General features: G+C 51.0%; 43 protein-coding genes, 3 tRNA genes, 5 pseudogenes and 1 CRISPR repeat array. Of the genes and pseudogenes, 22 read left to right on the top strand and 29 right to left on the bottom strand.

Translation table 11 applies throughout. The features are described 5' to 3' along the window. Nucleotides 1-59 precede the first annotated feature (59 nt). The 13 genes and pseudogenes from ACJHWT_RS17745 to ACJHWT_RS17685 form a co-directional block, all read right to left on the bottom strand. The gene (locus tag ACJHWT_RS17745) at nucleotides 60-503 is read right to left on the bottom strand and encodes a hypothetical protein (protein WP_050488182.1); all 444 of its coding nucleotides are present in this window, start codon (nucleotides 501-503) and stop codon (nucleotides 60-62) included. A 15-nt stretch (nucleotides 504-518) separates the two neighbouring features. After that, nucleotides 519-1172: an N-acetylmuramoyl-L-alanine amidase gene (locus tag ACJHWT_RS17740; protein ID WP_021525705.1), complete on the bottom strand. Its 654-nt coding sequence runs from the start codon at nucleotides 1170-1172 to the stop codon at nucleotides 519-521. A 32-nt stretch (nucleotides 1173-1204) separates the two neighbouring features. Then, nucleotides 1205-3685 (bottom strand): type VI secretion system Vgr family protein, encoded by a 2481-nt coding sequence (locus ACJHWT_RS17735; protein WP_001318015.1) that lies wholly within the window; start codon nucleotides 3683-3685, stop codon nucleotides 1205-1207. Between the two features lie 11 nt (nucleotides 3686-3696). Next, nucleotides 3697-6322 (bottom strand): annotated as a pseudogene (gene tssH / locus ACJHWT_RS17730) (type VI secretion system ATPase TssH). 191 nt (nucleotides 6323-6513) lie between these two features. Then, nucleotides 6514-7005, bottom strand: a complete 492-nt coding sequence (locus ACJHWT_RS17725; protein ID WP_000997073.1) for an Hcp family type VI secretion system effector — start codon at nucleotides 7003-7005, stop codon at nucleotides 6514-6516. A gap of 57 nt (nucleotides 7006-7062) precedes the next feature. Then, nucleotides 7063-8715, bottom strand: a complete 1653-nt coding sequence (locus ACJHWT_RS17720; protein WP_001246519.1) for an OmpA family protein — start codon at nucleotides 8713-8715, stop codon at nucleotides 7063-7065. Nucleotides 8716-8727: 12 nt separating this feature from the next. Continuing rightward, nucleotides 8728-9393 (bottom strand): type VI secretion system protein TssL, short form, encoded by a 666-nt coding sequence (gene tssL, locus ACJHWT_RS17715; RefSeq protein ID WP_410232345.1) that lies wholly within the window; start codon nucleotides 9391-9393, stop codon nucleotides 8728-8730. Then, entirely contained in the window at nucleotides 9390-10727 is a 1338-nt protein-coding gene (gene tssK, locus ACJHWT_RS17710) for a type VI secretion system baseplate subunit TssK (RefSeq protein WP_000686690.1), read from the bottom strand. Before tssK ends, tssL begins: the two co-directional genes overlap by 4 nt. 19 nt (nucleotides 10728-10746) lie before the next feature. Beyond that, a complete protein-coding gene (tssC, locus tag ACJHWT_RS17705) occupies nucleotides 10747-12285 on the bottom strand; it encodes a type VI secretion system contractile sheath large subunit (protein ID WP_001318014.1) in 1539 nt (512 codons plus the stop codon). Between the two features lie 58 nt (nucleotides 12286-12343). Further along, nucleotides 12344-12844 (bottom strand): type VI secretion system contractile sheath small subunit, encoded by a 501-nt coding sequence (tssB, locus tag ACJHWT_RS17700; protein WP_001696093.1) that lies wholly within the window; start codon nucleotides 12842-12844, stop codon nucleotides 12344-12346. A gap of 631 nt (nucleotides 12845-13475) precedes the next feature. After that, nucleotides 13476-13552: transfer RNA gene (locus ACJHWT_RS17695), tRNA-Met, on the bottom strand. Nucleotides 13553-13585: 33 nt separating this feature from the next. Continuing rightward, nucleotides 13586-13662 (bottom strand) — tRNA-Met (locus ACJHWT_RS17690). Nucleotides 13663-13695: 33 nt separating this feature from the next. Beyond that, nucleotides 13696-13772: transfer RNA gene (locus ACJHWT_RS17685), tRNA-Met, on the bottom strand. A 208-nt stretch (nucleotides 13773-13980) separates the two neighbouring features. Between ACJHWT_RS17685 and mltA the strand changes: the two genes are divergently transcribed. From mltA to tcdA, 3 genes and pseudogenes are all read left to right on the top strand, one after another. Beyond that, the gene (gene mltA, locus ACJHWT_RS17680; RefSeq protein WP_000678650.1) at nucleotides 13981-15078 is read left to right on the top strand and encodes a murein transglycosylase A; all 1098 of its coding nucleotides are present in this window, start codon (nucleotides 13981-13983) and stop codon (nucleotides 15076-15078) included. Nucleotides 15079-15198: 120 nt separating this feature from the next. Beyond that, nucleotides 15199-15429 (top strand): annotated as a pseudogene (locus ACJHWT_RS17675) (3D domain-containing protein); the annotation flags it as partial. Nucleotides 15430-15504: 75 nt separating this feature from the next. Continuing rightward, nucleotides 15505-16311, top strand: coding sequence for a tRNA cyclic N6-threonylcarbamoyladenosine(37) synthase TcdA (gene tcdA / locus ACJHWT_RS17670; protein ID WP_000117724.1), 807 nt, complete (start codon nucleotides 15505-15507; stop codon nucleotides 16309-16311). Between the two features lie 50 nt (nucleotides 16312-16361). On the opposite strand, the gene csdE is transcribed toward tcdA, so the two are convergent. Next, complete coding sequence (gene csdE / locus ACJHWT_RS17665; RefSeq protein WP_000184260.1) at nucleotides 16362-16805, bottom strand: cysteine desulfurase sulfur acceptor subunit CsdE; 444 nt, start codon at nucleotides 16803-16805, stop codon at nucleotides 16362-16364. Beyond that, on the bottom strand, nucleotides 16805-18010 hold the full coding sequence (gene csdA / locus ACJHWT_RS17660) for a cysteine desulfurase CsdA (protein WP_001318012.1): 1206 nt from the start codon (nucleotides 18008-18010) through the stop codon (nucleotides 16805-16807). Before csdA ends, csdE begins: the two co-directional genes overlap by 1 nt. A 191-nt stretch (nucleotides 18011-18201) precedes the next feature. Between csdA and ACJHWT_RS17655 the strand changes: the two genes are divergently transcribed. The 4 genes from ACJHWT_RS17655 (at nucleotide 18202) to rlmM (ending at nucleotide 21204) form a co-directional block, all read left to right on the top strand. Next, nucleotides 18202-18429, top strand: coding sequence for a YgdI/YgdR family lipoprotein (locus tag ACJHWT_RS17655; protein WP_000750398.1), 228 nt, complete (start codon nucleotides 18202-18204; stop codon nucleotides 18427-18429). 350 nt (nucleotides 18430-18779) lie between these two features. Next, on the top strand, nucleotides 18780-19697 hold the full coding sequence (gcvA, locus tag ACJHWT_RS17650) for a glycine cleavage system transcriptional regulator GcvA (RefSeq protein ID WP_000044401.1): 918 nt from the start codon (nucleotides 18780-18782) through the stop codon (nucleotides 19695-19697). 18 nt (nucleotides 19698-19715) lie between these two features. Beyond that, complete coding sequence (locus ACJHWT_RS17645) at nucleotides 19716-20111, top strand: DUF423 domain-containing protein (RefSeq protein WP_000203905.1); 396 nt, start codon at nucleotides 19716-19718, stop codon at nucleotides 20109-20111. Beyond that, a complete protein-coding gene (gene rlmM, locus ACJHWT_RS17640; RefSeq protein ID WP_065203379.1) occupies nucleotides 20104-21204 on the top strand; it encodes a 23S rRNA (cytidine(2498)-2'-O)-methyltransferase RlmM in 1101 nt (366 codons plus the stop codon). The genes ACJHWT_RS17645 and rlmM overlap by 8 nt, the downstream gene beginning before the upstream one ends. A 43-nt stretch (nucleotides 21205-21247) precedes the next feature. Here rlmM and fucR read toward each other — a convergent pair whose 3' ends face one another. The 5 genes from fucR to fucP form a co-directional block, all read right to left on the bottom strand. Beyond that, on the bottom strand, nucleotides 21248-21979 hold the full coding sequence (gene fucR / locus ACJHWT_RS17635) for an L-fucose operon activator (RefSeq protein ID WP_000642344.1): 732 nt from the start codon (nucleotides 21977-21979) through the stop codon (nucleotides 21248-21250). 57 nt (nucleotides 21980-22036) lie between these two features. Beyond that, the gene (fucU, locus tag ACJHWT_RS17630; RefSeq protein WP_000920840.1) at nucleotides 22037-22459 is read right to left on the bottom strand and encodes an L-fucose mutarotase; all 423 of its coding nucleotides are present in this window, start codon (nucleotides 22457-22459) and stop codon (nucleotides 22037-22039) included. Between the two features lies 1 nt (nucleotide 22460). Continuing rightward, on the bottom strand, nucleotides 22461-23879 hold the full coding sequence (gene fucK, locus ACJHWT_RS17625) for an L-fuculokinase (protein ID WP_000808354.1): 1419 nt from the start codon (nucleotides 23877-23879) through the stop codon (nucleotides 22461-22463). A gap of 108 nt (nucleotides 23880-23987) precedes the next feature. Next, a complete protein-coding gene (gene fucI, locus ACJHWT_RS17620; protein WP_000724159.1) occupies nucleotides 23988-25763 on the bottom strand; it encodes an L-fucose isomerase in 1776 nt (591 codons plus the stop codon). Between the two features lie 32 nt (nucleotides 25764-25795). Next, entirely contained in the window at nucleotides 25796-27112 is a 1317-nt protein-coding gene (fucP, locus tag ACJHWT_RS17615; protein ID WP_000528587.1) for an L-fucose:H+ symporter permease, read from the bottom strand. Nucleotides 27113-27658: 546 nt separating this feature from the next. On the opposite strand from fucP, the gene fucA reads away from it, so the two are divergent. Together fucA and fucO are read left to right on the top strand one after the other, a co-directional pair. Beyond that, the gene (gene fucA, locus ACJHWT_RS17610; RefSeq protein WP_000440775.1) at nucleotides 27659-28306 is read left to right on the top strand and encodes an L-fuculose-phosphate aldolase; all 648 of its coding nucleotides are present in this window, start codon (nucleotides 27659-27661) and stop codon (nucleotides 28304-28306) included. Between the two features lie 27 nt (nucleotides 28307-28333). After that, complete coding sequence (gene fucO, locus ACJHWT_RS17605) at nucleotides 28334-29482, top strand: lactaldehyde reductase (protein ID WP_000013592.1); 1149 nt, start codon at nucleotides 28334-28336, stop codon at nucleotides 29480-29482. Nucleotides 29483-29536: 54 nt separating this feature from the next. Here the strand turns inward: fucO and xni are convergent, their stop codons facing one another. The 5 genes from xni to queF all read right to left on the bottom strand — a co-directional run bounded on the left by xni (nucleotide 29537) and on the right by queF (nucleotide 35997). After that, a complete protein-coding gene (gene xni / locus ACJHWT_RS17600) occupies nucleotides 29537-30292 on the bottom strand; it encodes a flap endonuclease Xni (RefSeq protein WP_001318010.1) in 756 nt (251 codons plus the stop codon). 110 nt (nucleotides 30293-30402) lie between these two features. Beyond that, nucleotides 30403-31770, bottom strand: coding sequence for an L-serine ammonia-lyase II (sdaB, locus tag ACJHWT_RS17595; protein ID WP_000626404.1), 1368 nt, complete (start codon nucleotides 31768-31770; stop codon nucleotides 30403-30405). A 57-nt stretch (nucleotides 31771-31827) separates the two neighbouring features. After that, the gene (sdaC, locus tag ACJHWT_RS17590) at nucleotides 31828-33117 is read right to left on the bottom strand and encodes an HAAAP family serine/threonine permease SdaC (protein WP_000450473.1); all 1290 of its coding nucleotides are present in this window, start codon (nucleotides 33115-33117) and stop codon (nucleotides 31828-31830) included. 555 nt (nucleotides 33118-33672) lie between these two features. Further along, complete coding sequence (gene ppnN, locus ACJHWT_RS17585; protein WP_000627995.1) at nucleotides 33673-35037, bottom strand: nucleotide 5'-monophosphate nucleosidase PpnN; 1365 nt, start codon at nucleotides 35035-35037, stop codon at nucleotides 33673-33675. A 111-nt stretch (nucleotides 35038-35148) separates the two neighbouring features. Continuing rightward, entirely contained in the window at nucleotides 35149-35997 is an 849-nt protein-coding gene (queF, locus tag ACJHWT_RS17580; protein ID WP_000100411.1) for an NADPH-dependent 7-cyano-7-deazaguanine reductase QueF, read from the bottom strand. A 67-nt stretch (nucleotides 35998-36064) separates the two neighbouring features. Between queF and syd the strand changes: the two genes are divergently transcribed. The 7 genes from syd to gudD all read left to right on the top strand — a co-directional run bounded on the left by syd (nucleotide 36065) and on the right by gudD (nucleotide 43300). Next, nucleotides 36065-36610 carry a SecY-interacting protein gene (gene syd, locus ACJHWT_RS17575; protein ID WP_000342431.1) on the top strand — a complete coding sequence of 182 codons (546 nt, stop codon included), beginning with the start codon at nucleotides 36065-36067 and terminating at the stop codon, nucleotides 36608-36610. A 621-nt stretch (nucleotides 36611-37231) separates the two neighbouring features. After that, a complete protein-coding gene (locus ACJHWT_RS17570; protein WP_000206999.1) occupies nucleotides 37232-37561 on the top strand; it encodes a YqcC family protein in 330 nt (109 codons plus the stop codon). Further along, a complete protein-coding gene (gene truC, locus ACJHWT_RS17565) occupies nucleotides 37561-38343 on the top strand; it encodes a tRNA pseudouridine(65) synthase TruC (RefSeq protein ID WP_000889984.1) in 783 nt (260 codons plus the stop codon). The genes ACJHWT_RS17570 and truC overlap by 1 nt, the downstream gene beginning before the upstream one ends. 17 nt (nucleotides 38344-38360) lie before the next feature. Next, nucleotides 38361-38810 (top strand): flavodoxin, encoded by a 450-nt coding sequence (locus tag ACJHWT_RS17560; RefSeq protein WP_000807756.1) that lies wholly within the window; start codon nucleotides 38361-38363, stop codon nucleotides 38808-38810. A 434-nt stretch (nucleotides 38811-39244) separates the two neighbouring features. Beyond that, nucleotides 39245-40597 (top strand): galactarate/glucarate/glycerate transporter GudP, encoded by a 1353-nt coding sequence (gudP, locus tag ACJHWT_RS17555; RefSeq protein WP_000097082.1) that lies wholly within the window; start codon nucleotides 39245-39247, stop codon nucleotides 40595-40597. Nucleotide 40598: 1 nt separating this feature from the next. Further along, nucleotides 40599-41939, top strand: coding sequence for an enolase C-terminal domain-like protein (locus tag ACJHWT_RS17550; RefSeq protein ID WP_000211791.1), 1341 nt, complete (start codon nucleotides 40599-40601; stop codon nucleotides 41937-41939). 20 nt (nucleotides 41940-41959) lie between these two features. Continuing rightward, nucleotides 41960-43300 (top strand): glucarate dehydratase, encoded by a 1341-nt coding sequence (gudD, locus tag ACJHWT_RS17545; RefSeq protein ID WP_000098244.1) that lies wholly within the window; start codon nucleotides 41960-41962, stop codon nucleotides 43298-43300. 230 nt (nucleotides 43301-43530) lie between these two features. On the opposite strand, the gene barA is transcribed toward gudD, so the two are convergent. Further along, on the bottom strand, nucleotides 43531-46287 hold the full coding sequence (gene barA / locus ACJHWT_RS17540) for a two-component sensor histidine kinase BarA (RefSeq protein WP_000186450.1): 2757 nt from the start codon (nucleotides 46285-46287) through the stop codon (nucleotides 43531-43533). 56 nt (nucleotides 46288-46343) lie between these two features. On the opposite strand from barA, the gene rlmD reads away from it, so the two are divergent. The 5 genes from rlmD to eno all read left to right on the top strand — a co-directional run bounded on the left by rlmD (nucleotide 46344) and on the right by eno (nucleotide 54064). Further along, on the top strand, nucleotides 46344-47645 hold the full coding sequence (rlmD, locus tag ACJHWT_RS17535) for a 23S rRNA (uracil(1939)-C(5))-methyltransferase RlmD (RefSeq protein WP_410232344.1): 1302 nt from the start codon (nucleotides 46344-46346) through the stop codon (nucleotides 47643-47645). A gap of 47 nt (nucleotides 47646-47692) precedes the next feature. Further along, nucleotides 47693-49927: a GTP diphosphokinase gene (relA, locus tag ACJHWT_RS17530; RefSeq protein WP_000226815.1), complete on the top strand. Its 2235-nt coding sequence runs from the start codon at nucleotides 47693-47695 to the stop codon at nucleotides 49925-49927. A 95-nt stretch (nucleotides 49928-50022) separates the two neighbouring features. Then, the gene (gene mazG / locus ACJHWT_RS17525) at nucleotides 50023-50814 is read left to right on the top strand and encodes a nucleoside triphosphate pyrophosphohydrolase (RefSeq protein WP_001071634.1); all 792 of its coding nucleotides are present in this window, start codon (nucleotides 50023-50025) and stop codon (nucleotides 50812-50814) included. 227 nt (nucleotides 50815-51041) lie between these two features. Beyond that, complete coding sequence (gene pyrG, locus ACJHWT_RS17520) at nucleotides 51042-52679, top strand: glutamine hydrolyzing CTP synthase (RefSeq protein ID WP_000210878.1); 1638 nt, start codon at nucleotides 51042-51044, stop codon at nucleotides 52677-52679. 86 nt (nucleotides 52680-52765) lie between these two features. Next, entirely contained in the window at nucleotides 52766-54064 is a 1299-nt protein-coding gene (gene eno, locus ACJHWT_RS17515) for a phosphopyruvate hydratase (RefSeq protein ID WP_000036723.1), read from the top strand. Nucleotides 54065-54123: 59 nt separating this feature from the next. On the opposite strand, the pseudogene ACJHWT_RS17510 reads toward eno, so the two are convergent. Both ACJHWT_RS17510 and ACJHWT_RS17505 read right to left on the bottom strand, forming a co-directional pair. After that, nucleotides 54124-54997, bottom strand: a pseudogene (locus ACJHWT_RS17510) (TPM domain-containing protein). Nucleotides 54998-55010: 13 nt separating this feature from the next. Further along, nucleotides 55011-55153, bottom strand: a pseudogene (locus ACJHWT_RS17505) (hypothetical protein). A gap of 138 nt (nucleotides 55154-55291) precedes the next feature. Between ACJHWT_RS17505 and queE the strand changes: the two are divergent. After that, the gene (gene queE, locus ACJHWT_RS17500; protein WP_001199973.1) at nucleotides 55292-55963 is read left to right on the top strand and encodes a 7-carboxy-7-deazaguanine synthase QueE; all 672 of its coding nucleotides are present in this window, start codon (nucleotides 55292-55294) and stop codon (nucleotides 55961-55963) included. Between the two features lie 339 nt (nucleotides 55964-56302). Continuing rightward, nucleotides 56303-56758: direct repeats of the CRISPR family, unit length 29 nt; unit sequence GAGTTCCCCACGTCAGCGGGGATAAACCG. A gap of 637 nt (nucleotides 56759-57395) precedes the next feature. Here the strand turns inward: queE and ACJHWT_RS17495 are convergent. After that, nucleotides 57396-57560: pseudogene (locus ACJHWT_RS17495) on the bottom strand (sugar kinase); the annotation flags it as partial. Between the last annotated feature and the right edge of the window lie 111 nt (nucleotides 57561-57671).

Below are 57671 nucleotides of genomic sequence, written 5' to 3'. Positions count from 1 at the left end.
TGCTTGAACTATCTGATTAATTCACTTGTCCATAATGTTTTTGCTTTATTAACTGTGATTTACCTCATCCCATCATATGGTAATAAAAAGAAATTATCGCATGCTTTTTTATTGCATCCCCAGTAAATCTCTTTATCATTGCTCATCCACATTGCTGTTGCAGCAGCATTGATAACAAAACTCCATTCTATTCCGTCATACATTAGTCTCCCTCTAATTTCACAAGGTAACCAATAATACATTCTGTTTATTTCGCCATAATCATCATGCTTTATACTTAGATTGAATATGTCTATAATATCTCTAGAATTAAGCACCCAATGATTACACGCAGTAATAAGCACCTTATCTGATTGATTGGTACCTATATATATTGGTTTATTAATGTTTATTATCTCTATTTTTTCTTCGGAGTAACTATTTGAACAAAAAAAGAAATTAATTAACACTATAGAGATCAGCGCCTTCACCTTCTGTTTTATAACTAATTTTATCATGTTCATAAACATCCCTATCTTCTAACTCATAAATATTTTTATTATATCTACAAGTTTCTCAATTGATTTTTTTTGAGAGTCTGTAGCAGACTCCCATTTTTTATTTTTTTTATCATATAATGCAATAACCTCAATGCCAACACTGTCCATATTATATGGATATCTATAAGGATATTGTTTAATTTTTTCATGATCATGTATCTTCTTAGCATTCCATCCGAATGCCTCTATTTTCTTTTTTTCTTCAGACGACCATGTTTTTTCCTCCTTACATCGAGACTTTATCTTCCCCACATGGCTGGTATATACAAATAGGCTTGCAGCCTGGTATATATTACCATCTTTTTCAACAATAAAATGAGCTCCAATGCCTTTAGAAAAACTAGCAAGTGTACCATTTATTGTTGAAGAATCTGTTCTATGCAATATTATTGCATTAATTTTAGGCATGCGACCTTCTTCAAGTTCAGGGACTGTGTGTTTTATAATTCCAGCATTTCTTATATACCCCTCATGATCAATAAATACAACTGATACAGTACATTTTTCGTCTTCTTTTTTCTCTTCACTAAGTAATGTCTTTGTACGAAAAATACAGTGCTTTTTATGCTTGTCATAGATCAGCGGAGAAGGATTTTCTCTTTCCCCATTACTTAATATTACATTTTTGCTCATTTTTTTCTCTTTAATAATTAAGGGTGGTATTTTTAAACACCAAGTAAAATCTCAATTTCAATTTCTTCTTCTTTATCACTAAAAAATGTTTCGGTGCATCCCTCATCATCAGTGACACCTTCCTTTTTTGTTCCATCAATAAAATTGGCTATATACTTAACATTACGATATGGGATATTTTCGTCATCAAAAAATTTAAAACAGCGAGAATAGTCTCCACCCTCAATCACCGGAAACGCCATCAGCTCCGGCGTCAGCTTCGCCTTCGGCTTACGCCCATAATATCCCGCCTTAACGTTATATTCTCCCGGCGTTCCCGCTTCTATCCCACAGGCATCCAGCCGGATGTAGCTGCCACCGCCGTTAAGGGTGATCTTTTTCTTCGCCGTGATTTTAATTTCATCTTCGGTACTGGTAATGATGATTTCCTTCTTCGCCAACAGTTCCATCAAGTCGTTCTGCGCCTGCACCGAGATTGCGCCCTTATTGGCAAACAGCTTGATGCCCGCTTTACGCACAAACACGCTCAGCGCCTGTCCCACGCCGATAAACATATTTTTCACCACGCCGACATCGGCGTTGTTGCCTGCGTTGGCTATCACATTCTTTGCCGCCGCCAGTTGCAGGTGCTCGCCGCTGGCGATCGCCACGCCCTTGGGTGCGCTTAGCAGGATCGCAGCCTGGTTCAGATCTTTTACGCTCTGTTGCAACAACGCAATCTGCGATGACAGATCTGCCGGATCGGCATTCGCCGTCTGCGCATCAGTGGACAGAGACTTCATCTGTGACTGTGCGCCATTCAGTATCGCCATTGCAGGAGCCATTTCGCGCACCTGCCCCTGCGCATTATCCTGCGCATCGGCGCTGATAAAGATGCCTTTCTTTGCCCGCACCACGCCCCACATATCGGTACGCAGTTCAAAGCCTTCGCCGCGTTGCTGTTTCCCGGCATCCACCAGATGACCGAGGTTTAGCTGGCTCTTGCCGCCGTACTCGGTACTGACCTTGATATGTTCTTTGCCGCGCTCATCGTCGAGGCGGATTTTGTTGTTCGCCGGGGTTCTGAGGACGTTACGCTTATAGTTCTGAATGGTCACATGGTCAGTGTGTGCCGAGTCGTGTTTTACGCCTGCAATATAAGGTCGGTCCGGGTTGCCTTCCTCAAAGGCGATACTGACTTCCGTTCCCGCCAGCAGCGGCAGGTGCAGGCCGTAGGTGTCTCCCGCATACGGGCGCGACTGGCGTACCCACAGGCTTTCATAACCCGGTTTCCACGTATCGCGGTCAAAGTCGAGGTTGACCCGGTAGCGCCCGTCCTTGTCGATATGGGCATAAATATCGTTCTTCACCGTGCTGGTGACCCGCGCCGGGAGCGTGCCGCCCATTACGGGGCGGGGGATAAGCGCCGGGCGGTAGCCGTAGCGTTCTGAGTACGGGATGGCGGTAAACGTCAGTTCATAGCTGCGGTCACGCGCCGCGCTGGCCGTCACGCCGGTAATCAGCACGCCCTTGCGAAACACCGCTGGCGCATCGTCGCCCTGAACCCTGATTTCCAGCCCCGGCATCAGCAGTGAACTGGTGCTCTGGCCTTTGAGAATGGCCTGTTCATTCAGGTAGCGTTCGTGGCGGATACGGGCATAAAACGCGCCGCTTTCCGCTGCCTCTTTATCGCCTTTTTGCAGGAAGTTGTCGGCGTAGTGATAGGCTTCGCCGTAGGTGGTGTTATCGCCCCCGGTGGCGTCATGCTGCTCTGTCATCATCTCCGCTGTGGCGGTGCGGTAGTTGTAGTCCCGCGTGGTGACGCTTTTTTCCACCACGCTGTACGCGGTGTTCAGCCCCCATACGGCTTCCGTTTCACCATCAAACAGCCCTGAAGGATGGCGAAGCGGCAGCGTCAGCCCGCGCTCATAGCCGCTCTGGTCGTCATAAAACTCGACAACCTCAATTTTCAGCCGGGCGTCGGTGGCGAAGCGGAACCAGATGCCCACTTCCGACAGCAGGCGTGAAATAAACGTCAGGTCGTCCTCGCCATACTGCATCACCTGTTCGCGGGCCGGGTATTCGCTTTTGAGGTTAAACACGAAGTCCTGACCGCGCATCTGGTGCCGCTCGCGCAGGATTTTTTCGACGATTTGCGGCACCGTCAGATTCTGGTAGATGGCATTCTGGCGGCTGCGGGCCAGCAGCGCCATACGCGGCTCCAGCCGTACTTCGTAACGGGCTTCGTCCTGTGACGATGAGAGATGTTTAAAGCCGGTAATGACGCCGTGCAGGGTGCGCAGGGCAGTCTGTACCGGCATTCCCTGTACCGGCGGTGCCGTCAGGCTGAATGCGCCATCCTGCATCAGCACCGACTCCGGCGCGATGGCTTTATCGCTGCTGGTAAACTGAATGTCGTAGCGGAACGGGGTACTCAGTTGCTCGCGGCCTTCAAAGGTCAGCACATCCACCGGACTTTGCAGGCCGCGAATTTTGAGCTTGTGGTGTGCGTGGTCGAAGAACTGTACGTTCATAAGAGCCTCCATTATTTCTCATCAAATTCCAGCACAATGCCGTCTTCCTTATCCCAGCCAAGCCGCAGTCGGGCAGGCTTATGATGCACGGCCTGCTGCGCCAGCAACTGCTGGCTTAATACCGGCAGGATTTGCTGGTTCAGCAGGCTGTCGATATTACGCGCCCCAGTGTCCGGCAGCAGGCAGGCGGCGGTCAGGGCGTCGTACAGGCTGTCGTTGATTTCCGTTTCCAGCCCATAGTGCTGACGAAGACGACGAACCACCTGCGCCAGTTTCATTTCCACAATGGCGCGCATCGCTTCCTGTCCCAGCGGGCGGTAAATCACCGTCTGAAAACGCGCCATCAGTGCAGGCTGAAAATGGTCTCGCAGAAGGGGATACAGCAGTTCATGCAGGTCTGCGTCCGTGGCGTCCGGTTTTTCCTCCAGCAGTTGCATGATGTGGTCGCTGCCCAGATTAGCCGTCATCAGAATCACGGTGTTGCGGAAGTCAATTTCCCGGCCTTCGCCGTCGCGCATAAAGCCCCGGTCAAATACCTGATAGAACAGGTTCATTACGTCGCGGTGCGCCTTTTCCACTTCGTCGAGCAACACCACGCTGTACGGGCGTTTGCGAACGGCTTTGGTAAGTACGCCGCCCTGACCGTAGCCAACGTAGCCCGGAGGAGACCCCTTAAGCTGGGAGACGGTATGCGGCTCCTGATATTCGGAGAGGTTGATGGTGATAAGAGATTTTTCACCGCCAAACAGGGTGTCGGCCAGTGTGAGCGCAGTTTCGGTTTTACCGGTGCCGCTGGGGCCGGTCAGCAGGAATACCCCCTGTGGGCCGTTCTCCGGCGTGAGGCCGGTTTTAGCCGCCCGCAACCGCTGTGCGATGGCGCAGAGCGCCGGGCGTTGCCCGACAACGCGGTTTTCAAGGCTCTGTTCCATACTGAGCAGGTAGCTCTGCTCGTCCTTGAGCAGGGAAGAGAGCGGGATGCCAGTCCAGTCCGCCACCACCGTGGCGACGGCGCGGGCGTCCACATCCAGCGCCAGCAGCGGTGCAAAGCCCTGATGCGTCCGCAGTTGCTGTTGCAGTTCAGAGCTGTCTGTTCCTTCCTGACGCAACGTCATAATCTGCTGCACCAGTGCCTTTTCCTGCTGATACTGCGCTTCCAGATGCCCGGCTTCTGCCTGCAGCTCATCACGCAAATCGGTCAGTTCTGCCAGCCGCTCCGGGCTGGTTTCGGGATAAAACACGAATCGCCTCCCGCTCGATATCTAGCGCCGCCAGTCGCGCATGAAGCTGCGTCAGCGGCTCCGGCAGGGTGTCGAGGCTCATGCGGACTCTTGCTCCGGCGGTATCCAGCAAATCAACCGCCTTGTCCGGCAGCTGGCGTCCGGTCAGATAGCGGCGCGACAGGCGCACGGCGGTCTGAATGGCGCTGTCCAGCATATGCACGCCGTGGTGCTGTGCATAACGGGCCTTCAGTCCCCGCAGCATCAGACAGGCGGTGTCATCATCCGGCTCGTCAACCTTAACCATCTGGAAGCGGCGCTCCAGCGCGGCGTCGCGCTCAAAATACTGTTTGTATTCGCTCCACGTGGTCGCCGCGATGGTGCGCAGTTCGCCCCTTGCCAGTGCCGGTTTCAGCAGGTTCGCCGCATCCGCGCCGCCAGCCTGGTTACCCGCGCCGATAATGGTATGGGCTTCATCAATAAACAGCAGTACCGGCTCCGGCGATTTCTGTGCTGCATCAATCACGTTTTTCAGTCGCTGCTCAAATTCACCTTTAACACCCGCGCCAGCCTGTAACAGACCGAGGTCCAGCGTGCGGATATGCACCGTTTTCAGGCTGTCGGGCACGTTGCCTTCGGCGATACGCAGCGCCAGCCCTTCCACCAGTGCGGTTTTGCCCACCCCCGGTTCTCCCACCAGAATCGGGTTGTTTTTGCGGCGACGGGAGAGGATATCGACCATCTGGCGAATTTCGGTGTCGCGCCCGAATACTGGGTCGATTCGCCCGCTACGGGCTTTTTCCGTCACGTCTTCGGTAAAGCGGTTAAGCACCGCCAGCAGGGCGTCATCCTGTTTCCCCGTCAGCGTTTTTGCCGGTACGTCCGTCGTTGCCGACTCTGGTTGCGCGGATGTCAGCGGTTCGGTGACCTGTGGCTGACGTGCCGGACATTCATCCGACTGCGCATCCAGCAGGGGATGCAGCCGCTCAAGCTGCACGCGGCTCAGACTCAGCAATACCCACAGGTCATTACAGGCGGGCAGCATCGGTTTTTCTGTCAGCGCCATCAGCAGGTGCTGGCTGCGGATTTGTGGATCGTCACCTTCCAGTGACGCTATCAGCCACGCCTGTCTGATAAGCGCTGCCAGCGGTTCAGAAAGTTGAGGACGTTCGCGGACCGAGCGGGGTAAGGTGTCCAGATGCGCCAGCAGAGACTGCCAGAGCGTGTCGATATCCCATTCATAGCGACGGGCAATCACCGTGATATCGCCTTCTCCCTGCTCCAGCAGTTTCAGCAGCCAGTGTTCAATGGTTATCTCCGCATGGGCGCGGGTCTGACACAGTGAGGCGGCAGCGTCCAACGCCCGTGCACAGTATGGGTTAAGGCGACGCAGCAGCGCGGCGGGGTGATTTCCTGTCATAGAAGGGTTTCCTTATCGTGTTCTGTATTCCTGCGATCCGCGTTCAGGCACGCTACCGCCCATAGCCGTTACCTCACACAGGCCCATCAGGTTTCACCAGATTGTGGGTATGCTTTGCTCAGTACCGGTGCCTGCGGCACTGGACAAAGCACACAACAAAAAGGCAGACAGTTTCCTGTCTGCCGCAGTTATCAGGCGGAAGGACGCTCATTCCACGAGTCGGAATGAATGATGTTGCCGTCTTTGTAAGTCCAGGTGATTTTCTCGTAGCGGAACTCAATACGTTCCAGGTGGTTATGCTTCTCTCTGGAAGGATCCTTGATGTCGTGCATCAGCGGAGCGACTCTGACCAGCTTGACGTTATCCAGCGTGGTGTTGAAGTACTCCACTTCCTGACCGGCATCGTTGATGCGGTAGAATTTAAACTCCGCCGTTTTCAGGGTCTGGCCGGTGGTCACGGCCTTGTAGAGATACGGGCTGGACGCATCGATTTCTTTGGTAAACGTAAAGGGCTTGTGAGTACGGGTACCGGTCAGTTTGCCGGTGTTGTTGTCGGTCGGGATGTACACATCGTGATCCAGCGCCACCACTTCGATGCTGCCTTCGCGCCCCTGAACGTCCACGGAACCTTTGATATCCGCGCCGCCGTCATCTTTCAGCCAGAGATAAGCAGGAATAGCCATGAGAATTACTCTCCTTGTTAGTGTGATTGAAGCACCGCCTTCTTCCGGCGGTATGTTTTATTTCACGTCCTGACAGGCGTCAGAACGCGGAACAAGACTGATTTCGACGCGCCGGTTGACTGCCCGGCCCTGTGGCGTATCGTTGGTCGCCGCAGGCTGGCTCTCGCCCAGTCCCTGTACGGCAAAACAGGTGGCCGGGATGTCGCTGGTCTGCAGCATCCAGTTGCGCACCGCTTCGGCGCGTCGCAGCGATAACTGCTGATTGCTTTTTTCATCGCCGGTGGCGTCGGTATATCCGGCCACGAGGATAAGCCAGCCCGGTTTTGCCCGGATATTCACCAGTGCGTCCACCAGCACTTTTGTCGAGCCGTCTTTCAGGCGGGCCTGTCCGACGTCAAACAGCGACATACTGTCAAGACGCACGGTCTGCGCCTGAAGCGAAGCCGTCACTTCCATTTTTTGCTCAGGCGGACGCCAGTCGCGAATGGTGCGTAATACCGGCTGGCGGATGCGTTCGCCGGGGTATAACCCCAGACCGAGGCGCAGTGGTTCTCCTTCCCGGTAATACCCATCGAGCATGGTCGCATCGTCTTTCAGCACCGACAGGTGACGGGCTTTGGTGATAAATTCCTCCACCGGGACGGCATAAAACCGGTGCAGATCGTCACCGACCTGCCGTAATAACTGGCGATTTGCCGTGGCTGACAGGCACAGCGCGGCGATACCCGCCACGGTGGTGACGCCCAGCATGGTCACGCAGGCCCGTCGCAGCGGGGTAAAGCCCGACTGACGCGGCAACCGCCGTAACAGGGCATCCGGGAATGGCAGCGCATCGTCTGTGCCGGTGTCCGCGATATCCGGCGTCAGGCCGGTTCTGGCGGTGATCCACAACTGCCATAGGTTGTTATCCACCGCAGGCAACGAGGGGACCAGCCCCACGGCCATCGCCAGTGGTGGACATTTCGCCTCCGGGCCGTTCAGTTCCGCCAGCACATTCAGATCCAGCCATTGCATCAGGCTTTCGGCTTTCAGCAGATAAGAGAGTCGCTGACTGCGTTCCTGTGCGCCGGATTGTGCAATCCACTGCGCGGGCATGGTGGTCTCTGCGGATGTTGCTACCTGAACTTCGCCGCCGGTACAGATAAACCACGGTGAATTCGCTCTCTCCGGCAACGGCGAGCCGGACAGCCCGCTCCAGAGAAGCCAGGGTACGTTTACGCCCGCCCGGCGACGCACTATCGCCATACTGTGAGCGAACCGTCGCAGCCGTCCGGCCAGAACCGCCACATCCCGGTGTATGCTGGGCATGATGGTATACGCCACGGCAAGCTGCGATGCCCACGCCGGGCGAAGGGTCAGCAATCGCTCCACCTGCGCCACAAGCTGTTCTTCATCAGGAACATGCAGATACAGCCCTTCTGAAACCTGGCGGACCGGGCTGTCAGTGAACAGGTGCGCCGACATATCACCACAGACCAGCACTACCGGCTGTCGGTAGGTTTCCGGCGGCAGCGATGACAACCCGGCATCGCCGGTCATCTCCGTCCACGCCTGCCTGCGCCGGTAAATCAACAACGCAGCAACCGCCAGAACGATAGCCGCCGCACCGGCCCATCTCAGCACGCCAGACGGACTGATAAACACCGACCACAGCACCAGCAGTAACACCATTCCCCACAGCACGATGGCCTGTTTCAGCGTGTTCCTCACTCACGACTCCCTTTAACGCAGGCTTTGCGGCAGCAGTTCATCCACCAGTACATTCAGCCAGTGGTGTAGCCCCCACCAGACGCCCGCCAGTAGCAGCGCCAGTGTTACCAGCCAGAAAAACGGCGAATGCAGCAAAGGGTGCTGACGGGTGGATAACGGCACGTTCAGTACCGCCGTTTCCGGCAGCACACCAAATGGCGCGACCTGCCCGTTGAGCGTCGAAATAAGCTGGTCGCGCTCCGGGGCTGCCGGATCCTGATAACGCCCGCGAAATCCCAGCAGCAGGACACGGTGAAAGCAGGTCAGCACGGCCTGCGCGGGGGCGGGCTCCTGTAGCACCTGCTTCATCCGCTCGTACAGCAGCTCACCGGCCTGCAGGGTGTTGAAGAAATGCGACTGGAGTGGGTTTTTCATCCAGATGGCCTGATCGTCGTCCATGCCACTACGGCTGAGCACTGTTTCGTCCAGCAGGGCGCACTGCGCGTAAGTTATGTGCTCCACGTTCTCCCGACTGAATCCGGCATCTTTCAGACGTTCGCGGACCAGTTCCACCTGCCGCTGACAGTGGCGATACAGCTCGATACCGTGACGCACGGTGGTTCCCTGACGCAGTTCCACCACCGTCAGAAACGTGTCGCGCAGCAGCGCATCGATATTGATATCCATATCTTTTTTCATGTGCGCAGCACCGCAAACAGTTCAGGTTTCAGGTCGCCCATGGTTCCCGGCGCATAAATCATGCAGCTCCCGGACTCCAGCATCGATTTAGCCGCGTCACTGTGCATATCCAGCGCAAAATACTGGTTCTCCAGCCGCAGCGGCAGCGCCGCCGGAACCGAGGTAAGCGGCACCAGTGGAACACCGTTCAGCGCCACGTTGATAAGCAGCGTGACGTCATCGGGCGCACCGATTTTGCAGACCAGCGGTAGCTGATGCAGTACCTGATGCGCAGGCAGTGAGGAACGAACGGACAGATAAAAATCGGCCTCTTCCCGCAGGCGCGGATCGTGCAGGTCGGCTTTCCAGCGGTTGCCCGGCAGGGACGCCAGATCCAGCGCGATCACCCGTGACGGCAGGCTGGCTTCCAGCAGCTCGCTGAGCAGGGAGAACAGGGGCGGAAAGACGGTGGACGGCGATTCGTGGACATAGGGCGGAACGGCGCTGACGTTATGCTCAAGGGAAAACGTCAGCAGCGCACCGGCAAGCCTCGCCAGCTCCCGCCAGACCAGTTCGGGGTGGACAGCCGGGTAGCGCAGGAAATCGCTCAGCACCGGCTCGGCGGAATTCAGCGCGTTAAGCAGCCAGAACAGGGAGACATCGGCGACGGCAAAGTCCGCCATACGCTGGTTGCTTTCCCGGCGCATCGCCATCAGACGCTGGCACTTCGCCCGTAGCTGCAACAGCAATGTGTCCAGACGCTGTACCAGCCCGTCATGGGCGTTAAACGCCAGTAACGGCGGAATATAGCTCTCATCCTGTGTCCAGTTGCCCTGAACATCCCGCACCAGACGCGCCAGTGGGCAGGTGATGTAATCCTGATTGTTATCATGAGCAAAGCGCAGGGACAGTGCATGGCGCTCAACGGCCATATCTTCACTGTCACTGCCGTAGATATCCTGCACCTTTTGCCATTCCTGACGATAGCGCAGCGGCCTTTCAGCCTGCTCGCCCTGACCGAGATTACCGCCGTTACCATGCGCAAGCGGCAGCGCCAGCAAAACAATCGCGCTGCCGCCCTCCAGCGTGCGCAGGTCACAGGCAGGCGGCAGAATATCCGCCACGTCTGAATCGATCAGCGTGCCATCAGCAAAACGCAGGCGTACTGCCTGCGTTTTCAGCTTTCCGGGCGTCAGGGCATCCCGGTCAAAGAGCACGTTTGCGATCCCCCACGGATGGCGAATACAAAGCTGCGCAATGCTGTCATTGCTGAACGCTTCCCAGCGGGCCTGCTGCTGAAACTGCTGAGAAGACAGGAATGTCCCCTCAGCCCACAGTGGTCGACAAATTTTCATACATCACACCACCGCCCGATCAGGCTTTTGCTTTTGGCATCTGGGAAACCAGAGAAAGGTTGATATCCATCCCTTCAATCTGGAAATGCGGCACGGCAAAGAGTCTGACGCGGAAGAAGCCCGGATTGTCCTCTATGTCCTCGACGATAACTTTCCCGTCGCGCAGTGGATGCGAAGCCTGAAGTTCATCGCCTGGATCGGTCATTTCCGTCACCAGCGTGCGGATCCAGGTGTTAAGCTCCAGTTCCAGCACGCGGCGGTCTTTGGTAGTGCCGATATTCTCGCGCTGAATAATTTTCAGGTAGTGAGCAATGCGGGACAGCAGGAAGATATAGGGCAAACGGGCATTGATACGGCTGTTGGCGGTGGCGTCAGCGGTATCGTACAACGCCGGTTTCTGGGCGGAGTTTGCCGAGAAAAAGCAGGCGTAATCGCGGTTTTTGTAATAAGAGAGTGGAATAAAGCCAAGGTTGGCGAACTCAAACTCGCGGGTTTCCGGGATCATCACTTCGGACGGAATTTTGACCTGATTGCCGGTGCCAAGATCGTAAAGATGGATGGGCAGATCGGCCACTGCGCCGCCCGCCTGTGGGCCACGGATCTGCACGCACCAGCCATTATTCACAAAGCTCTTCACCATATTGGCGGCAAAGGCGAACGAGGCGTTTGTCCACAGGTATTTTTCGTGATCCGGGCCTTTGACTTCTTCCACATAGTTAAAGCTGCGTACCGGCACCGTGTCCGGCCCATAGGGCAGACGGCCCAGCACGCGCGGCATCACTAATCCCACATAGCGGCTGTCATCCGTATCGCGGAACGACTTCCATTTAATATATTCTGCGCGGTCAAAGTAGTTGCCGATATCTTTAATCGCGGCGACTTCTTCCATCGAATTTTTAAGGAAGAATTTCGGTCCGACAGAACCGATAAAAGGCATATGGGAAGCGGCAGACACTCTGGAAATATTACGCAGCAGGGCAATATCCTGCGGGCTGTTATCAAATTCATAGCTGGATATTAATGAGGCTACAGGTTCGCCACCCGGCGTATCGTACTCCTGAATGTATGTATGACGATATAAACCACTTTGAATGATTTCCGGAGAATCATCAAAGTCCTGCCGCAGATGTTCTTTACTGATATCCAGCAGTTCAATTTTGACATTTTTGCGAAAATCAGTGCGCTGTACGACGAACCATGTGCCGCGCCACAGCGACTCGACTTTCTGGAATTCAGGGTGGTGCATGACCGCATCAAGCTGTTTACTGATTTTCTGATCCAGATCGTCGATATGAAAATCCAGCAGGCTCTTGTCGAGCTTGACCACGTCCTCGTCTGATTTCGCCAGACAGGAAAGCAGAACGTGAATCGCTGCTGTCACGCGCTCATCGGGTGAGGCATCAGCCAGCGTTTCGCTGTTTTGCCATAAATCGATTTCCTGAATGGAAGAGACCGGGGTTAAATTAATTTTATCGAACAGGGACTGATAAACGCCGCCGGACTCAGTGGTGGTGAGTGTTGCAGTTTCAGAGGTGGCATGTTCTTGTTGTACAGACATCAGCATTTCCTTTTCAGTGATCCTTTCTTCTCCGGTTTAACCTGAATACGCGTTCGGGTTAAACGTTCTCCTGCGGCGCAATTTTCGCCAGTTCATCACGCAGTTCTGAACTGAGCGTCGGGTCTTTCAGGATATTTTCCAGTTCACGGCGAAACGTTGCGTTATCCAGCAGATTGGATTTCAGGTCACGTAGTAAATTGCGCATAGCGAGTAATACACGAAGTTGCGGAATATTTTTTGCTACCTGTTCGGGTTCAAAATCCTTCAGGCTTTTAAATTCAAGCGCGATATTTTGTTCATTACCGTTTCCGTTTAGCGTATCTTCTACTGTTAAATTAACCGCAGGCGAAAACTCAGCCATGACGCTGTTGAAGTTGTTTTTATTGATATCAACCTTGCCCCGTTCGGACAGCGGACGTTGCTCTTTTCCGTTACTGTAATCGCCTACGGCAAGAAGCTTGAGGGGGAGTTCAACTTTCTTTTTTGCATTGCCTGTATGCAGATCAAGCTTGATATTTACACGAGCGGCGGGAACTTCATTCTGGAAACTGTCGGCCATATCCTTTTCCTCATCATCCACTTTTTCTGATGGTTATTGACATAATTATATTCAGGGGATTATCGGATGATTTAAATAAAAAGCAATGATGAGGAAAATATACAAATAAATAATGTATTTTTCAGGGGAATAGATACAGTTGTATCATTTTAGATATTGCTTGGCCTCTTGATTATTTTTCGGAAGAGGGCGGCATTATCTGGTGAGAGAATTTGGCATGAAACTTAAAATAATAACAGGATAAGCTTCACAAATTTGCACTTTTAAGAAATTGGGTAGTATGAGAGTCTATTAAGATATTCATTAAACTTATTGTCCGGGCTTTCACAAAAAATTATTAATTTTTCTACTAATTAAAAAGTTGTGTGCTTTTTGTACAATGATTATATAAGCGTAGCACCCTGTTGTGATATTGAAATGTTAACATAACCAAAATAAATTGATTTATAGAATATATAAAATTCATTAATGGGGTATATGTTTAATATATAAATAAGATGGATGGCTTTGATGGAGGGATATTAACGGTTTACTCATTGTCTCAGGCTTCACTGAAACGGGTAAGGAAGCGTAAAAACGAAAAAACCGCAAGCCAATAGTAGCTTTGCGGTTTGTCAGCATTCTAATAAATTGGTTGCGGGGGCCGGATTTGAACCGACGACCTTCGGGTTATGAGCCCGACGAGCTACCAGGCTGCTCCACCCCGCGTCACCGTACTGCTTTACTTCATCAAATTTTGATTGGTTGCGGGGGCCGGATTTGAACCGACGACCTTCGGGTTATGAGCCCGACGAGCTACCAGGCTGCTCCACCCCGCGTCACCGTACTGCTTTACTTCATCAAATTTTAATTGGTTGCGGGGGCCGGATTTGAACCGACGACCTTCGGGTTATGAGCCCGACGAGCTACCAGGCTGCTCCACCCCGCGTCCGTGGATGCGCACTATACTCTGCTCGCGTTTTCATGCAACCTTTTTTTTACCCCGATCACGGATTTGGCATGATTTTGAACAAAAACAAATCACTAAAGCCTATTTTTTGTGCAAAATTTGCGTCAGGGAGAGGCTGCTCATTTCATTAAACGCGGTGGTTTGTTATCTTCGTTGCGCCTTATTTTTTAACCTGAAGAAGAGAACAATGAAAGGACGTTGGGTAAAGTACCTTCTTATGGGCACGGTTGTGGCAATGCTTGCCGCCTGCTCTTCCAAACCAACCGATCGCGGACAGCAATATAAAGACGGGAAATTTACCCAGCCTTTCTCTCTGGTGAACCAGCCAGATGCCGTTGGCGCGCCGATTAATGCCGGTGATTTTGCCGAGCAAATTAACCATATCCGTAATTCGTCACCGCGTCTGTATGGCAACCAGAGTAATGTTTATAACGCGGTGCAAGAGTGGCTGCGCGCAGGCGGTGATACCCGCAATATGCGCCAGTTCGGCATTGATGCCTGGCAGATGGAAGGTGTCGACAACTATGGTAACGTGCAGTTTACAGGCTATTACACGCCGGTAATTCAGGCGCGCCATACCCGTCAGGGCGAGTTCCAGTATCCGATTTATCGTATGCCGCCAAAACGTGGTCGTCTGCCGTCTCGTGCGGAGATCTACGCAGGAGCGCTGAGTGATAAATATATTCTCGCTTACAGTAACTCCCTGATGGATAACTTCATTATGGATGTGCAGGGTAGCGGGTATATCGACTTTGGTGATGGCAGTCCGCTTAACTTTTTCAGCTATGCAGGGAAAAACGGTCATGCCTATCGCAGCATTGGTAAGGTGTTGATCGACCGTGGCGAAGTGAAAAAAGAAGATATGTCGATGCAGGCGATTCGTCACTGGGGCGAAACACACAGTGAAGCGGAGGTTCGCGAGCTGCTGGAACAGAACCCGTCTTTCGTCTTCTTTAAACCGCAATCTTTTGCACCGGTGAAAGGGGCAAGTGCGGTGCCGCTGGTTGGCCGTGCTTCTGTTGCCTCCGATCGTTCAATTATTCCGCCAGGTACTACCTTACTGGCAGAAGTGCCGCTGCTGGATAATAACGGCAAATTTAACGGTCAGTATGAACTGCGTCTGATGGTGGCGCTGGATGTCGGTGGCGCAATCAAAGGCCAACACTTCGATATCTATCAAGGGATCGGGCCGGAAGCCGGGCACCGCGCAGGTTGGTACAACCACTATGGACGTGTCTGGGTGCTGAAAACGGCTCCGGGCGCAGGTAACGTCTTTAGCGGCTGATGTGATATTCTGTATACCGTTTTGACGGATACGACAGGGTGAGGGGTAACCTCACATCCTGATTATTGACTAAGTGCGCGTTGTTCATGCCGGATGCGGCGTGAACGCCTTATCCGGCCTACAAATCTGGCAGAAGTGCCGCTGCTGGATAATAACGGCAAATTTAACGGTCAGTACGAATTGCGTCTGATGGTGGCGCTGGATGTCAGTGGCGCAATCAAAGGCCAACACTTCGATATCTATCAAGGGATCGGGCCGGAAGCCGGACACCGCGCAGGTTGGTACAACCACTATGGACGTGTCTGGGTGCTGAAAACGGCTCCGGGCGCAGGTAACGTCTTTAGCGGCTGATGTGATATTCTGTATGCCGTTTTTACGGATACGACAGGGTGAGGGATAACCTCGCCCTTTTTATTCTGAGGTGCTATGTCTGTGGTAATTAGTGATGCATGGCGTCAGCGTTTTGGTGGCACAGCGCGTCTGTATGGTGAAAAAGCGTTGCAACTGTTTGCTGACGCGCATATTTGTGTGGTTGGTATCGGTGGTGTCGGTTCCTGGGCGGCGGAAGCGCTGGCGCGCACGGGGATTGGCGCAATCACGCTTATCGATATGGATGATGTGTGCGTCACCAATACCAATCGGCAAATTCATGCCCTGCGCGATAACGTTGGGCTGGCAAAAGCGGAAGTCATGGCGGAACGTATTCGCCAGATTAACCCGGAGTGCCGTGTAACGGTGGTGGATGATTTCGTGACGCCGGATAACGTAGCGCAATATATGAGTGCCGGTTATTCGTACGTGATTGATGCCATTGATAGTGTACGGCCCAAAGCGGCGCTGATTGCTTATTGTCGGCGCAATAAAATCCCGCTGGTCACGACCGGTGGCGCGGGTGGGCAGATTGACCCGACGCAGATTCAGGTTACCGATCTGGCGAAAACGATTCAGGACCCGCTGGCGGCGAAGTTGCGCGAGCGCCTGAAAAGCGATTTTGGCGTAGTGAAAAACAGTAAAGGTAAGCTCGGCGTGGATTGCGTGTTTTCTACTGAAGCGCTGGTGTACCCGCAGTCAGACGGTACGGTGTGTGCGATGAAAGCCACGGCAGAAGGGCCGAAGCGGATGGATTGTGCATCTGGATTTGGCGCGGCAACGATGGTGACCGCCACCTTTGGGTTTGTTGCGGTTTCTCATGCGCTGAAGAAGATGATGGCGAAAGCGGCGCGTCAGGGGTAAACAATCAGGTCGGATGCGACGCGAACGTCTTATCCGACCTGGTTCTGTGCTTAAACCTGCTTCGCCGCAGCGATAATCGCCTCGCTTAACGCATTCAACCCCTGGCTGCGTGAGGCGCTAAGCTGCGCACGTAATCCCAGCTCATCAAACAATGCCAGTGGTGACTGTGCCTGCAACTCGGCGGCGGTTTTCCCCTCAACGGCAGTCAACAGCACCGCCAGCAGGCCGCGCACTATACGTCCTTCGCTGTCGCCAAAGAAGTGCATTTTACCGTTTTCAGCCACGGTATATCCCAGCCAGACGCGGTTTTCGCATCCGGCAATCTCTTTAGCCTGCGCTTTTAACTCGTCTGGCAAAGCCGGAAGCTGTTTCCCCAGCATGATCAACTGGCGATATTTATCTTCCCATTGCGTCAACGGTGCGAAGGTATTGCGTAACGTTTCTGCGGTTACGGTTGTGCCGAACGGATGTCCAGCGAATTGCGGGTTCGTCATTAATCCACCAATAATTCCAGCGCGCGGTCAACGGCATTCACCAGCGCATCCACATCACTCTTTGTATTATATGGCGCAAAAGAGGCGCGCAGTGTGCCGGTTACGCCTAATTCTGCCAGTAGCGGCTGAGCGCAATGTTGCCCGGCCCGCAAGGCAATACCGTACTCCGCCAGCAGCGTCACCATATCGCTGTGATGAACGCCAGCAAAATCAAAGGCCAGCAGGCTGGAATCCTGGCAGCGAAATGAGCGGAAGCCAGGACGTTTTGCCAGCGCATCTTCCGCCAGCGTTGCTAAGCTACGGCTCCAGCTTTCGGCCTGGTTGATATCGTAATCTGCCAGCCATTCCAGCGCCGCGCTTAATCCTATGACACCAGCGACATTTGGCGTTCCAGCTTCCAGTTTCCACGGCGCAGATTGAGTCGTGAAGCCGTCAAAACTCACTTCGTGAACCATTTTGCCGCCGCCCAGCCAGGGCGACATCGCTTCCAGCAGTTCTGATTTGCCATACAGCACGCCGATACCTGTCGGGCCATACAGTTTGTGACCTGAAAAAGCATAGAAATCAATATCCAGTTGCTGAACATCCGCGGGGAAATGCACCGCCCCCTGAGCACCATCAACCATTACCACCATCCCGGCTGAATGAGCAAAGGTAATCGCTCGCGCCAGATCCGGGCAACCGCCAGTGACGTTCGACATTTGTCCCAGAGCAAGAATTCGACTACGAGGTGTGATCAGTTCTGGCAACAAATCGACATCCGGCAGTCGCTGCGCATTAAGCGGCAATTTCACCACTTTGGCTCCAGTTTGTTGGGCGACCATCAGCCAGGGGACGAGGTTGGCGTGGTGTTCTGCCACGCTGACAATAATCTCATCGCCCGGTTGCAGATGCGGACGCGCATAGCATTGCGCCACCATGTTGATGGATTCAGTGGTGCCGCGCGTCCAGACGATAGTTTTGTCATCTGGTGCATTCAGTAATTGCGCCACTTTCTCCCGTGCAGCTTCATAACGCGCGGTCAGGCGTTGGGCTTCGGCAAACTGGCTGCGATGGACGTTTCCGGCGCTCAGGCTATAAAACTGTCGGGTGGCTTCAACCACGGCTTCAGGTTTAAGCGTGGTCGCGGCGCTGTCGAGATAGACGCCCGCATCCTGTAGCGCGGGAAACTGGGCGCGAAACTGCGCGGGATTAAAAACGTTCATGGTACTCCTCGGCTTGATGCACCGATCGTGACGCAAAATTCACTTTGATACAAGGAGAGTGCTAACCATCAGAATTATCTGGATATCCTGGCGAAGCCGCGTCAGTAACATATGCTGAATAGTGTTAGGCGTTAATTTTAGCCTGTTAATCAATACTATTAAGATTTATTAATCGCTTTAAGGAGAAGATGATGAAAAAGACTGCCGCAATTATTTCTGCCTGTATGCTGACTTTTGCCCTGAGCGCCTGTTCCGGTTCGAACTATGTGATGCACACCAATGACGGACGTACCATCGTCTCTGACGGCAAACCACAGACTGATAACGATACCGGTATGATTTCGTATAAAGACGCTAATGGCAACAAACAGCAGATCAACCGTACTGACGTGAAAGAGATGGTCGAACTGGATCAGTAATTCGCGATCGCAAGGTAAAAAAAAGCACCGCAATTAGGCGGTGCTACATTAATCACTATGGACAGACAGGGTAAATGTACAGGAAGTGAAAAAAGGTAGCTTTGCTACCATGGTCTGAATCGCAGACCAATTGCAAACACAACAACACAACATCACAACCGTAAGCCAAAAGTTCACCAGAACACGCATTCCGATAAAACTTTTCGTTCCGGCTCAGGAAGTGCCGCCACTATAGGTATTTGCTGGTAGAAGCTCAACGGACAATTTATAATGGCTCAGATTAAAAAAACTAATAGGTTACACAGTGTGATCTAATTGTTAAATTCATTTAACATCAAAGTTTAAAAGCCATGTCTAAACGATTACCACCGCTAAATGCCTTACGAGTTTTTGATGCCGCAGCACGCCATTTAAGTTTCACTCGCGCAGCAGAAGAGCTTTTTGTGACCCAGGCCGCAGTAAGTCATCAAATCAAGTCTCTTGAGGATTTTCTGGGGCTAAAACTGTTCCGCCGCCGTAATCGTTCACTCCTGCTGACCGAGGAAGGTCAAAGCTATTTCCTCGATATCAAAGAGATATTTTCGCAATTAACCGAAGCGACGCGTAAACTCCAGGCCCGTAGCGCTAAGGGGGCGTTGACGGTCAGTTTACTCCCCAGTTTCGCCATTCATTGGTTGGTTCCGCGACTTTCCAGCTTTAATTCAGCTTATCCGGGAATTGACGTTCGAATCCAGGCGGTTGATCGTCAGGAAGATAAGCTGGCGGATGATGTTGATGTGGCGATATTTTATGGTCGGGGCAACTGGCCGGGGCTACGGGTGGAAAAACTGTACGCTGAATATTTATTGCCGGTGTGCTCGCCGCTACTGCTGACTGGCGAAAAACCCTTGAAGACCCCGGAAGATCTGGCTAAACATACGTTATTACATGATGCGTCACGCCGTGACTGGCAGACATATACCCGACAGTTGGGGTTAAATCATATCAACGTTCAGCAAGGGCCAATTTTTAGCCATAGCGCCATGGTGCTGCAAGCGGCTATCCACGGGCAGGGAGTGGCGCTGGCAAATAACGTGATGGCGCAATCTGAAATCGAGGCCGGACGTCTTGTTTGCCCGTTTAATGATGTTCTGGTCAGTAAAAACGCTTTTTATCTGGTTTGTCATGACAGCCAGGCAGAACTGGGTAAAATAGCCGCCTTTCGCCAATGGATCCTGGCGAAAGCCGCTGCTGAACAAGAAAAATTCCGCTTTCGTTATGAACAATAATTTACGTAGGGTACGACCATGACCAGCCGTTTTATGCTGATTTTCGCCGCCATTAGCGGCTTCATTTTTGTAGCTCTGGGCGCTTTTGGCGCGCATGTGTTAAGTAAAACCATGGGGGCCGTTGAGATGGGCTGGATCCAGACCGGCCTCGAATACCAGGCGTTTCATACGCTGGCGATCTTAGGTCTGGCGGTGGCAATGCAGCGTCGCATCAGTATCTGGTTTTACTGGAGTAGCGTTTTCCTCGCGTTAGGCACGGTGCTGTTCAGCGGCAGCCTTTATTGCCTGGCGCTGTCCCATCTGCGTTTGTGGGCGTTTGTCACACCGGTTGGCGGCGTGAGCTTCCTTGCGGGCTGGGCGTTAATGTTAGTTGGTGCTATCCGTTTAAAGCGCAAGGGCGTAAGTCATGAATAAGGTTGTATTGCTGTGCCGTCCGGGCTTTGAAAAAGAGTGCGCCGCAGAAATTACCGATAAAGCCGGCCAGCGGGAAATTTTCGGTTTTGCCCGCGTGAAAGAGAATGCGGGTTATGTCATTTATGAATGTTATCAACCTGATGATGGCGATAAGTTAATCCGTGAGCTGCCGTTCAGTTCATTAATTTTTGCCCGCCAGTGGTTTGTGGTGGGGGAACTCTTGCAGCATTTGCCGCCAGAAGATCGTATTACCCCCATTGTCGGCATGTTGCAGGGCGTAGTAGAGAAGGGCGGTGAACTGCGTGTTGACGTTGCCGATACCAACGAAAGCAAAGAGTTGCTGAAATTCTGCCGTAAATTCACTGTTCCGCTACGCGCTGCCTTGCGCGATGCTGGGGTGCTGGCGAACTATGAAACGCCGAAGCGTCCGGTTGTGCATGTATTCTTTATTGCACCAGGCTGCTGCTATACCGGTTACTCATACAGCAACAATAATTCGCCGTTCTATATGGGCATTCCGCGCCTGAAATTTCCGGCAGATGCGCCGAGTCGTTCCACGCTCAAACTGGAAGAGGCATTTCATGTGTTTATTCCTGCGGATGAGTGGGATGAACGCCTGGCGAACGGGATGTGGGCGGTGGATTTGGGCGCTTGCCCAGGCGGCTGGACCTACCAACTGGTGAAGCGCAACATGTGGGTTTATTCCGTCGACAACGGCCCGATGGCGCAAAGTCTGATGGATACCGGACAGGTGACGTGGCTGCGGGAAGACGGTTTCAAATTCCGTCCGACGCGCAGCAATATCTCCTGGATGGTATGCGATATGGTTGAAAAACCGGCGAAAGTTGCGGCATTGATGGCGCAGTGGCTGGTTAATGGCTGGTGTCGTGAAACCATTTTCAACCTCAAACTGCCGATGAAAAAACGCTACGAAGAAGTGTCACACAATCTGGCGTATATTCAGGCACAGCTTGATGAACATGGCATAAATGCTCAGATTCAGGCGCGGCAGTTGTATCACGATCGCGAAGAAGTGACGGTGCACGTCCGCCGCATCTGGGCTGCGGTGGGTGGTCGTCGCGACGAGCGATAACAGGCAAGGCCGGGGCGTCGCCTCCGGCCTGCTACCCTTTCCGTCAGGCTGTTACCAAAGAAGTTGCAACCTGGCGCTCATCAGAAATAATGTGCGTTACCTCATCCAGATGCCCGATGCGGGCTTCCCCTGAACGATTAAATTTACTTTTATCAATCAATAACAACGATTGCGCGGCACGTTTTAATAGCATCGATTTGTAATCAGCGTTGATGGCATTGGAGTCCCACAGTGCGCCGCTGCTATCGATCCCTTCACAAGAAAAAATAAACAGATCGATTTCCAGCGATTTAAGTTGGGAAATCAGCGAGGGATTGACGTAACAGCCATATTTGCGCTCAAGTGTGCCGCCGGAACTGATCAGTTGAATGCGTTCGCGTTTACCGAGTTCATGGCAAATCGGATGGCTATTGGTGAAGACCTGAATGTTGATGTCAGGCAACTGGCGTGCCAGATACCAGCAGGTTGAACTGGCGTCTAAGGCTATCACCATCCCTTCTTCAATCCACGCGAGCGCCTCGCGCGCGATATCTGCTTTATGCGCATAATGGCTTTTCAGCCGGATGTGAAAGGGATCGCCACTGTCTTGATTTTGACGGTGGATATATTTAGCGCGTCCATGATTGCGCAGAATTTTACCCTGCGTCTGTAATTCATTGAGATCGCGACGAATGGTTTCTTTACTGACCTTTAGCTGTTCAGAGAGAGCTTCCGTGGTCAGGCTGGTATGGTTCAGCAGCAGGTCGACTATCGCTTGCTGGCGTGCCGCTTTCATATTTTTCACCCCATCATTCGATAACCGCCCGCGTCATGCGGGCGTACCGGTATGAGATTACGGTGTTACCCCTTTTTTTAAAAGAATATTCCCGTACTTCGCTCGTTCGCCTGTGATAACGATCGCAAAGGCTTTTTGCGCCCGTTCATAAAACGCAAAACGATTGATGCGGATGATGTCAGGACACGGGGCTTGTAGTGAAAGCGCATTACGGTAACGTCGTTCTACTTCAGGATCGAGAGTGTCACCTTCTACCGCCGCCATCATCACCAGCGGTGGTGCATAACTGTCCAGCTCAAATAACGGGATAATCGCCTGGAGCAAGTCGCTCACCAACAGGCCATCAGCGCGGATCACCTGCGGTCCCATCGAATGGGCGGGAAAGTGAGCATCGGAAAAAATAATTTCATCTCCATGCCCCATCTCTGCCAGCACTTTCAATAGTTCGGGAGAAATTAACGGCGAAATTGTTTTCAGCATTTCACACTTCCTCTATAAATTCAGGTTCAGTTTGCGGGTAGAAATAACGGTACTGATAATGAATCTGTGCACGGGCTTCTTCCGGGCTGTTAAATTCCCCTACGCCATACCAACCAAACAGCGCAGCTCCTGCGACGGTCGTTTCGGCATCGTCGAGAACTTTTACCGGAATATCAAGCATATTGGCTTTAATCTGATTCCACAATGTGTTGCGACTTCCTCCGCCGACTAACAATAATTCAGAGGCTTTAAAGTGCCCGATTTTTTCCAGCATCTGTAGATTGCGCTGTAATTGCGTGGTTAACCCTTCCAGCGCCGCGCGATAGAAATGCCCCCGCGTGGTATTAAGCGTTACGCCTTGCCAGCCAGCGTTCTGGCACGACAATAAATCACACTGCATTTTCACTCCATCTGCGCCAGGCGCGATCAGGCGAGCTTCTTCAATCAATATTTGCCAGGGAGTTTCAGCCGTCCAGAACAGTTTTCTCACCCATTCCAGCACGCCGGATGCCAGCCATTGCATACCTGGGTTATACAACCCTGCCTGGCTATCCAGTTCGCAGGTAGAACCGGCGTACTGACTTAACAGCGAAGTATCAACCTGGGCGCTGCGGACCATTAAAATTTCCCATGTACCGGAAGAGAGCACGGGTTCATTTTGTTCGGCACCAGCGCCAAAAAGGGCGAACTGGGTATCGTGACCTGCGGAAATCACCGGTATGCCAACGGGTAAGCCGAGCATTGCTGCGGCGCTGTTCTGTAGCGTACCAATCTGTTCACCCGCTTCCACCAGACGAGGGAAGAGTCGGCGTGGAATACCGGTGGCTTGTAAAATTTGCGGACTGAAATCGCGTTGCTGGATATCCAGCATCTGGCTGGTTCCGGCCATCGTAATATCAGTAGTGAATTCGCCGGTTAAACGGTGGTTAATCAGTGACGAAATAAAGAGCCAGGCGTGCGCGCGTTCCAGCAGTTGTGGATGATTTTCTTTCAACCACACCAACTTATATAACGTATTGAAACTAAAGGCTCCGACTCCAGAAATAGCCTGCAACTGCTGTGCGGAGATCAACCGTTCAATATTGTCCATTACCGCGGCTGTTCGCGGACATTTCCAGCTAATGATCGGATAGAGCAGATTGCCTTGCTTATCTACCAGAGCGCCATCCACACCAAAGGTGGTGACGGCGATACCGCGGATATGGCAATCAGTCAGTTCACTATTGATTTGCCGACAGCAATCAGCAAAGCGTTGCAAAATGGCGTCTAAAGACCACTGGTGCCAGGTGTTGTTTTCCATCGCGATATCGCTGGCATTAGGCGTTGAGGCGCGGGCAACAATTTTTCCCTGCCGATTAACCGCGATGGCCCTGACATTGGTCGCGCCACAGTCGAGTACCAGGATAACTTCTTGTTTCATAATCGCTCCTGCAATATAGCCGGATAACATTGCTTATCCGGCTAACCACTCTTGCTTGTTCAGGCCCGGTAGCCGGAGCGACCGGGCATCACATCAGGGAGTCATGTATTAACGCTTGTACAACGGGCCGTAGTTCTGGCAAGCGCGGTAATCCTGGCCTTCAATATCCATGCCGTGCGCGGCCCAGGCAGAAGGACGATACACTTTGGTCTCTTCAACGTTGTGCATACATACCGGGATACGCAGCATGGAGGCAAGAGTGATAAAGTCTGCGCCAACGTGGCCGATGGTCAGAACTCCGTGGTTAGCGCCCCAGTTCGCCATTACCGAGTACACATCCGTAAACGGCCCTTTACCGGTGAGGCGCGGTGCAAACCAGGTGGTTGGCCAGGTTGAGTTGGTGCGTTTGTTGAGGATGTCATGCACATCCTTCGGCAATTCCACGCTCCAGCCTTCCGCGATTTGCAGTACCGGTCCCAGGCCTTTGATGATGTTGACACGAGTCATGGTGAACGGGACGCCGCCTTCGGTAAGGAAGCGGGAAGAGTAACCGCCGCCACGGAAGTATTCGTGGATCGCCGGGCACCATTCGGTAGCGGCGAGGCAAGCGTCAGCCTCTTGCTGAGAGATTTCCCAGTGCGGCTTCATCGTCGGTTTACCTTCGCTGTCGCGTTGTTTACAGGAGCCGTCCAGCGCAGCAGAACCGGAGTTGATCAAATGGATGATGCCGTGTTCTGCCAGCCCGTCCAGTTTATGCCCCGTTACACGCTCAATTGCTTCTGGTGACCAGTAGGTACGGACATCGGCAAATATCTGAGCGGTGCCGGTGAGCTGGTGGCCCATTAACATTGCCACGCCGTTAAGACTGTCGTTTTCGGTCGCCACGACAAACGGTTTGCGCACGCCATTCCAGTCAAATGAACTGTTGAGGATCGCTTCAGCGGTATCGCCATTGGGATATTGATCGGTCCAGTGACGTTGCCCCTGGAAGCCTGCAGCGATGGCGTTGTAGCCAAGTGATTCTTCCACGCGGCCAATATCGGCCAGTTTGCTGTTGCCTTGCATCATGTCGCGGATACACATCGCCATCAGTAAACTTTCGCGCAGAACTGCGCGGCTTTGCTCGGCATTGCGTTGATACTGTTTGTTATTTTCATCTTCGCCATAGCGGAAGTTTTTATCAGCCCAGGCCAGCGCCATTTCCAGTTCGGCTTCGTCGTAAATCTTCTGATCGATACGGCGACGCAGTTCGGTCATATCCACCGCCTGGACTTTCATTCCCAGCCAGGATTCAAAGAAGTTGTGATCAACGATGGAACCGGCGATACCCATCGAAACGCCGCCCAGCGACAGATAGCTTTTACCTTTCATGCTGGCGACGGCCAAACCGGCGCGGGCAAAGCGCAGCAGTTTTTCTTCAACATCGGCAGGAATCGATGTGTCATCGGCATCCTGAACGTCATGACCGTAAATGGAGAATGCCGGGATGCCTTTCTGGCTGTGAGCTGCCAGAGCCGCTGCCAGGTAAACAGCGCCGGGACGTTCAGTGCCGTTAAAGCCCCAAATGGCTTTCGGGCGGGTTGGATCCATATCGATGGTTTCACTGCCATAGCACCAGCAAGGGGTTACCGTAATGGTGAGGCCTACATTCTGACTGCTGAATTTTTCTTCGCAAGCAGCGGCTTCAGCCATACCCGCGATACAGGTATCGGAAATGACACACTCGACGGCAGCTCCACAGGCATGGCGCAGTTTCTCGGTCAGCAGTGCAGCCGTGGCTTTCGCCATATTCATTGTTTGTTCTTCAAGCGACTCACGAACACCCATGCGACGACCGTCAATAACCGGGCGGATACCAATTTTCGGTAAGCTGATTTTTTTCATTACAGATTCCTCACTTTATTCGGAAAATATGTTCAGTTAGTTGCTGTTTGAGAACGGAAACGGGCAAAGATAAAGATGACCGCGAAGCAGAGTGCGGGGATCAGTTCAGCAGTGGGGATGTTGCCCGCCGCGTCACTGACAAAACCCATGACCGGAGTGACAATACCGCCGCCAATGATGGTCATAACGATGAAGGACGAACCGTATTTGGTGTCCTGGCCGAGATTCTTAATGCCCAGCGAGAAGATTGTTGGGTACTGAATCGACATAAAGGCGCTGCATAAAGTCAGGGCTATTAAGCCCACATGACCGCCAGCGAAGGCTGAGATCAGGCACAGTGCCATAGCGATTAATGCGTAGGCGGCCAGGACTTTGTGTGGTGCGAAGCGACTGATGAGCCAGGTACCGGTGAAACGACCAATAAAGAAGCACACCATGGTTCCGGTTAAATAGTTAGCGGCAAAGCCTGCTGTCATACCTGGAATTTCTTCTACAGCGTAGCGAATCAAATAGCTCCAGCAGGCTGTTTGTGCGCCGACATAGCAGAATTGCGCTAATACTGCCCAGCGCCAGTGGCGAATACGCGCCAGGCGAGAAAGCGATGCGGAGAACGATCCTTGTTTGGCGTCACTGTGATTATCACTCTGCAATGCCGGGAATTTCGTCAGCATGATCAGCAGGGCGACCAGTAACACGATAGCCACGATGATCATATAAGGTGTCTGTACCGATAATACCAGGCTGTGTTTATACGCACTCAATTGCTCTGGAGACATTTTATCGAGAACGTCTTGCGATTGATGTGGCACGTTAGACAAAATAAGACTTTGCCCAAAGACAACCGCGATAATTGCGCCAAATGAGTTAAATGTTTGCGCAAGATTTAAGCGGAAGTGACCACTGCTTTCCGGCCCTAATACCGTAACAAAAGGGTTGGCGGCAGTTTCCAGACAACCTAATCCGGCTGCAATAATAAATAGGCCAACTAAAAACAAGGTGTAGTTCATTATTTCTGCGGCGGGCCAGAATAATGCAGCGCCGAAGGCATATAAAAACAATCCGGTAATAATCCCTGCTTTATAACTGAGTTTTTTCATCAATATCCCAGCAGGGATTGGGATAATGAAATAACCAAAGTAAAAGGCCGATTGGATCAGGCCAGCCTGGAAATTTGTCAGCGTAAAAGCCTGCTGGAATTGAGGTAATAAAATGTCGTTAAGGTTATTGGCTACCGCCCAAAGAAAAAACAGTGAGCACAGCAGCGCGAATGGAATAATGTAACTTCTGCTTTGCCCTGCATCTTTATCTACCGCACGGTAACTCTGCGTTTGTATTGATGTGTTTCCCATAGCATCCTCTTAGGTTCAGAAGCTTAAGCACGTAATCGGTTATGTTTTCAAAAGTGCAAAACCAGCGAGTTCGGGCTTCATATCAGTGAATATTTGCCTGTCAGAAATGAACTCATGGATTCATTTTCAAATAAAAAACGCTCTGTAATATGACGGCGGTCACACTTATTAGTTGGGAGGTGACTTTATGTGACTACCATCACTTTAATAATCGAAATTTCATGCCCGTTTCAGAAAATAAATCATAAAAAACACAAACCCGATGACCGTATTAATTGTTTGTGCCGAAAACGGGCATTTCTGGCGAGGGGGAATGGAAAAATGACCGTTTTGATAAATATTTTTAAGAGCGGTCATTTTTAATAGGGTTATAAAAAGAGAACTTGCAGTTATTTACTGTGATTAGTTGAACCAGGTCACAAAATATAAGCTTGTGAATTTCTTTCTGGTTAATCAGGAAGAAGATGGTGGGTAATTAAACGGCTAATTCAATAGTGTGAAAGGAACAACATTATTGCCCTGTTTTGAATCAGAGAGAGGTAGCTAATGGAACGAAATAAACTTGCTCGTCAGATTATTGACACTTGCCTGGAAATGACCCGCCTGGGACTGAACCAGGGGACAGCGGGTAACGTCAGTGTACGTTATCAGGATGGGATGCTGATTACGCCTACAGGCATTCCATATGAAAAACTGACGGAGTCGCATATTGTCTTTATTGATGGCAACGGCAAACATGAGGAAGGAAAGCTCCCCTCAAGCGAGTGGCGTTTCCATATGGCGGCCTATCAAAGCAGACCGGATGCCAACGCGGTTGTTCACAATCATGCCGTTCATTGTACGGCAGTTTCCATTCTTAACCGACCGATCCCCGCGATTCACTACATGATTGCGGCGGCTGGCGGTAATTCTATTCCTTGCGCGCCTTATGCGACCTTTGGAACACGCGAACTTTCTGAACATGTTGCGCTGGCTCTCAAAAATCGTAAGGCAACTTTGTTACAACATCATGGGCTTATCGCTTGTGAGGTGAATCTGGAGAAAGCGTTATGGCTGGCGCATGAAGTTGAAGTGCTGGCGCAACTTTACCTGACGACCCTGGCGATTACGGACCCAGTGCCAGTGCTGAGCGATGAAGAGATTGCCGTAGTGCTGGAGAAATTCAAAACCTACGGGTTACGGATTGAAGAGTAATTTCGTAAAGCAACAAGGAGAAGGATGATGGCTAACAGAATGATTCTGAACGAAACGGCATGGTTTGGTCGGGGGGCTGTTGGAGCTTTAACCGATGAGGTGAAACGCCGTGGTTATCAGAAGGCGCTGATCGTCACCGATAAAACGCTGGTGCAATGCGGCGTGGTGGCAAAAGTGACCGATAAGATGGATGCTGCAGGGCTGGCATGGGCGATTTACGACGGCGTAGTGCCGAACCCAACAATTACTGTCGTCAAAGAAGGGCTCGGTGTATTCCAGAATAGCGGCGCGGATTACCTGATCGCTATTGGTGGCGGTTCTCCACAGGATACTTGTAAAGCGATTGGCATTATCAGCAACAACCCGGAGTTTGCCGATGTGCGTAGCCTGGAAGGGCTTTCCCCGACCAATAAACCCAGTGTACCGATTCTGGCAATCCCCACCACAGCAGGTACTGCGGCAGAAGTGACCATTAACTACGTGATCACTGACGAAGAAAAACGGCGCAAGTTTGTTTGCGTTGATCCGCATGATATCCCGCAGGTGGCGTTTATTGACGCTGACATGATGGATGGTATGCCTCCAGCGCTGAAAGCCGCGACGGGTGTCGATGCGCTCACTCATGCTATTGAGGGGTATATTACCCGTGGCGCGTGGGCGCTAACCGATGCGCTGCACATTAAAGCGATTGAAATCATTGCTGGGGCGCTGCGAGGATCGGTTGCTGGTGATAAGGATGCCGGAGAAGAAATGGCGCTCGGGCAGTATGTTGCGGGTATGGGATTCTCGAATGTTGGGTTAGGGTTGGTGCATGGTATGGCGCATCCACTGGGCGCGTTTTACAACACGCCACACGGTGTTGCGAACGCCATCCTGTTACCGCATGTTATGCGTTATAACGCTGACTTTACCGGTGAGAAGTACCGCGATATCGCACGCGTTATGGGCGTGAAAGTGGAAGGTATGAGCCTGGAAGAGGCGCGTAATGCCGCTGTTGAAGCGGTGTTTGCTCTCAACCGTGATGTCGGTATTCCGCCACATTTACGTGATGTTGGTGTACGTAAGGAAGATATTCCGACACTGGCGCAGGCGGCACTGGATGATGTTTGTACCGGTGGCAACCCGCGTGAAGCAACGCTTGAGGATATTGTAGAGCTTTACCATACCGCCTGGTAAATGCGCTGATGTGATAATGCCGGATGCGACGTTTGCGCCGTATCCGGCACGCCGTTACCGTACCAACCGCAATTGCTGTAAATTGCCGTCGATATGCAAATCGGTTTGTAAGCGGGCAATATCGCGGCACAGAAACGCCATCTCTTTATGGGTTTCTAATTTTTTGCGCCACTTTTCGGCAACCGCATTCAGATTCTCATATATCCCTTCCAGACTCTTAAACTCGACCAGCAGCTGCGTGGCGCTTTTTGGTCCGATCCCCACAACACCCGGTACCTTTGAACTGCTGATCCCCGCAAGTCCCCAGTAATCGGGCAACTGCTGCGGTTGAACGCCAAATTCTTTATCGATAAATGGCGCATCCAGCCAACGTTTCTGGAAGTAATCACGAATACGTAATGTCGGTGAAAGTAACTGACAGTAGCCTTTATCTGTCGAAACAATCGTTGCCTGATGCCCGGCCTGTGTCACTTTGACCGCCAGCGTGGCGGCTAAGTCATCGGCTTCGTTGCCGCTGGCGGACCAGCACGGGACGCCGCGTTGCTCAAAGGCGGCGCGTAATGCAGGCATCTCGTCGTGCAACTCTTCCGGCATTGGCGGTCGACCCGCTTTGTAATCTGGTAAACGCTGATGACGCCAGCCGCTACTGCGGTTTTCATCATCAAAAACGGCGACCGCGTGGGTTGGCTGGCTGTGCATAATGAGCTGATCGAGCGCGTGCTGGCAGGTTTCGACACAGGGCGAACCCTGAACGGCATGAATGCGACGAATAAGATTCAGTGCATCGACAATAAGCAAATGAACAGCCACGATAACCCCCTTAAAGATCAGGCGATAAGGGTAACATTCGATGCCGGAACAGGCTATGGCTGGTTGAGAAAACGGGAAGAGGCCTCGCAAAACGAGGCCTCCGGGAGAGATTAATCGCAGGCAACGATCTTCATTGCCAGGCCACCGCGAGAGGTTTCGCGGTACTTGGCGTTCATATCTTTACCTGTTTCGTACATGGTCTCGATAACTTTATCGAGGCAGACGCGCGGCTCGCTGGTACGGCGCAGCGCCATACGCGCGGCGTTCACCGCTTTTACTGCCGCAATGGCGTTACGCTCGATGCACGGTACCTGCACCTGTCCAGCAACCGGGTCACACGTCAGACCGAGGTTATGCTCCATGGCGATTTCCGCCGCGATGCACACCTGCGCCGGGCTTGCGCCTAACAGTTCTGCCAGACCAGCTGCCGCCATAGAGCACGCCACGCCAACTTCACCCTGGCAACCCACTTCGGCACCAGAAATCGACGCGTTCATCTTATAAAGAGAACCAATGGCGCTGGCTACCAGCAGATAACGAGCCAGTGAGTTAGCGTTCACTTCGCGGATAAACTTATCGTAGTACGCCAGCACAGCCGGGATAATCCCGCACGCACCGTTAGTCGGCGCAGTCACCACGCGACCGCCAGCAGCATTCTCTTCGTTCACTGCCAGTGCAAACATGTTGATCCAGTCAACAACCGCCATCGGGTCAGTGGTGGTTTTATCCTGGCTGACCAGCATCCGGCGTAGTGCCGCAGCACGGCGTGGAACGCGCAGTTTGCCAGGTAACACGCCTTCGGTAGAAATACCACGCTCAATACCGCCACGCATGACTTCCCAGACGTTCGCCAGGTGCTGTTCCAGCTCTTCTTTGCTGTGCAGCGCCAGCTCGTTTTTCATCATCAGGCCAGAGAGTGACAGCCCGGTTTCCTGACAATGTTTTTGCAGATCGGCTGCTGAACTGTACGGATAAGGAACTTCAACCGGTGCGCTATCCTGCTGGCCAAAATGTTCTTCATCAACGATAAAGCCACCGCCGATAGAGTAGTAAGTCTGGCTGTAAACGACTTTATCGCCCGCCAGTGCGGTAATGCGCATACCGTTTTCATGCAGAGAAAGGTTGTCGGCATGGAAGTTCATGCACTGATCAACCGGGAACTCCACTTCATGCTGACCGTTTGCCAGCATCAGGCGACCATGAGTATTCACATCCTGAATAAAACCAGGGATGGAATCGATATCCACGGTATCCGGCAGGTTACCCGCCAGGCCCATAATAATGGCGATATCAGTGTGGTGGCCTTTACCGGTCAGAGAGAGCGAGCCGTACACGTCAACCACCACGCGGGTCACGTCTTTAAGCAGGTTACGGGCAATCAGATCGTCGGTAAATTGTTTACCCGCTTTCATTGGTCCAACGGTATGAGAACTGGAAGGGCCAATGCCGATTTTGAAAATATCGAATACGCTAATCATAGGAAATACATCGCGTTAAAACGGAGGAAGCGCCGCCCGAAAGCGGCGCGAAAGGACTTAGCTGAACAGAGAGTAGAAGATTGCGGAGATTGCAATCAGACCCATCACGACAACGAATACGTTGCTGATGTGACCGCTGTACTTACGCATTGCCGGTACTTTCTGAATTGCGTACATCGGCATCAGGAACAGGATCATCGCGATGATTGGGCCGCCCAGGGTTTCAATCATACCCAGGATGCTCGGGTTCAGGGTGGCAACAATCCAGGTCGTTACCAGCATGAACAGCGCAGTGATACGGTTCAGCTTGTTGATTTCGATAGACTTACCTTTACCACGCAGAGATTTAATCACCATACCGTTGAAGCCTTCACGTGCGCCCAGGTAGTGGCCGAGGAAGGATTTGGTGATAGCGATAATCGCGATAATCGGAGCCATCCACGCGATGATCGGCGCGTTAAAGTGGTTAGCCAGGTAAGACAGAATCGAGATGTTCTGCTCTTTAGCCGCAGCCAGGTCTGCTGGAGTCAGGCTCAGTACACAGCTGAAGACGAAGAACATTACGGTCAGCACCATCATGATGTGTGCGAATGCCAGGATCTTCGAGCATTTCTGTTCTGCCATATCGCCGTACTCTTCACGCTTCGCAACGGCGAAAGAAGAGATGATCGGAGAGTGGTTGAACGAGAACACCATTACCGGAATTGCCAGCCACAGGGTCATCCAAAGACCGTTTCCGGTTGCAGATGCAGTGTCCAGAGACAGCGTTTCCAGTGCTGCGCCGTTCCACTGCGGGATCAGGTACAGAGCCAGCAGCATCAGTACGCCAACAAACGGGAATACCAGAATACTCATCGCTTTAACGATCATCTGCTCACCGAAGCGAACGATGGTCATCATACCCACGATCAGGATCAGCGACAGAATCGCACGCGGCGGTGGTGTCATACCCAGCTGGTGAGACATGAAGCTTTCAACTGTATTGGTGATTGCCACGCTATAAACCAGCAGAATCGGGTAGATAGCGAAGAAGTAGAGCAGGGTAATCAGTTTACCTGCGCCAATACCAAAGTGTTCTTCTACAACCTCGGTGATGTCTTCGCCCGGGTTTTTACCAGACAGTACGAAGCGAGTCAGACCGCGGTGAGCAAAAAATGTCATCGGGAACGCAAGGATAGCCATGATGATCAGCGGGATCATACCGCCAACACCGGCGTTGATTGGCAGGAACAGCACGCCCGCGCCGATTGCCGTGCCGTAAAGGCCCAGCATCCACATGGTGTCTGTCTTGCGCCAGGCACTACGAGAGTCTTTCGACGCAATCGTGCTGGTTTGAGTCGTTTCCATCTATTTCTCCTGGAGGAATGCAAATAATTCAGCTTTTAGCCAGTTCAGCCCGGGAAGGTGCCTGACCGTAAAAATGAAATCTGTCTATAGGCGATGGCTTAATCATTTACCGCCGTAATAATTTGAGGGCGGAAAGATACACACAAGTTATGTATCTATCAGTGATCTTGATCCCAAATACAATAATCTACTTGGAAGATAGATTATCCCAACGCTTTACTCTGTAAATCAAAAGTAAAAGAGAATTTAAGGGCAATATTTGCCCATTAAACGACATCTGACTTCTTCCGGGGCGCGCAATATATGTAGGTTGAACTGAAAAAATCAATACTTTTAGTTAATCATGGCGATAATTTCTTTTTCATAGCGATAAAATGTGGTTTATGAAAATAGGGAAACGTTTGCGTTACAACATAAATTGTATGACATATTAACTGTAATGAAATTTATCGCATGAGGGTGGTAAGAAACATTCATATAACAAATGAAATAAATTGATGGGTATGTGACCAAAAACGAGAAAACCCGGCAACAAACGTCACCGGGGGAGGGAGATTACGTGCAGATTTCGTAGCAAGGGATGTAGGCTGAGCCTGGCAACTTCATACGATGCTGGGCAACAAAACCCTGTAGCAGGTCATCCATACGACGCATAATCTCTTTATCGCCGTTGATTTTATAAGGACCAAACTCTTCAATGGCGCGAATACCGACTTCTTTTACGTTACCCGCCACAATACCGGAGAACGCACGGCGCAGGTCGGCAGCCAGCACTTCAACGGGTTGATCCGGGTAAAGCTTCAGATTAGCCATATTCTCGTGAGACGGCTCAAACGGCATTTGCAAATCTGGCGCAATGCGCATTGACCAGTTAAAGCTGTAGGCATCGCCTGTGTCGCGGCGATTTTCTTTCACCAGCGGCATCGATTTTTTCATCTGACGAGCGACTTCAGCGGCGTCATCAATGATGATGCGGTAATGGCGGCGCGCGTTTTCACCCAATGTATGCACGACAAACTCGTCCAGTACGCGGAAGTAGTCGGCGCTCTCTTTCGGGCCGGTGAGGATCAATGGTAAAACCTGATCTTTGTTGGCCGGGTTCATTAAAATTCCCAGCAAATACAGCAACTCTTCTGCCGTACCCACACCGCCAGGGAAGATAATGATACCGTGAGCGATACGGACAAACGCTTCCAGACGTTTTTCGATATCCGGCATGATGATCAATTCGTTGACCAGCGGGTTAGGCGGTTCAGCGGCGATAATCGACGGCTCTGTCATACCAATAAAACGACTGTCTTTGTAACGCTGCTGTGCGTGTCCGACCGCAGCGCCTTTCATCGGCGCTTCCATCGCTCCCGGACCACAGCCGGTGCAGATATTCAGCTCACGCAGGCCCAGCTGATTCCCGACGCGACGGGCATACAAATACTCGTTTTCGTTAATTGAGTGCCCGCCCCAGCAGACCACCATATTTGGCGCTTCACCGACATGCAGTGCGCGAGCGTTACGCAAGATGGAAAAGACCAGGTTAGTGATGTGGACGGAGTTGTCGAGATTCAGGTTGGGAAAACGAACGGTGTTATGGATTTGCCCGTAAACGAAGAGAATGTCACGCAGAACCGCGAACAAGTTGGCCTGCAAAGCGCGAATAATTCGCCCATCGACAAAAGCCTCTTCCGGGGGATTTATCAGTTCCAGCTTTACGCCGCGTTCACGGCGCAGGACGTTAATATCGAAATTTTCAAAACGAGACAGCAATTCTTTGCTGTTATCGGTCAAACTACCGGAGTTCAGTACGGCAAGTGAACAGTTGCGAAACAGTTGATAGAGGTCGCTGCTGGCGGTGCGTTTAAGCATATCCACTTCCAGCTGCGACAACATATCCATGGAGCCAAGCGGGCTAATATGTGTAATCAAGAAAAACTCCTTATGGGACGAATATCGTCATTCCCTTTGATTACAATAGCCCTGCCTGATGACCTTTCACAACCTTCTGCGTGAATCCAGCACGCAAAATTGAGAAAAAATTTATTGCCGAACCAGTCTTGTGGTCGATGGGACAAAATCGCTATTACTGCGCCACGGGTTAATGTCCAGACCGCCACGACGGGTATAACGTGCGTAAACGCTCAATTTCTCTGGCTGGCAGAAGCGTAACAGGTCATTAAAGATGCGTTCCACGCACTGTTCGTGGAACTCGTTGTGATGACGGAAAGAAACCAGGTAACGCAGCAGTTTTTCTCTGTCAATTTGGCGTCCACGATACTGAATTTGGATCGATCCCCAATCTGGTTGATGGGTGATCAGGCAATTTGATTTCAGCAGGTGGCTGACGAGCGTCTCTTCTACTACTTTTTCGCCACTGGTGGCATTCTCCAGATAGTCAGTAGTGAATTCATAGTTATCGATAGTGATATCCTGGTCATCAATGCAAGTGCCATTGAAATGACCTATCGGTTGGCCTTCCAGTTCATCAAGACGATATAACGCCACGCTAACCTTACCCTGAGCGCAAGTGCTTAAGTCGCGCTCCAGCGTCTGGCGCACCTCATCCCAGTTATTAAAACGCGTCTGGTTAAAACTGTTGAGATAGAGCTTAAAACTCTTCGACTCAATCAGATTTGCGCTGGTGTAATCAAGTTCAACATGACCGACAGCGACCTGCGGCAAACCTTTCGCATTCAGCCAGGAAAGTTCATACAGCGTCCAGATATCCGTACCGTGAAAAGGCAGGTTATCCGCTTTCAGACCCAGCGGGTCGCGATTCAGGCTGCGTGGAACGCCTTGCAGTAGGCTGGCGTCATAGGTATCCCGGTAATCGGTTGATTTTCCAAGAGTCAGGCCCGCAAGTGCCTGATGGTTTGCATAAGAAGACATGTTTCACCGTCATAAACCAGATAAACTAAACGACAAGTGTATCTGGTTTAAGTGAAGAGAGAAATTAGTGGACGATTTGACCGCACAAGCCCTGAAAGATTTTACTGCACGCTACTGCGATGCGTGGCATGAAGAGCATAAAAGCTGGCCGTTAAGTGAGGAACTGTACGGCGTTCCTTCACCGTGCATTATTTCAACTACCGAAGATGCCGTATACTGGCAACCCCAGCCGTTTACCGGGGAACAAAATGTAAACGCGGTTGAACGCGCTTTTGATATTGTGATACAACCCACGATTCATACCTTTTATACGACTCAGTTTGCCGGGGATATGCACGCGCAGTTTGGCGATATCAAACTGACATTGCTGCAAACCTGGAGTGAAGACGATTTCCGTCGGGTGCAGGAAAATCTGATTGGTCATCTGGTGACTCAGAAAAGGCTAAAACTGCCGCCCACGCTATTTATCGCGACGCTGGAAGAAGAGTTAGAGGTCATCTCGGTGTGTAATCTCTCCGGTGAAGTGTGCAAAGAGACGCTAGGAACACGTAAACGGACGCATTTAGCCTCAAATCTTGCGGAATTCCTTAATCAACTTAAGCCTCTTCTGTAATCCAAATACCCCATCTGGTTGTGAGAGATCTCTTACAGACTCTGTAGGAGATCGCCAGGAAATAAGCGAATACTTAAAAAGATAAGAATCGTTATTCTCATTTAAAAACAACATGTTGCTTGTTAATTCTTAACTTTCATATGAAATTTTCCTTAAGGCATTGTCTGTAAGTGCCTTGTAAGACTTCGCGAAAAAGACGATTCTATCTTCGTCGACAGGGAGTCAGACAACGAAGTGAACATCAGGATGATGACACTTCTGAAGGACACACCAGGATGGTGTTTCAGGGAAAGGCTTCTGGATGAAGCGAAGAGGATGACGCAGGACGCGTTAAAGGACACCTCCAGGATGGAGAATGAGAACCGGTCAGGATGATTCGGTGGGTCAGGAAGGCCAGGAACACTTCAGGATGAAGTATCACATCGGGGTGGTGTGAGCAGGAAGCAATAGTTCAGGATGAACGATTGGCCGCAAGGCCAGAGGAAAAGTTGTCAAGGATGAGCAGGGAGCAACAAAAGTAGCCGGAATGCTGCGAAACGAACCGGGAGCACTGTGAATACAGTGCTCCCTTTTTTTATTCCTGCTATCCTTCGCGGCAGTTTTTCTTATTGAGGTTGCTTTATGACCACTCATGACCGCGTTCGTCTCCAGTTGCAGGCGCTTGAAGCGTTACTGCGTGAACATCAGCACTGGCGAAACGATAAACCCCAGCCGCATCAATTTAACAGTACCCAACCGTTCTTTATGGACACCATGGAACCACTGGAGTGGTTGCAGTGGGTGCTGATCCCGCGAATGCACGATTTGTTAGATAACAACCAGCCGTTACCGGGAGCTTTTGCCGTTGCACCCTATTATGAAATGGCGCTGGCGACTGATCATCCGCAACGCGCGCTTATTCTGGCTGAGCTGGAAAAACTGGATGCTCTTTTTGCGGATGATGCGAGCTAATGCTGGAAATACTCTATCAGGATGAATGGCTGGTTGCGGTAAATAAACCCTCCGGCTGGCTGGTTCACCGCAGCTGGCTGGATCGCGACGAGAAAGTAGTGGTCATGCAAACCGTGCGTGACCTGATAGGCCAGCATGTGTTTACTGCTCATCGTCTGGACCGACCCACTTCTGGTGTGTTGTTGATGGGATTATCCAGCGAGGCCGGACGGCTGCTGGCACAACAGTTTGAACAGCACCAAATCCAGAAACGTTACCATGCGATTGTGCGCGGCTGGTTGATGGAAGAAGCGGTGCTGGATTATCCACTGGTGGAAGAACTGGACAAAATCGCTGATAAATTTGCCCGCGAAGATAAAGGCCCGCAGCCAGCAGTGACGCATTATCGCGGTCTGGCGACCGTAGAAATGCCGGTAGCGACCGGACGTTACCCGACCACGCGCTACGGCCTGGTGGAACTGGAGCCGAAAACCGGACGTAAGCACCAGCTCCGTCGCCATCTTGCCCATTTGCGCCACCCGATTATTGGCGACAGCAAACATGGTGATTTACGCCAGAATCGCAGCGGTGCTGAACATTTTGGCCTTCAGCGGTTAATGCTGCATGCCAGTCAGTTGTCATTGACGCATCCTTTTACTGGCGAGCCACTGACTATTCACGCGGGCCTGGACGACACCTGGATGCAGGCGTTATCACAATTTGGCTGGCGGGGTCTGCTTCCTGAAAATGAAAGGGTTGAGTTCAGTGCGCCATCGGGTCAGGATGGAGAGATAAGTTCCTAATCCAGGGAGAAAACGGTATGGCGGAAATTGGTATTTTTGTCGGCACTATGTACGGAAATTCGCTGTTAGTGGCGGAAGAAGCGGAAGCAATTCTGACCGCGCAGGGCCACAAAGCAACGGTATTTGAAGATCCTGAATTAAGCGACTGGCTGCCCTATCAGGATAAGTATGTTCTGGTGGTTACGTCCACGACCGGGCAGGGCGACCTTCCTGATAGCATTGTGCCGCTCTTTCAGGGAATTAAAGATACCCTGGGCTTCCAGCCGAATCTGCGTTATGGCGTGATTGCGCTCGGCGACAGTAGTTATGTGAATTTCTGCAATGGTGGCAAACAGTTCGATGCCTTGTTGCAGGAACAGAGCGCTCAGCGGGTGGGAGAAATGCTGTTGATTGACGCCAGTGAGAACCCGGAACCGGAAACGGAATCAAATCCGTGGGTCGAACATTGGGGCACGCTGTTGTCCTGATACGTTCAGCGAGCGGTAAATGCCGTTTTAGCAGTGCTGAATCGAATCTTTTCAGGCAAATGCCAGTAAAAACTGCTTCATAGTGCGGATTTTTACTGGCGTTTGCCTGGAGTCAAGCGATCCATTTCATACTCTTCTTTATTTCTTCGTTTTAACCCTTCCTTTCTTGTTCTTGTTTTCATTTCCGTGAAGTGGATTCCACCGTCCAGGGCTAATGCCAAAATCGGGCCTCATTGAACGCATTAATGTTGTGTTGTTGCACGGTGAGCCGCTATGGCGCGCTTTTTATACTGCTATTGCCAGATATAAACACGCGCCGCATTCGGCGAACGACCTATAAAAACGGCAAAAAACACCCTACGTCACCTCTGATTTCCTGGCGATGTCGCAGTCCAGAGTGAGCGTGGCTAACGCGAATTTTCAGGAGTGCAACAATGAGTTCTTTAAGTCAGGCTGCGAGCAGTGTGGAAAAACGCACGAATGCTCGTTACTGGATAGTGGTGATGTTGTTTATCGTCACATCCTTCAACTACGGCGACCGCGCTACGCTCTCTATCGCCGGTTCGGAAATGGCCAAAGATATCGGCCTTGATCCTGTGGGAATGGGCTATGTGTTCTCTGCTTTCTCATGGGCTTATGTTATCGGGCAGATCCCTGGTGGTTGGTTGCTGGATCGTTTTGGTTCAAAACGCGTCTACTTCTGGTCGATCTTTATCTGGTCGATGTTTACCTTGCTGCAAGGCTTCGTCGATATCTTTAGTGGATTCGGCATTATCGTTGCCCTGTTTACGCTGCGCTTCCTGGTCGGGCTTGCTGAAGCGCCATCTTTCCCTGGCAACAGCCGCATTGTTGCGGCCTGGTTTCCGGCGCAGGAAAGGGGAACGGCGGTGTCGATTTTTAACTCCGCCCAATACTTCGCAACGGTTATCTTCGCGCCGATTATGGGCTGGTTGACTCATGAAGTGGGCTGGTCACACGTCTTCTTCTTTATGGGCGGTCTGGGCATTGTCATCAGCTTTATCTGGTTGAAAGTCATCCATGAGCCAAATCAACATCCGGGCGTAAATCAGAAAGAGCTGGAGTACATCGCCGCGGGTGGCGCGCTGATCAATATGGATCAGCAAAACACCAAAGTTAAAGTGCCGTTCAGCGTGAAGTGGGGGCAGATCAAACAGCTGCTCGGGTCACGGATGATGATCGGCGTTTATATCGGTCAGTACTGTATCAACGCCCTGACTTACTTTTTCATTACCTGGTTCCCGGTTTATCTGGTGCAGGCGCGCGGGATGTCGATTCTGAAAGCGGGCTTTGTGGCTTCCGTTCCGGCGGTTTGCGGTTTTATCGGCGGTGTGCTGGGTGGGATTATTTCCGACTGGCTGATGCGTCGCACGGGTTCACTGAACATTGCGCGTAAAACACCGATCGTGATGGGCATGTTGTTGTCGATGGTGATGGTGTTCTGCAACTACGTCAACGTTGAGTGGATGATCATCGGCTTTATGGCGCTGGCCTTCTTCGGTAAGGGGATCGGTGCGCTGGGTTGGGCTGTAATGGCTGATACTGCGCCAAAAGAGATCAGCGGTCTTTCCGGTGGCCTGTTTAACATGTTTGGTAACATTTCTGGCATCGTCACGCCAATCGCAATTGGTTATATCGTTGGCACGACTGGCTCCTTTAATGGGGCGCTGATTTATGTTGGTGTTCATGCCTTAATCGCGGTACTCAGCTACCTGGTGCTGGTGGGCGATATCAAGCGTATTGAGCTGAAACCTGTCGCGGGGCAATAAGATGACGACACAATCCAGTCCTGTTATTACTGATATGAAAGTCATTCCGGTCGCCGGACATGACAGCATGTTGCTTAATATTGGTGGTGCACATAACGCATATTTCACCCGCAATATTGTGGTACTCACCGATAATGCCGGGCATACCGGCATTGGTGAAGCGCCGGGCGGAGAGGTGATTTATCAAACACTGGTCAAGGCTATTCCGATGGTGCTGGGCCAGGAAGTTGCGCGCCTGAATAAAGTGGTTCAGCAGGTGCATAAAGGTAATCAGGCAGCCGATTTTGATACCTTCGGCAAAGGTGCCTGGACTTTTGAATTGCGCGTTAATGCCGTGGCGGCGCTGGAAGCCGCCTTGCTTGACCTGTTAGGTCAGGCGCTGAATGTTCCGGTCTGCGAACTGTTAGGGCCAGGCAAGCAACGTGATGCTATTACCGTTCTCGGTTATCTGTTTTATATCGGTGATCGGACCAAAACCGATCTTCCTTATCTGGAAAATACGTCGGGCAACCATGAGTGGTATCAGTTGCGGCATCAGAAAGCGATGAACAGCGAAGCCGTTGTGCGTCTGGCGGAAGCCTCACAGGATCGCTATGGCTTTAAAGATTTCAAACTTAAGGGTGGCGTGTTACCTGGCGAGCAAGAAATCGACACTGTTCGTGCATTGAAGAAACGCTTCCCTGATGCGCGGATTACCGTTGATCCCAATGGTGCCTGGCTGCTTGATGAAGCCATTTCTCTGTGCAAAGGGCTGAATGATGTCCTTACCTATGCGGAAGACCCGTGCGGCGCTGAGCAGGGTTTCTCCGGTCGTGAAGTGATGGCGGAGTTTCGACGGGCGACCGGCTTGCCCGTCGCGACCAACATGATCGCCACCAACTGGCGCGAAATGGGTCATGCGGTGATGCTCAATGCGGTAGATATTCCACTTGCCGATCCGCACTTCTGGACGCTTTCCGGTGCAGTCCGCGTGGCGCAACTTTGCGACGACTGGGGGCTGACCTGGGGCTGCCATTCTAATAACCACTTTGATATCTCTCTGGCGATGTTTACCCATGTGGGCGCGGCGGCACCGGGTAATCCTACCGCTATCGATACCCACTGGATTTGGCAGGAGGGCGATTGTCGCCTGACCAAAAATCCGCTGGAGATTAAAAACGGAAAAATTGCCGTTCCTGATGCGCCCGGTCTGGGCGTGGAACTGGACTGGGAGCAGGTACAAAAGGCGCATGAGGCCTATAAACGTCTGCCTGGCGGTGCGCGTAACGACGCGGGCCCGATGCAGTACCTGATCCCCGGCTGGACCTTTGACCGTAAACGTCCCGTTTTCGGCCGTCATTGATTTTGAAAAAGGACATAAATATGAGTTCTCAATTTACGACGCCTGTTGTTACTGAAATGCAGGTCATCCCGGTGGCGGGCCATGACAGTATGCTGATGAATCTGAGTGGTGCACACGCACCGTTCTTCACGCGTAATATTGTGATTATCAAAGATAATTCTGGTCACACTGGGGTAGGGGAAATTCCCGGCGGCGAGAAAATCCGTAAAACGCTGGAAGATGCGATTCCGCTGGTGGTGGGTAAAACGCTGGGTGAATACAAAAACGTTCTGACGCTGGTGCGTAATACATTTGCCGATCGTGATGCCGGCGGGCGCGGTTTGCAGACATTTGATTTGCGGACCACTATTCATGTAGTTACCGGGATAGAAGCGGCAATGCTGGATCTGCTGGGGCAGCATCTGGGGGTTAACGTGGCATCGCTGCTGGGCGATGGTCAACAGCGTAGCGAAGTCGAAATGCTCGGTTATCTGTTCTTCGTCGGTAATCGCAAAGCCACACCGCTGCCGTATCAAAGCCAGCCGGATGATAAATGTGACTGGTATCGCCTGCGTCACGAAGAAGCGATGACGCCGGATGCGGTGGTGCGCCTGGCGGAAGCGGCATATGAAAAATATGGCTTCAACGATTTCAAACTGAAGGGTGGTGTACTGGCCGGGGAAGAAGAAGCAGAATCTATTGTGGCACTGGCGCAACGCTTCCCACAGGCGCGTATTACCCTCGATCCTAACGGTGCCTGGTCGCTGAACGAAGCGATTAAAATTGGTAAATACCTGAAAGGTTCGCTGGCTTATGCAGAAGATCCGTGTGGTGCGGAGCAAGGTTTCTCCGGGCGTGAAGTGATGGCAGAGTTCCGTCGCGCGACTGGCCTGCCGACCGCAACCAATATGATCGCCACCGACTGGCGGCAGATGGGCCATACGCTCTCGTTACAATCCGTTGATATCCCGCTGGCGGATCCGCATTTCTGGACGATGCAAGGTTCGGTACGTGTGGCGCAAATGTGCCATGAATTTGGCCTGACCTGGGGTTCACACTCTAACAACCACTTCGATATTTCCCTGGCGATGTTTACCCATGTAGCCGCTGCTGCACCGGGTAAAATTACTGCTATTGATACGCACTGGATCTGGCAGGAAGGCAATCAGCGTCTGACCAAAGAACCGTTAGAGATCAAAGGCGGTCTGGTTCAGGTGCCAGAAAAACCGGGGCTGGGTGTAGAAATCGATATGGATCAAGTGATGAAAGCGCACGAGCTGTATCAGAAACACGGGCTTGGCGCGCGTGATGATGCGATGGGAATGCAGTACCTGATCCCCGGCTGGACGTTCGATAACAAGCGTCCGTGCATGGTGCGTTAAGACAGAAAACCAAAACCGGCTCTATCTGGAGCCGGTTTGAGACTGATGCCAAACGCAAAATTGCCTGTTGCGCTACGTATCAGGGCTACATCATTTTTTAATTCATTGAATTTAATTGGTTTTGCAGGCCGGATAAGGCGTTAACGCCGCATCCGGCATAAACACAGGCACTTGTCACCAATCTGAAACCAGCGTCATAAAAATCCGGTTGCTACTCGACAAGACGTCCATTACCCGAGAATTTTGCTGGCTTCGCGCGCTACATTATCCATCTCGTCCAACAGTTCCAGCAGTTCCGGCTCCAAATCTTCTTCTTTAGTACCGCTACGTAACTGTTGTTCGATCAGTTGGCAGAGATTCTTCATACGCGGCACACCGCTATAGCCGCAACTGCCATGCAGTTTATGAATCAAATCAACCAGGCCTTCCGGGTTTTCTCCAACCAGCTGTTCCTCAACTTTGTTGCGAACTTCAGGCAGGAAATCGAGTAACATTTGCAGCATATCGCGCGCTAAATCGGTTTTTCCTGCTGCCTGGCGTAGTGCCAGTTGCCAGTCGAGGGTCGCATTCGGGTTCACCACAATTTCGTTGACTTCGGGCGTCACGACGCGAGAGGAAATACCGCTGCCAGGCTTGTAGCGCAACAACAAATTATGCAATCGCTCTTCTTCAATCGGTTTCGCCAGATAATCGCTCATCCCTGCGCCAAGCAGCTTCTCTTTTTGCCCGGCCATTGCATGCGCCGTTACCGCGATAACCGGCGTTTGTTGCTGATGGGGGAGCTGGTGGATGAGTTCGCAGGCCCGAATGCCGTCCATGTCCGGCATTTGAATATCCATTAAGATCAAATCGAACGGCATCTGTTTCGCCCGTTCAACCGCCTGATGCCCGCTATCGCAAAGTTCCACATGTTGCACCATATCTTCCAGCAATGCGCCGATAAGTTTCAGGTTAGCGGGGTTGTCATCAACCGCCATGACTGTCATTGCCAGCTTACTTTCATCGGTTACAGGCAAAAGCGTGTTTTGTTTGTGATGACAAAATTCCGTCAGGGCAGGCAACAGGCGCGTAGGTGTTAATGGTTTCAGCAGACACGCGCCGATACCATCTTGCTTGAGTTTTTCAGCATTGACTTGTGCATGGCAAGGAAGTGCCAGCATCAGGAAATCGGTCATCGATACCGCTTTCGCTAATCGCTCATGTTGCATTGTTAGCGGCTCGCGGAAGGTCACCGCGATGCCTAACAACATCATGTCGTAATGCGCGGGAGGCAGCGCGGAGAACGTTGGGCTATAAACCACCTCCAGCGGCGTTTCACTTAAAATATCCAGCGTGCATTGCGCTGCTGCGGAGTTTGGTTCGACATAGGCCAGGCGCTTGCCGGCGAGGCACTGGGTGGATGGCCCTTCAATAATAATGTTCGGATTCAGATCGAGATTAATGTGGAACCAGAAAGTTGAACCGCGATTCGGCTGGCTATGAAACGAAATATCGCCGCCCATTTCATTAACCAGTTTTTGTGTAATCACCAGCCCCAGCCCGGTGCCACCATGACGGCGGGAAATACTGGCATCAGCCTGTCGGAAGGCCTGGAATAAGCGCGATTGATCGCGTTCAGGAATACCAATGCCGGTATCCCGAATCTGCACTTCAATCTGCACTTTGGTATTACTCAGCGCACGTTTTTCTACCAGAATATCAATGTTGCCATTCTCGGTGAATTTAATTGCATTCCCCACCAGGTTAGTGATGATTTGCTGTAATCGTAGTGGGTCGCCGATAACGTTATCAGGCACGTCGCTTTTAATATTGAGCGTCAGTTCCAGTCCTTTATCGTGAGAAGAATGTGCCAGCAGGGTAACGACTTCATCCAGCGTGCTGCGTAGTGGGAATGGAATACTTTCCAGAATCAGCTTACCTGCTTCCAGTTTCGAGAAGTCGAGAACATCATTAATAATTGCCAGCAAATTATTTGCCGAACGTTCAATCGTATTCAGGTGATCGCGCTGCGTTGGTGTTAATTCTGTTTTCAGCGTCAGGCGGGTAAAGCCAATAACACCATTCAGTGGTGTACGCAGCTCGTGTGACATATTTGCCAGAAACTCGGATTTAATACGCGCCGCTTCCTGGGCGCGCTTTTTCGCCAGATCCAACTCAACGTTCTGAATTTCCATCTGCTCCAGCGTTTCACGCAGATCGGACGTCGCCTGGTCGATATTGTGCTGCATCTCTTCGTGATAAGCAGCCAGCGACATTGCCATCGAGTTGATACCGTTTTTCAGCATATCCAGCTCGCCGAGCATAAATCCTTCCACCCGGCTGTCGAGTTGCCCGCGACGGATGCGGTCGACAGTATTCACCATGTTGCGAATCGGACCGGTTACATCGCGCATTAAGCGCCAGCCAAAAATAAGCGCAATACCGATACAAAACAGCATCATCACGCTGGAAATAAAGATCTCTTTATATTGCTGCAAGCGAACCGATTTAAGATCCAGCTCCAGCGCAATATATCCCAGCATATTTTGACTATTTTTGGCATCGCTACTGGGCGATTCGTCGGGGGAGTAACTTTCAGAAATAATCGGCGTGCGGAGGATCATTATATCGCCGTCACGAGTGACAGTGAGCTGGCGAGGAAACGGCACGTTGCTGCCGAGCTGCATTGATGAGGGATCAAGATGAAAATTGGAGGTGACAAAGAGTCGGTTATTTTCATCATAAACCGAAATCGCGCGAACAATATCGGAATGGCGACGATGCAGTACGCTTATTAACTGACCGATAGATTCGCGATTTTGCAGGCTCATGCCATATTCAGTAGAAACTGCAAGCGGCTCAATAATGCTGGCTCCGGCATCTTCCAGTTGACGCTGCAAGTCGTTATAGCGATGCACAACGAAAAAGATACTCAGCAATAAACCAATAAGGACGGTCGGTGCCAGGATCAGAATCATCATGCGTGCGCGCAGGCTGTAGTTGGTCATGGAGTTCCGTTATGGGACAATTAAGGTCACACTGTTAAATTGAGAAAGTCTCGCCAATGGCGCAATTCTACTCTGCAAAACGACGCACGACGACGCGTCAGATCATAACTGTTTCAGTCAACGACCTCGACTCTTTTGGTCAGGGCGTGGCACGACATAACGGCAAAGCGTTATTTATTCCTGGATTATTGCCACAGGAAAACGCGGAAGTTACTGTTACTGAAGATAAAAAACAATACGCCCGCGCTAAAGTCGTGCGCCGGTTAAGCGATAGCCCGGAACGCGAAACGCCACGCTGTCCTCATTTTGGCGTATGCGGCGGCTGTCAGCAACAACACGCCAGCGTGGATTTACAGCAGCGAAGCAAAAGTGCGGCACTCGCCCGACTAATGAAACACGAAGTCTCTGAAGTGATCGCCGATGTTCCCTGGGGCTATCGCCGTCGCGCGCGTTTAAGTCTGAACTACTTACCGAAAACACAGCAACTTCAGATGGGGTTTCGCAAAGCGGGCTCCAGTGACATTGTCGACGTGAAACAATGCCCCATTTTAGTGCCCCAACTTGAAGCATTGCTGCCCAAAGTCAGGGCATGCCTGGGCAGCTTACAAGCTATACGCCATCTTGGTCATGTTGAACTGGTACAGGCAACCAGCGGCACGCTGATGATTTTGCGCCATACCGCACCGCTAAGTTCGGCTGATCGCGAAAAACTGGAACGCTTTTCGCATTCTGAAGGCCTGGATCTGTATCTCGCCCCCGATAGTGAGATACTCGAAACCGTCTCTGGTGAGATGCCCTGGTATGACTCAAACGGGTTGCGCTTAACTTTTAGCCCGCGCGATTTTATTCAGGTCAATGCGGGTGTGAACCAAAAAATGGTAGCGCGTGCGTTGGAATGGCTGGATGTACAACCTGAAGATCGCGTACTGGATTTGTTCTGCGGTATGGGCAACTTTACACTGCCATTGGCGACACAAGCTGCCAGTGTGGTGGGTGTAGAAGGCGCTCCGGCGCTGGTGGAAAAAGGCCAGCAGAATGCGCGTCTTAATGGCTTACAGAATGTGACGTTTTATCACGAAAATCTTGAAGAAGATGTCACAAAGCAGCCGTGGGCGAAAAACGGCTTCGATAAAGTGTTGTTGGACCCGGCGCGAGCAGGTGCCGCAGGTGTTATGCAGCAAATTATAAAACTGGAACCTATTCGTATAGTTTATGTATCCTGTAACCCTGCAACGCTGGCTCGGGATAGCGAAGCGTTATTAAAAGCAGGATATACCATTGCGCGACTGGCGATGCTGGATATGTTCCCACACACGGGACATCTGGAATCGATGGTACTTTTCTCGCGCGTTAAATAGTTACGATTTGCCGATTTCGGCAGGTCTGGTCCCTAAAGGAGAGGACGATGGTTGCGGTAAGAAGTGCACATATCAATAAGGCTGGTGAATTTGATCCGGAAAAATGGATCGCAAGTCTGGGTATTACCAGCCAGAAGTCGTGTGAGTGCTTAGCCGAAACCTGGGCGTATTGTCTGCAACAGACGCAGGGGCATCCGGATGCCAGTCTGTTATTGTGGCGTGGTGTTGAGATGGTGGAGATCCTCTCGACATTAAGTATGGACATTGACACGCTGCGGGCGGCGCTGCTGTTCCCTCTGGCCGATGCCAACGTAGTCAGCGAAGATGTGCTGCGTGAGAGCGTCGGTAAGTCGGTCGTTAACCTTATTCACGGCGTGCGTGATATGGCGGCGATCCGCCAGCTGAAAGCGACGCATACCGATTCTGTTTCCTCCGAACAGGTCGATAACGTTCGCCGGATGTTATTGGCGATGGTCGATGATTTTCGCTGCGTGGTCATCAAACTGGCAGAGCGTATTGCTCATCTGCGCGAAGTAAAAGACGCGCCGGAAGATGAACGCGTACTGGCGGCAAAAGAGTGCACCAATATCTACGCGCCGTTGGCGAACCGTCTTGGGATTGGGCAACTGAAATGGGAGCTGGAAGATTACTGCTTCCGTTATCTCCACCCGACCGAATACAAACGCATCGCAAAACTGCTGCATGAACGCCGTCTCGACCGCGAACACTATATCGAAGAGTTTGTCGGCCATCTGCGCGCTGAGATGAAAGCTGAAGGCGTTAAAGCTGAAGTGTATGGCCGTCCGAAACACATCTACAGTATCTGGCGCAAAATGCAGAAAAAGAACCTCGCCTTCGATGAGCTGTTTGATGTGCGTGCGGTACGTATTGTCGCCGAGCGTTTACAGGATTGTTATGCCGCACTGGGGATAGTGCACACTCACTATCGCCACCTGCCGGATGAGTTCGACGATTACGTCGCTAACCCGAAACCAAACGGTTATCAGTCTATTCATACCGTGGTTCTGGGGCCGGGTGGCAAAACCGTTGAGATCCAAATCCGCACCAAACAGATGCATGAAGATGCAGAGTTGGGTGTTGCTGCGCACTGGAAATATAAAGAGGGCGCGGCAGCTGGCGGCGCACGTTCGGGACATGAAGACCGAATTGCCTGGCTGCGTAAACTGATTGCGTGGCAGGAAGAGATGGCTGATTCCGGCGAAATGCTCGACGAAGTACGTAGCCAGGTCTTTGACGACCGGGTGTACGTCTTTACGCCGAAAGGTGATGTCGTTGATTTACCTGCGGGATCAACACCGCTGGACTTCGCTTACCACATCCACAGTGATGTCGGACACCGCTGCATCGGGGCAAAAATTGGCGGGCGCATTGTGCCGTTCACCTACCAGCTGCAGATGGGCGACCAGATTGAAATTATCACCCAGAAACAGCCGAACCCCAGCCGTGACTGGTTAAACCCAAACCTCGGTTACGTCACAACCAGCCGTGGGCGTTCGAAAATTCACGCCTGGTTCCGTAAACAGGACCGTGACAAAAACATTCTGGCTGGGCGGCAAATCCTTGACGACGAGCTGGAACATCTGGGGATCAGCCTGAAAGAAGCAGAAAAACATCTGCTGCCGCGTTACAACTTCAATGATGTCGACGAGTTGCTGGCGGCAATTGGTGGCGGGGATATCCGTCTCAATCAGATGGTGAACTTCCTGCAATCGCAATTTAATAAGCCGAGTGCCGAAGAGCAGGATGCCGCCGCGCTGAAGCAACTTCAGCAAAAAAGCTATACGCCGCAAAACCGCAGTAAAGATAACGGTCGTGTGGTGGTAGAAGGTGTCGGTAACCTGATGCACCACATCGCGCGCTGCTGCCAGCCGATTCCTGGAGATGAGATTGTCGGCTTCATTACCCAGGGGCGCGGTATTTCAGTACATCGCGCCGATTGTGAACAACTGGCGGAACTGCGCTCCCATGCGCCCGAACGCATTGTTGACGCGGTATGGGGCGAGAGCTACTCCGCCGGATATTCGCTGGTGGTCCGCGTGGTGGCTAATGATCGTAGTGGGTTGTTACGTGATATCACGACCATTCTCGCCAACGAGAAGGTGAACGTGCTTGGCGTTGCCAGCCGTAGCGACACCAAACAGCAACTGGCGACCATCGACATGACCATTGAGATTTACAACCTGCAAGTGCTGGGGCGCGTGCTGGGTAAACTCAACCAGGTGCCGGATGTTATCGACGCGCGTCGGTTGCACGGGAGTTAGTCTTACATAGCTGGATATGGCGTCAGCCGTATCCAGCGATATCTTTTACTCGAAGGTATTACACCTGACGGACCCGCAATTTTCAGGACATTCTAATGAATCAAATCGACCGTTTGCTCACCATCATGCAGCGCCTGCGCGACCCGGAAAACGGCTGCCCGTGGGATAAAGAGCAGACATTTGCCACCATTGCGCCTTACACCCTTGAAGAAACCTACGAGGTGCTGGACGCCATCGCCCGTGAAGATTTTGACGATCTGCGCGGTGAACTGGGCGATCTGCTGTTCCAGGTGGTGTTTTACGCACAAATGGCCCAGGAAGAAGGGCGCTTTGATTTTAATGATATTTGCGCTGCGATTAGCGATAAATTAGAACGCCGTCATCCACATGTTTTTGCTGACGGTTCTGCCGGAAACAGCCGCGAAGTTCTTGCTCGTTGGGAGCAAATCAAAACTGAAGAGCGCGCGCAAAAAGCGCAGCATTCGGCGCTGGACGATATCCCTAGTAGTTTACCCGCCTTAATGCGCGCACAAAAAATCCAGAAACGTTGCGCCAACGTTGGCTTCGACTGGACGACGCTTGGCCCGGTAGTCGATAAAGTCTACGAAGAGATCGATGAGGTGATGTACGAAGCGCGGCAGGTTGTTGTCGACCAGGCTAAACTGGAGGAGGAAATGGGTGACCTGCTGTTTGCCACAGTCAATCTGGCTCGTCATTTAGGGACAAAAGCGGAAATCGCATTGCAAAAAGCGAACGAAAAATTCGAGCGTCGTTTTCGCGAAGTGGAGCGTATTGTTGCCGCGCGTGGACTGGAAATGACAGGTGTTGACCTCGAAACAATGGAAGAAGTCTGGCAACAGGTAAAACGGCAGGAAATTGATCTCTAAGGGAATTACGTGGTCAAGCGCGATTTGTGTCATTTTTTAAATGACAAGCGCTTGATTTGCGTCAAAAACATTTACCCCAAAGGGGCTATTTTCTCACTCCTGATTTCAATAGTGCGCTGGCGAAGAGGAGGGATAATGAAAGTTTGTGGCACAGGTCATGTTCGGGTATACTGCTTTCCCGTCCTGGTTATTCCATCGTCTTTTCAACCTAACTTCTCAGGTTCAGCATGACAACGAACTATATTTTTGTGACCGGCGGGGTCGTATCCTCTCTGGGTAAAGGCATTGCCGCAGCCTCCCTCGCAGCCATTCTTGAAGCCCGTGGCCTCAATGTGACCATCATGAAACTGGATCCGTACATCAACGTCGATCCAGGTACTATGAGCCCAATCCAACACGGGGAAGTGTTCGTTACTGAAGACGGCGCTGAAACCGACCTGGACCTGGGGCACTACGAGCGTTTCATTCGTACCAAAATGAGCCGCCGCAACAACTTCACCACGGGTCGTATCTACTCTGACGTTCTGCGTAAAGAACGCCGCGGTGACTACCTCGGCGCAACCGTGCAGGTTATTCCGCACATCACTAACGCAATCAAAGAGCGCGTGCTGGAAGGCGGCGAAGGTCATGACGTAGTACTGGTCGAAATCGGCGGTACTGTAGGTGATATCGAATCCCTGCCGTTCCTCGAAGCGATTCGCCAGATGGCTGTTGAAATTGGCCGTGAGCACACTCTGTTTATGCACCTGACGCTGGTGCCGTACATGGCAGCGTCTGGTGAAGTCAAAACCAAACCGACTCAGCACTCTGTAAAAGAGCTGCTCTCCATCGGTATCCAGCCTGACATCCTGATTTGTCGTTCAGATCGCGCCGTTCCGGCGAACGAACGTGCGAAGATTGCATTGTTCTGTAATGTTCCGGAAAAAGCGGTTATTTCTCTGAAAGACGTCGATTCCATCTATAAAATTCCGGGCCTGTTGAAATCTCAGGGGCTGGACGATTATATTTGTAAACGATTCAGCTTAAACTGCCCGGAAGCAAATCTGTCCGAATGGGAACAGGTTATCTTCGAAGAAGCGAATCCGGTAAGTGAAGTCACCATCGGTATGGTCGGCAAGTACATTGAACTGCCGGATGCTTATAAATCAGTGATCGAAGCACTGAAACACGGTGGGCTGAAGAATCGTGTCAGCGTCAACATCAAACTGATCGATTCACAAGATGTTGAAACGCGCGGCGTTGAAATCCTTAAAGGTCTGGACGCAATCCTCGTACCTGGCGGTTTCGGCTATCGTGGCGTAGAAGGCATGATTACGACCGCGCGTTTTGCGCGTGAGAACAATATTCCTTATCTGGGTATTTGCCTGGGTATGCAGGTGGCGTTAATTGATTACGCTCGCCATGTTGCCAACATGGAGAACGCCAACTCTACGGAATTTGTGCCAGACTGTAAGTACCCGGTTGTGGCGCTGATTACCGAGTGGCGCGATGAAAACGGCAACGTTGAAGTTCGTAGCGAGAAGAGCGATCTCGGCGGTACCATGCGTCTCGGCGCACAGCAGTGCCAGTTGGTTGACGATAGCCTGGTTCGCCAGCTGTACAATGCGCCGACAATTGTTGAGCGTCATCGTCACCGTTACGAAGTCAACAACATGCTGTTGAAACAGATTGAAGATGCAGGTCTGCGCGTTGCGGGCCGTTCCGGGGATGATCAGTTGGTCGAGATCATCGAAGTTCCGAATCACCCGTGGTTCGTGGCTTGCCAGTTCCATCCGGAGTTTACTTCTACTCCACGTGATGGTCACCCGCTGTTTGCAGGCTTTGTGAAAGCCGCCAGCGAGTTCCAGAAGCGTCAGGCGAAGTAAGAAAAAAGTTAGAACGGCAACGCGTACCCTAGGTACGCGTTGTTTGTCTGGAGTTTCAGTTTAACTAGTGACTTGAGGAAAACCTAATGTCCAAAATCGTAAAAATCATCGGTCGTGAAATCATCGACTCCCGTGGTAACCCGACTGTTGAAGCCGAAGTACATCTGGAGGGTGGTTTCGTCGGTATGGCAGCTGCTCCGTCAGGTGCTTCTACTGGTTCCCGTGAAGCTCTGGAACTGCGCGATGGCGACAAATCCCGTTTCCTGGGTAAAGGCGTAACCAAAGCTGTTGCTGCGGTAAACGGCCCGATCGCTCAGGCGCTGATTGGCAAAGATGCTAAAGATCAGGCTGGCATTGACAAGATCATGATCGACCTGGACGGCACCGAAAACAAATCCAAATTCGGCGCGAACGCAATCCTGGCTGTATCTCTGGCTAACGCCAAAGCTGCTGCAGCTGCTAAAGGTATGCCGCTGTACGAGCACATCGCTGAACTGAACGGCACTCCGGGCAAATACTCCATGCCGGTTCCGATGATGAACATCATCAACGGTGGTGAGCACGCTGACAACAACGTTGATATCCAGGAATTCATGATTCAGCCGGTTGGCGCGAAAACTGTGAAAGAAGCCATCCGCATGGGTTCTGAAGTTTTCCATCACCTGGCAAAAGTTCTGAAAGCGAAAGGCATGAACACTGCTGTTGGTGACGAAGGTGGCTATGCGCCGAACCTGGGTTCCAACGCTGAAGCTCTGGCTGTTATCGCTGAAGCTGTTAAAGCTGCTGGTTATGAACTGGGCAAAGACATCACTCTGGCGATGGACTGCGCAGCTTCTGAATTCTACAAAGACGGTAAATACGTTCTGGCTGGCGAAGGCAACAAAGCGTTCACCTCTGAAGAATTCACTCACTTCCTGGAAGAACTGACCAAACAGTATCCGATCGTTTCCATCGAAGACGGTCTGGACGAATCTGACTGGGACGGTTTCGCATACCAGACCAAAGTTCTGGGCGACAAAATCCAGCTGGTTGGTGACGACCTGTTCGTAACCAACACCAAGATCCTGAAAGAAGGTATCGAAAAAGGTATCGCTAACTCCATCCTGATAAAATTCAACCAGATCGGTTCTCTGACCGAAACTCTGGCTGCAATCAAGATGGCGAAAGACGCTGGCTACACTGCAGTTATCTCTCACCGTTCAGGCGAAACTGAAGACGCTACCATCGCTGACCTGGCTGTTGGTACTGCTGCAGGCCAGATCAAAACTGGTTCTATGAGCCGTTCTGACCGTGTTGCTAAATACAACCAGCTGATTCGTATCGAAGAAGCTCTGGGCGAAAAAGCACCGTACAACGGTCGTAAAGAGATCAAAGGCCAGGCATAAGTCTGACTTTATCTGATTTAAAAATGCCAGCCTTCGGGCTGGCGTTTTTTATGGTTGAGTTACCAGCGACCGGACGCGCCGCCACCGCCAGAAGAACCGCCCCCGCCGCTAAATCCGCCGCCACTTGAGCCGCCACCGGAACCGCTGTTGTCTGAATGATAACTTCTACCAGATGCTTTTTTTCTGAAGTACACATAAACAGGTAAAGACCATAATGGTGGTGAAAGTAAAAAAGAAGAAAAATACAGCAATGGAAAAAGTTTTATCGGAGAACAGGAATAAATCTAAAAGATAGATTGCTGAAATACAGACACTGCTTTTACATGCGCGACAAAAATTACTGCCTTGATGAAAAAACCAGAAAGGGAAGAACATCACTGCAAATACCCAAAAAATAGCAAAGTAGTAATGATCGCTGGAAGACGCTGATTCACTTTCTGAAGGATTAGCCGAATATTGGTGTTGTGAAGTGAGTTGGTTATTCAAAGCGATTATAGCTAACTCTAATCCCTTAGCTAATTTTTGTTGTTTAAATGCGGGTATCATGTTGCTACGGATGATATCTCCAGCCAGAGCATCGGTTACCTTTTCTTCCAGCCCATAACCTACCTGGATGCGGACAGTGCGATCCGACCAGGCAACAATGATCAGTATCCCATCATTGCGTTTGGCATCTCCTAAACGCCAATTGTTAAAAACCCTTGTAGCATATTGTTCAATTGTCTCGTCTTTGGTTGTGGGAATAATTAATACAGCAATTTGTACTTGGGTATTATTGAAAATAGATTCTAACTTCCGCGTCAGTTCTTTCTTTTCTTGTGAGTTTAAGCTACTCGTAAGATCCGTAACTTGTTGCTGTAATTGTGGGACAATAGTTGGTTGGGCTGCAACAAAGGAACACACGAATGTGAATATTAGTATGAAATAGCGCATTATAAATGTCCCATTAAAGCTGGATAAATAAATTGACGGCGGCATCGGTAATTTGAGATTCGTTATAATTAAAAACGAACACAGAAAAAAATAAGTATAATTTTGGTGAATGTTTTTGACATGATTAAATCCCTTTACTTTATTTATTTCTGACATAATACGTTACTCCCTTTTATTATTAACGATCTGTTTCTCATTTTTCTTTAAACCTGCCTGTAACAGAATGTTAATAAGACATGATTGTTGTGGCAGGATCTGCAATAATTAACAATTATCCACTTCACAGAGAATGCTATGCAGTACCCGATTAACGAGATGTTCCAGACCCTGCAAGGTGAGGGTTACTTTACCGGCGTCCCCGCCATTTTTATTCGTTTACAGGGATGCCCGGTTGGCTGTGCCTGGTGCGACACCAAACACACCTGGGAAAAGCTTGAGGATCGGGAAGTCTCCCTTTTCAGCATTCTGGCGAAGACCAAAGAGAGTGATAAGTGGGGGGCTGCGAGCAGTGAAGATTTGCTGGCTGTCATTGGTCGCCAGGGATACACCGCACGGCATGTGGTGATTACGGGTGGTGAGCCTTGCATTCATGATTTGCTGCCACTGACTGATCTGCTCGAAAAGAACGGTTTTAGCTGCCAGATCGAAACCAGTGGTACTCATGAGGTACGCTGCACACCGAATACCTGGGTTACCGTATCACCAAAGTTGAACATGCGCGGCGGCTATGAAGTGTTGTCACAGGCACTGGAGCGAGCCAACGAAATCAAGCATCCAGTGGGGCGCGTACGTGATATTGAAGCACTGGATGAACTACTGGCAACGCTGACCGATGATAAACCGCGAGTCATTGCACTGCAGCCGATTAGCCAAAAGGATGATGCCACACGTTTGTGCATTGAAACCTGCATTGCGCGTAATTGGCGTTTGTCGATGCAAACACATAAATATCTAAATATTGCCTGATTAAACATTTATAAGCGTTATAAATGGGTGGAACCTGTAAAGACTTCTACTCATTTATATTGTTTGTCGCCTCTGAAAACTCATCCATCTTGCCCATCCTGAACTAATCATTATCATTCTCTACAAATTCTGTGGCGTTAATTTTTCGCTGGAGTGAAAATTATTGCGGTAAAGTTTGGTAGATTTTAGTTTGTATAGAGTTATTTTAAATATTTACCTTTTTAATCAATGGATTAAGTGCTCTTTAACATAATGGATGTGTTGTTTGTGTGATACTGTAAAGTTGGTAGATTGTGACTGGCTTAAAAAATCATTAATTAATAATAGGTTATGTTTAGAGAGTTCCCCACGTCAGCGGGGATAAACCGACGTAACAAAACAACAGCAAAATATTATCGACGAGTTCCCCACGTCAGCGGGGATAAACCGGCAATTAATTTAGTTCCAGATGCTGCGAAAGAGAGTTCCCCACGTCAGCGGGGATAAACCGTTGGTCACTCGTCAAAAGTCGAGACGGTCGAAGAGTTCCCCACGTCAGCGGGGATAAACCGAATGATTGATATAAATCTGTGTACGGTGTCCGGAGTTCCCCGCGCCAGCGGGGATAAACCGCTAGGATAAATTAAAAGACAAAATTGCAGCAAGAGTTCCCCGCGGCAGCGGGGATAAACCGGAGCGACCAGTATCAAGATCGACAGGTTTTGCGAGTTCCCCGCGCCAGCGGGGATAAACCGATCGATATGTACGTTAGCGAGGGGATCACGCAGAGTTCCCCGCACCAGCGGGGATAAACCACCATATAACCCGTTATCTCTTTCTCAAGTTTTTATATTAGCTGTACTTGTAATAAGCAACATATCCACATAACACCTCATGTTCAAAATAGTTCTCCATGCCAGATAAGTTCACAATTATCGATACAAAAAATCAAATTTAATCAAAGTGTTATTTGTATAACCCTTAAACCGTTAAGAAATTTTAATCTATTATTTTTTTAATATTAATTAATGCCTGTTAATTTTTTCTTTAGAATAACAGTGTATTTTTTAAGCTTGTTATTCATTGATTAAGTAATAAATCTGGAAATTTGTCTTTGTTTTGAGGCTAATGAGTGGTTTTACATAACCGCCTCTATAGGCTGTTGATGAATAGTTCTTATGAATAAAGATATCCAGTTCATACTTTAAGTGAAAATTGATAAAGTGCGATTCGTATTGTCTTTTATTCTAAAGACATCGAGTGTAGTTAATATTCCTTGTAAAAACAGGGATAAACCGAACTAGTTAAAGTTTTTATTATGTTCCCTGCATCAGCGGGGATAAACCGGACTTGTTATCATTTTTTAAGTTGTCGAACTTATGTTCCCCGCGTCAGCGGGGATAACCATTCAGGTATGTTCAGGCCGGGCATTTTCCCGCCCGGCCTTCCTCACTTACGCATTCGACCAGCTCTGGATCGAATCCGCATTCCCCAATTCCCCATGCATCACTTCATACGATTTTTTCAGGATCACATCAGTGTGCTTGGTTAGGTCTTTGAAAATGCCTTTATTCATCGCGTCGTAGCGTTTGGCGTTGCTCTCAACAGGCATAAAGATTGAACCGCCCCGGGTTTCCTGGAGAGTGTTTTATCTGTGAACTCAGGCTGCCAGATCATCGTTTCCGATGGAAGCATAATAAGCTTTTTCTGCTTCTGCCGGAGGAGTATG

This window comes from Escherichia sp. WS338, from assembly GCF_046486405.1.
Classification (GTDB): Bacteria; Pseudomonadota; Gammaproteobacteria; order Enterobacterales; family Enterobacteriaceae; genus Escherichia; species Escherichia coli.
The sequence above is the reverse complement of the archived record's forward strand: the minus strand, read 5'-3'. Positions and strand labels throughout refer to the sequence as shown.

What these genes read in the sequence shown, in the direction of transcription:
- ACJHWT_RS17745 (WP_050488182.1), bottom strand. Translation starts at nt 503, where the DNA reads ATGAACATGATAAAATTAGTTATAAAACAGAAGGTGAAGGCGCTGATC.
- ACJHWT_RS17740 (WP_021525705.1), bottom strand. Translation starts at nt 1,172, where the DNA reads ATGAGCAAAAATGTAATATTAAGTAATGGGGAAAGAGAAAATCCTTCT.
- ACJHWT_RS17735 (WP_001318015.1), bottom strand. Translation starts at nt 3,685, where the DNA reads ATGAACGTACAGTTCTTCGACCACGCACACCACAAGCTCAAAATTCGC.
- ACJHWT_RS17725 (WP_000997073.1), bottom strand. Translation starts at nt 7,005, where the DNA reads ATGGCTATTCCTGCTTATCTCTGGCTGAAAGATGACGGCGGCGCGGAT.
- tssL (WP_410232345.1), bottom strand. Translation starts at nt 9,393, where the DNA reads ATGAAAAAAGATATGGATATCAATATCGATGCGCTGCTGCGCGACACG.
- tssK (WP_000686690.1), bottom strand. Translation starts at nt 10,727, where the DNA reads ATGAAAATTTGTCGACCACTGTGGGCTGAGGGGACATTCCTGTCTTCT.
- tssC (WP_001318014.1), bottom strand. Translation starts at nt 12,285, where the DNA reads ATGTCTGTACAACAAGAACATGCCACCTCTGAAACTGCAACACTCACC.
- tssB (WP_001696093.1), bottom strand. Translation starts at nt 12,844, where the DNA reads ATGGCCGACAGTTTCCAGAATGAAGTTCCCGCCGCTCGTGTAAATATC.
- mltA (WP_000678650.1), top strand. Translation starts at nt 13,981, where the DNA reads ATGAAAGGACGTTGGGTAAAGTACCTTCTTATGGGCACGGTTGTGGCA.
- tcdA (WP_000117724.1), top strand. Translation starts at nt 15,505, where the DNA reads ATGTCTGTGGTAATTAGTGATGCATGGCGTCAGCGTTTTGGTGGCACA.
- csdE (WP_000184260.1), bottom strand. Translation starts at nt 16,805, where the DNA reads ATGACGAACCCGCAATTCGCTGGACATCCGTTCGGCACAACCGTAACC.
- csdA (WP_001318012.1), bottom strand. Translation starts at nt 18,010, where the DNA reads ATGAACGTTTTTAATCCCGCGCAGTTTCGCGCCCAGTTTCCCGCGCTA.
- ACJHWT_RS17655 (WP_000750398.1), top strand. Translation starts at nt 18,202, where the DNA reads ATGAAAAAGACTGCCGCAATTATTTCTGCCTGTATGCTGACTTTTGCC.
- gcvA (WP_000044401.1), top strand. Translation starts at nt 18,780, where the DNA reads ATGTCTAAACGATTACCACCGCTAAATGCCTTACGAGTTTTTGATGCC.
- ACJHWT_RS17645 (WP_000203905.1), top strand. Translation starts at nt 19,716, where the DNA reads ATGACCAGCCGTTTTATGCTGATTTTCGCCGCCATTAGCGGCTTCATT.
- rlmM (WP_065203379.1), top strand. Translation starts at nt 20,104, where the DNA reads ATGAATAAGGTTGTATTGCTGTGCCGTCCGGGCTTTGAAAAAGAGTGC.
- fucR (WP_000642344.1), bottom strand. Translation starts at nt 21,979, where the DNA reads ATGAAAGCGGCACGCCAGCAAGCGATAGTCGACCTGCTGCTGAACCAT.
- fucU (WP_000920840.1), bottom strand. Translation starts at nt 22,459, where the DNA reads ATGCTGAAAACAATTTCGCCGTTAATTTCTCCCGAACTATTGAAAGTG.
- fucK (WP_000808354.1), bottom strand. Translation starts at nt 23,879, where the DNA reads ATGAAACAAGAAGTTATCCTGGTACTCGACTGTGGCGCGACCAATGTC.
- fucI (WP_000724159.1), bottom strand. Translation starts at nt 25,763, where the DNA reads ATGAAAAAAATCAGCTTACCGAAAATTGGTATCCGCCCGGTTATTGAC.
- fucP (WP_000528587.1), bottom strand. Translation starts at nt 27,112, where the DNA reads ATGGGAAACACATCAATACAAACGCAGAGTTACCGTGCGGTAGATAAA.
- fucA (WP_000440775.1), top strand. Translation starts at nt 27,659, where the DNA reads ATGGAACGAAATAAACTTGCTCGTCAGATTATTGACACTTGCCTGGAA.
- fucO (WP_000013592.1), top strand. Translation starts at nt 28,334, where the DNA reads ATGGCTAACAGAATGATTCTGAACGAAACGGCATGGTTTGGTCGGGGG.
- sdaB (WP_000626404.1), bottom strand. Translation starts at nt 31,770, where the DNA reads ATGATTAGCGTATTCGATATTTTCAAAATCGGCATTGGCCCTTCCAGT.
- sdaC (WP_000450473.1), bottom strand. Translation starts at nt 33,117, where the DNA reads ATGGAAACGACTCAAACCAGCACGATTGCGTCGAAAGACTCTCGTAGT.
- queF (WP_000100411.1), bottom strand. Translation starts at nt 35,997, where the DNA reads ATGTCTTCTTATGCAAACCATCAGGCACTTGCGGGCCTGACTCTTGGA.
- ACJHWT_RS17570 (WP_000206999.1), top strand. Translation starts at nt 37,232, where the DNA reads ATGACCACTCATGACCGCGTTCGTCTCCAGTTGCAGGCGCTTGAAGCG.
- truC (WP_000889984.1), top strand. Translation starts at nt 37,561, where the DNA reads ATGCTGGAAATACTCTATCAGGATGAATGGCTGGTTGCGGTAAATAAA.
- ACJHWT_RS17560 (WP_000807756.1), top strand. Translation starts at nt 38,361, where the DNA reads ATGGCGGAAATTGGTATTTTTGTCGGCACTATGTACGGAAATTCGCTG.
- gudP (WP_000097082.1), top strand. Translation starts at nt 39,245, where the DNA reads ATGAGTTCTTTAAGTCAGGCTGCGAGCAGTGTGGAAAAACGCACGAAT.
- ACJHWT_RS17550 (WP_000211791.1), top strand. Translation starts at nt 40,599, where the DNA reads ATGACGACACAATCCAGTCCTGTTATTACTGATATGAAAGTCATTCCG.
- gudD (WP_000098244.1), top strand. Translation starts at nt 41,960, where the DNA reads ATGAGTTCTCAATTTACGACGCCTGTTGTTACTGAAATGCAGGTCATC.
- barA (WP_000186450.1), bottom strand. Translation starts at nt 46,287, where the DNA reads ATGACCAACTACAGCCTGCGCGCACGCATGATGATTCTGATCCTGGCA.
- rlmD (WP_410232344.1), top strand. Translation starts at nt 46,344, where the DNA reads ATGGCGCAATTCTACTCTGCAAAACGACGCACGACGACGCGTCAGATC.
- relA (WP_000226815.1), top strand. Translation starts at nt 47,693, where the DNA reads ATGGTTGCGGTAAGAAGTGCACATATCAATAAGGCTGGTGAATTTGAT.
- mazG (WP_001071634.1), top strand. Translation starts at nt 50,023, where the DNA reads ATGAATCAAATCGACCGTTTGCTCACCATCATGCAGCGCCTGCGCGAC.
- pyrG (WP_000210878.1), top strand. Translation starts at nt 51,042, where the DNA reads ATGACAACGAACTATATTTTTGTGACCGGCGGGGTCGTATCCTCTCTG.
- eno (WP_000036723.1), top strand. Translation starts at nt 52,766, where the DNA reads ATGTCCAAAATCGTAAAAATCATCGGTCGTGAAATCATCGACTCCCGT.
- queE (WP_001199973.1), top strand. Translation starts at nt 55,292, where the DNA reads ATGCAGTACCCGATTAACGAGATGTTCCAGACCCTGCAAGGTGAGGGT.